The sequence below is a fragment of the Exiguobacterium sp. s149 genome (assembly GCF_018618395.1).
Lineage (GTDB): Bacteria > Bacillota > Bacilli > Exiguobacteriales > Exiguobacteriaceae > Exiguobacterium > Exiguobacterium chiriqhucha.
The window spans coordinates 1-57,671 of sequence record NZ_JACSLZ010000012.1; the positions used below are offsets into that span (position 1 = coordinate 1).

Annotated in this window: 55 protein-coding genes and 1 riboswitch (1 of these 56 running past the window's edge); of the genes, 20 read left to right on the top strand and 35 right to left on the bottom strand. The window is 51.7% G+C overall.

Going from position 1 to position 57,671, the window contains the following annotated elements:
• Positions 1-101: 101 nt before the first annotated feature.
• From KNP81_RS13240 to KNP81_RS13255, 4 genes are all read right to left on the bottom strand, one after another.
• Positions 102-1,298 (bottom strand): alpha-amylase family glycosyl hydrolase, encoded by a 1,197-nt coding sequence (locus tag KNP81_RS13240; protein WP_214720287.1) that lies wholly within the window; start codon positions 1,296-1,298, stop codon positions 102-104.
• An 85-nt stretch (positions 1,299-1,383) separates the two neighbouring features.
• Positions 1,384-2,307, bottom strand: coding sequence for an LCP family glycopolymer transferase (locus tag KNP81_RS13245; RefSeq protein WP_214720288.1), 924 nt, complete (start codon positions 2,305-2,307; stop codon positions 1,384-1,386).
• A 103-nt stretch (positions 2,308-2,410) separates the two neighbouring features.
• The gene (locus KNP81_RS13250) at positions 2,411-3,256 is read right to left on the bottom strand and encodes a YihY/virulence factor BrkB family protein (RefSeq protein ID WP_214720289.1); all 846 of its coding nucleotides are present in this window, start codon (positions 3,254-3,256) and stop codon (positions 2,411-2,413) included.
• A 73-nt stretch (positions 3,257-3,329) separates the two neighbouring features.
• On the bottom strand, positions 3,330-4,280 hold the full coding sequence (locus tag KNP81_RS13255) for an LCP family glycopolymer transferase (protein WP_214720290.1): 951 nt from the start codon (positions 4,278-4,280) through the stop codon (positions 3,330-3,332).
• Positions 4,281-4,795: 515 nt separating this feature from the next.
• On the opposite strand from KNP81_RS13255, the gene KNP81_RS15415 reads away from it, so the two are divergent.
• Complete coding sequence (locus KNP81_RS15415) at positions 4,796-4,921, top strand: hypothetical protein (RefSeq protein ID WP_285800950.1); 126 nt, start codon at positions 4,796-4,798, stop codon at positions 4,919-4,921.
• A gap of 61 nt (positions 4,922-4,982) precedes the next feature.
• Positions 4,983-5,864 carry a phosphogluconate dehydrogenase (NAD(+)-dependent, decarboxylating) gene (gnd, locus tag KNP81_RS13260; protein ID WP_214720291.1) on the top strand — a complete coding sequence of 294 codons (882 nt, stop codon included), beginning with the start codon at positions 4,983-4,985 and terminating at the stop codon, positions 5,862-5,864.
• A 32-nt stretch (positions 5,865-5,896) separates the two neighbouring features.
• Here gnd (KNP81_RS13260) and KNP81_RS13265 read toward each other — a convergent pair whose 3' ends face one another.
• The 3 genes from KNP81_RS13265 to KNP81_RS13275 form a co-directional block, all read right to left on the bottom strand.
• A complete protein-coding gene (locus KNP81_RS13265) occupies positions 5,897-6,874 on the bottom strand; it encodes an SH3 domain-containing protein (protein ID WP_214720292.1) in 978 nt (325 codons plus the stop codon).
• Between the two features lie 13 nt (positions 6,875-6,887).
• On the bottom strand, positions 6,888-9,242 hold the full coding sequence (locus KNP81_RS13270) for an Ig-like domain-containing protein (protein ID WP_214720293.1): 2,355 nt from the start codon (positions 9,240-9,242) through the stop codon (positions 6,888-6,890).
• 251 nt (positions 9,243-9,493) lie between these two features.
• Positions 9,494-10,108: a flavodoxin family protein gene (locus tag KNP81_RS13275; RefSeq protein WP_214720294.1), complete on the bottom strand. Its 615-nt coding sequence runs from the start codon at positions 10,106-10,108 to the stop codon at positions 9,494-9,496.
• A gap of 118 nt (positions 10,109-10,226) precedes the next feature.
• Between KNP81_RS13275 and KNP81_RS13280 the strand changes: the two genes are divergently transcribed.
• On the top strand, positions 10,227-11,213 hold the full coding sequence (locus tag KNP81_RS13280) for a metallophosphoesterase family protein (RefSeq protein ID WP_214720295.1): 987 nt from the start codon (positions 10,227-10,229) through the stop codon (positions 11,211-11,213).
• A 103-nt stretch (positions 11,214-11,316) separates the two neighbouring features.
• Here the strand turns inward: KNP81_RS13280 and pelG are convergent, their stop codons facing one another.
• From pelG to KNP81_RS13305, 5 genes are read right to left on the bottom strand one after another with little or no spacing between them, the layout of a single operon-like run.
• Entirely contained in the window at positions 11,317-12,777 is a 1,461-nt protein-coding gene (gene pelG, locus KNP81_RS13285) for an exopolysaccharide Pel transporter PelG (RefSeq protein WP_214720296.1), read from the bottom strand.
• Positions 12,758-14,176 carry a GT4 family glycosyltransferase PelF gene (pelF, locus tag KNP81_RS13290; RefSeq protein WP_214720297.1) on the bottom strand — a complete coding sequence of 473 codons (1,419 nt, stop codon included), beginning with the start codon at positions 14,174-14,176 and terminating at the stop codon, positions 12,758-12,760. The genes pelG and pelF overlap by 20 nt, the downstream gene beginning before the upstream one ends.
• Positions 14,173-16,014 (bottom strand): DUF2194 domain-containing protein, encoded by a 1,842-nt coding sequence (locus tag KNP81_RS13295; protein WP_214720298.1) that lies wholly within the window; start codon positions 16,012-16,014, stop codon positions 14,173-14,175. Before KNP81_RS13295 ends, pelF begins: the two co-directional genes overlap by 4 nt.
• Complete coding sequence (locus tag KNP81_RS13300) at positions 16,007-16,924, bottom strand: hypothetical protein (RefSeq protein WP_214720299.1); 918 nt, start codon at positions 16,922-16,924, stop codon at positions 16,007-16,009. The genes KNP81_RS13295 and KNP81_RS13300 overlap by 8 nt, the downstream gene beginning before the upstream one ends.
• The gene (locus tag KNP81_RS13305; protein ID WP_214720300.1) at positions 16,921-18,147 is read right to left on the bottom strand and encodes a nucleotidyl cyclase domain-containing protein; all 1,227 of its coding nucleotides are present in this window, start codon (positions 18,145-18,147) and stop codon (positions 16,921-16,923) included. Before KNP81_RS13305 ends, KNP81_RS13300 begins: the two co-directional genes overlap by 4 nt.
• A gap of 69 nt (positions 18,148-18,216) precedes the next feature.
• Positions 18,217-18,303, top strand: a riboswitch (cyclic di-GMP riboswitch).
• A gap of 38 nt (positions 18,304-18,341) precedes the next feature.
• Here KNP81_RS13305 and KNP81_RS13310 point away from each other — a divergent pair.
• Positions 18,342-19,193: a glycoside hydrolase family 191 protein gene (locus tag KNP81_RS13310; RefSeq protein WP_251130359.1), complete on the top strand. Its 852-nt coding sequence runs from the start codon at positions 18,342-18,344 to the stop codon at positions 19,191-19,193.
• Between the two features lie 179 nt (positions 19,194-19,372).
• On the opposite strand, the gene KNP81_RS13315 is transcribed toward KNP81_RS13310, so the two are convergent.
• The 3 genes from KNP81_RS13315 to KNP81_RS13325 all read right to left on the bottom strand — a co-directional run bounded on the left by KNP81_RS13315 (position 19,373) and on the right by KNP81_RS13325 (position 24,153).
• Positions 19,373-19,759, bottom strand: coding sequence for a hypothetical protein (locus KNP81_RS13315; protein WP_214720302.1), 387 nt, complete (start codon positions 19,757-19,759; stop codon positions 19,373-19,375).
• 81 nt (positions 19,760-19,840) lie between these two features.
• Positions 19,841-20,689 (bottom strand): MurR/RpiR family transcriptional regulator, encoded by an 849-nt coding sequence (locus KNP81_RS13320; RefSeq protein ID WP_214720303.1) that lies wholly within the window; start codon positions 20,687-20,689, stop codon positions 19,841-19,843.
• A gap of 89 nt (positions 20,690-20,778) precedes the next feature.
• Positions 20,779-24,153, bottom strand: coding sequence for an InlB B-repeat-containing protein (locus KNP81_RS13325; protein WP_214720304.1), 3,375 nt, complete (start codon positions 24,151-24,153; stop codon positions 20,779-20,781).
• 245 nt (positions 24,154-24,398) lie between these two features.
• Here KNP81_RS13325 and KNP81_RS13330 point away from each other — a divergent pair, with 245 nt between their 5' ends.
• The 4 genes from KNP81_RS13330 (at position 24,399) to gntK (ending at position 30,790) form a co-directional block, all read left to right on the top strand.
• Positions 24,399-26,825: an EAL domain-containing protein gene (locus KNP81_RS13330; RefSeq protein WP_285800951.1), complete on the top strand. Its 2,427-nt coding sequence runs from the start codon at positions 24,399-24,401 to the stop codon at positions 26,823-26,825.
• Between the two features lie 138 nt (positions 26,826-26,963).
• Positions 26,964-27,848, top strand: a complete 885-nt coding sequence (gene gnd / locus KNP81_RS13335) for a phosphogluconate dehydrogenase (NAD(+)-dependent, decarboxylating) (RefSeq protein ID WP_214720305.1) — start codon at positions 26,964-26,966, stop codon at positions 27,846-27,848.
• An 81-nt stretch (positions 27,849-27,929) separates the two neighbouring features.
• Positions 27,930-29,273 (top strand): GntT/GntP/DsdX family permease, encoded by a 1,344-nt coding sequence (locus tag KNP81_RS13340; protein ID WP_214720306.1) that lies wholly within the window; start codon positions 27,930-27,932, stop codon positions 29,271-29,273.
• A gap of 11 nt (positions 29,274-29,284) precedes the next feature.
• Positions 29,285-30,790: a gluconokinase gene (gene gntK / locus KNP81_RS13345; protein ID WP_214720307.1), complete on the top strand. Its 1,506-nt coding sequence runs from the start codon at positions 29,285-29,287 to the stop codon at positions 30,788-30,790.
• 36 nt (positions 30,791-30,826) lie between these two features.
• Here gntK and KNP81_RS13350 read toward each other — a convergent pair whose 3' ends face one another.
• Complete coding sequence (locus KNP81_RS13350) at positions 30,827-31,345, bottom strand: dihydrofolate reductase family protein (protein ID WP_214720308.1); 519 nt, start codon at positions 31,343-31,345, stop codon at positions 30,827-30,829.
• A gap of 75 nt (positions 31,346-31,420) precedes the next feature.
• On the opposite strand from KNP81_RS13350, the gene KNP81_RS13355 reads away from it, so the two are divergent.
• Both KNP81_RS13355 and KNP81_RS13360 read left to right on the top strand, forming a co-directional pair.
• Positions 31,421-32,311, top strand: coding sequence for a helix-turn-helix transcriptional regulator (locus KNP81_RS13355; protein ID WP_251130360.1), 891 nt, complete (start codon positions 31,421-31,423; stop codon positions 32,309-32,311).
• A gap of 84 nt (positions 32,312-32,395) precedes the next feature.
• Positions 32,396-32,665, top strand: a complete 270-nt coding sequence (locus KNP81_RS13360; RefSeq protein WP_214720310.1) for a hypothetical protein — start codon at positions 32,396-32,398, stop codon at positions 32,663-32,665.
• Between the two features lie 51 nt (positions 32,666-32,716).
• Here the strand turns inward: KNP81_RS13360 and KNP81_RS13365 are convergent, their stop codons facing one another.
• Entirely contained in the window at positions 32,717-34,270 is a 1,554-nt protein-coding gene (locus KNP81_RS13365) for a PTS transporter subunit EIIC (RefSeq protein ID WP_034779087.1), read from the bottom strand.
• A 71-nt stretch (positions 34,271-34,341) separates the two neighbouring features.
• Positions 34,342-35,691, bottom strand: a complete 1,350-nt coding sequence (locus tag KNP81_RS13370) for a 6-phospho-alpha-glucosidase (protein WP_214720311.1) — start codon at positions 35,689-35,691, stop codon at positions 34,342-34,344.
• Positions 35,692-35,837: 146 nt separating this feature from the next.
• On the opposite strand from KNP81_RS13370, the gene KNP81_RS13375 reads away from it, so the two are divergent.
• Positions 35,838-36,557 (top strand): GntR family transcriptional regulator, encoded by a 720-nt coding sequence (locus KNP81_RS13375; protein WP_214720312.1) that lies wholly within the window; start codon positions 35,838-35,840, stop codon positions 36,555-36,557.
• A gap of 37 nt (positions 36,558-36,594) precedes the next feature.
• Here KNP81_RS13375 and KNP81_RS13380 read toward each other — a convergent pair whose 3' ends face one another.
• Positions 36,595-37,002 carry an Lrp/AsnC family transcriptional regulator gene (locus KNP81_RS13380; RefSeq protein ID WP_214711151.1) on the bottom strand — a complete coding sequence of 136 codons (408 nt, stop codon included), beginning with the start codon at positions 37,000-37,002 and terminating at the stop codon, positions 36,595-36,597.
• Positions 37,003-37,120: 118 nt separating this feature from the next.
• Here KNP81_RS13380 and KNP81_RS13385 point away from each other — a divergent pair, with 118 nt between their 5' ends.
• Positions 37,121-37,879 carry an MBL fold metallo-hydrolase gene (locus KNP81_RS13385; protein WP_214720313.1) on the top strand — a complete coding sequence of 253 codons (759 nt, stop codon included), beginning with the start codon at positions 37,121-37,123 and terminating at the stop codon, positions 37,877-37,879.
• Between the two features lie 129 nt (positions 37,880-38,008).
• Complete coding sequence (locus KNP81_RS13390) at positions 38,009-38,725, top strand: polysaccharide deacetylase family protein (RefSeq protein WP_214720314.1); 717 nt, start codon at positions 38,009-38,011, stop codon at positions 38,723-38,725.
• 34 nt (positions 38,726-38,759) lie between these two features.
• Here KNP81_RS13390 and KNP81_RS13395 read toward each other — a convergent pair whose 3' ends face one another.
• Together KNP81_RS13395 and KNP81_RS13400 are read right to left on the bottom strand one after the other, a co-directional pair.
• Complete coding sequence (locus KNP81_RS13395; protein WP_214720315.1) at positions 38,760-39,158, bottom strand: cytidine deaminase; 399 nt, start codon at positions 39,156-39,158, stop codon at positions 38,760-38,762.
• 122 nt (positions 39,159-39,280) lie between these two features.
• On the bottom strand, positions 39,281-39,838 hold the full coding sequence (locus KNP81_RS13400; RefSeq protein WP_214720346.1) for a TetR/AcrR family transcriptional regulator: 558 nt from the start codon (positions 39,836-39,838) through the stop codon (positions 39,281-39,283).
• Between the two features lie 137 nt (positions 39,839-39,975).
• Between KNP81_RS13400 and KNP81_RS13405 the strand changes: the two genes are divergently transcribed.
• Entirely contained in the window at positions 39,976-40,725 is a 750-nt protein-coding gene (locus KNP81_RS13405; protein ID WP_214720316.1) for an SDR family oxidoreductase, read from the top strand.
• Between the two features lie 46 nt (positions 40,726-40,771).
• On the opposite strand, the gene KNP81_RS13410 is transcribed toward KNP81_RS13405, so the two are convergent.
• The 5 genes from KNP81_RS13410 to KNP81_RS13430 form a co-directional block, all read right to left on the bottom strand.
• On the bottom strand, positions 40,772-41,803 hold the full coding sequence (locus KNP81_RS13410; protein ID WP_029594756.1) for a FecCD family ABC transporter permease: 1,032 nt from the start codon (positions 41,801-41,803) through the stop codon (positions 40,772-40,774).
• Positions 41,800-42,813: a FecCD family ABC transporter permease gene (locus KNP81_RS13415; RefSeq protein ID WP_034797063.1), complete on the bottom strand. Its 1,014-nt coding sequence runs from the start codon at positions 42,811-42,813 to the stop codon at positions 41,800-41,802. Before KNP81_RS13415 ends, KNP81_RS13410 begins: the two co-directional genes overlap by 4 nt.
• Before the next feature lie 10 nt (positions 42,814-42,823).
• Positions 42,824-43,861: an iron-siderophore ABC transporter substrate-binding protein gene (locus tag KNP81_RS13420; protein ID WP_021066227.1), complete on the bottom strand. Its 1,038-nt coding sequence runs from the start codon at positions 43,859-43,861 to the stop codon at positions 42,824-42,826.
• A 168-nt stretch (positions 43,862-44,029) separates the two neighbouring features.
• On the bottom strand, positions 44,030-44,527 hold the full coding sequence (locus KNP81_RS13425) for a hypothetical protein (RefSeq protein WP_214720317.1): 498 nt from the start codon (positions 44,525-44,527) through the stop codon (positions 44,030-44,032).
• A gap of 51 nt (positions 44,528-44,578) precedes the next feature.
• Entirely contained in the window at positions 44,579-45,178 is a 600-nt protein-coding gene (locus KNP81_RS13430; protein ID WP_214720318.1) for an FMN-binding negative transcriptional regulator, read from the bottom strand.
• Between the two features lie 107 nt (positions 45,179-45,285).
• Between KNP81_RS13430 and KNP81_RS13435 the strand changes: the two genes are divergently transcribed.
• Complete coding sequence (locus tag KNP81_RS13435; RefSeq protein WP_214720319.1) at positions 45,286-45,972, top strand: haloacid dehalogenase type II; 687 nt, start codon at positions 45,286-45,288, stop codon at positions 45,970-45,972.
• On the opposite strand, the gene paiA is transcribed toward KNP81_RS13435, so the two are convergent.
• Both paiA and KNP81_RS13445 read right to left on the bottom strand, forming a co-directional pair.
• The gene (gene paiA / locus KNP81_RS13440) at positions 45,947-46,465 is read right to left on the bottom strand and encodes a spermidine/spermine N(1)-acetyltransferase (RefSeq protein ID WP_214720320.1); all 519 of its coding nucleotides are present in this window, start codon (positions 46,463-46,465) and stop codon (positions 45,947-45,949) included. The two genes, KNP81_RS13435 and paiA, sit on opposite strands and share 26 nt — an antisense overlap.
• A gap of 13 nt (positions 46,466-46,478) precedes the next feature.
• Complete coding sequence (locus KNP81_RS13445) at positions 46,479-46,931, bottom strand: MarR family winged helix-turn-helix transcriptional regulator (RefSeq protein ID WP_214710230.1); 453 nt, start codon at positions 46,929-46,931, stop codon at positions 46,479-46,481.
• Positions 46,932-47,073: 142 nt separating this feature from the next.
• On the opposite strand from KNP81_RS13445, the gene KNP81_RS13450 reads away from it, so the two are divergent.
• Together KNP81_RS13450 and KNP81_RS13455 are read left to right on the top strand one after the other, a co-directional pair.
• Positions 47,074-47,430: a DUF2200 domain-containing protein gene (locus tag KNP81_RS13450; protein ID WP_214720321.1), complete on the top strand. Its 357-nt coding sequence runs from the start codon at positions 47,074-47,076 to the stop codon at positions 47,428-47,430.
• The gene (locus KNP81_RS13455) at positions 47,430-47,852 is read left to right on the top strand and encodes a DUF1801 domain-containing protein (RefSeq protein ID WP_214720322.1); all 423 of its coding nucleotides are present in this window, start codon (positions 47,430-47,432) and stop codon (positions 47,850-47,852) included. Before KNP81_RS13450 ends, KNP81_RS13455 begins: the two co-directional genes overlap by 1 nt.
• A gap of 86 nt (positions 47,853-47,938) precedes the next feature.
• On the opposite strand, the gene KNP81_RS13460 is transcribed toward KNP81_RS13455, so the two are convergent.
• The 5 genes from KNP81_RS13460 to KNP81_RS13480 all read right to left on the bottom strand — a co-directional run bounded on the left by KNP81_RS13460 (position 47,939) and on the right by KNP81_RS13480 (position 53,017).
• Positions 47,939-48,094 carry a hypothetical protein gene (locus KNP81_RS13460; RefSeq protein ID WP_214714403.1) on the bottom strand — a complete coding sequence of 52 codons (156 nt, stop codon included), beginning with the start codon at positions 48,092-48,094 and terminating at the stop codon, positions 47,939-47,941.
• A 1-nt stretch (position 48,095) separates the two neighbouring features.
• Complete coding sequence (locus tag KNP81_RS13465; protein ID WP_214720323.1) at positions 48,096-48,758, bottom strand: ABC transporter ATP-binding protein; 663 nt, start codon at positions 48,756-48,758, stop codon at positions 48,096-48,098.
• Positions 48,755-49,939, bottom strand: coding sequence for an ABC transporter permease (locus KNP81_RS13470; protein ID WP_251129014.1), 1,185 nt, complete (start codon positions 49,937-49,939; stop codon positions 48,755-48,757). The genes KNP81_RS13465 and KNP81_RS13470 overlap by 4 nt, the downstream gene beginning before the upstream one ends.
• Before the next feature lie 717 nt (positions 49,940-50,656).
• Complete coding sequence (locus tag KNP81_RS13475) at positions 50,657-50,986, bottom strand: hypothetical protein (protein WP_214720325.1); 330 nt, start codon at positions 50,984-50,986, stop codon at positions 50,657-50,659.
• 321 nt (positions 50,987-51,307) lie between these two features.
• Positions 51,308-53,017 carry a methyl-accepting chemotaxis protein gene (locus KNP81_RS13480; RefSeq protein ID WP_214720326.1) on the bottom strand — a complete coding sequence of 570 codons (1,710 nt, stop codon included), beginning with the start codon at positions 53,015-53,017 and terminating at the stop codon, positions 51,308-51,310.
• Between the two features lie 205 nt (positions 53,018-53,222).
• On the opposite strand from KNP81_RS13480, the gene KNP81_RS13485 reads away from it, so the two are divergent.
• Entirely contained in the window at positions 53,223-53,870 is a 648-nt protein-coding gene (locus KNP81_RS13485) for a TVP38/TMEM64 family protein (protein WP_214720327.1), read from the top strand.
• Between the two features lie 112 nt (positions 53,871-53,982).
• Entirely contained in the window at positions 53,983-55,509 is a 1,527-nt protein-coding gene (locus tag KNP81_RS13490; protein WP_214720328.1) for a methyl-accepting chemotaxis protein, read from the top strand.
• A 35-nt stretch (positions 55,510-55,544) separates the two neighbouring features.
• Here KNP81_RS13490 and KNP81_RS13495 read toward each other — a convergent pair whose 3' ends face one another.
• Complete coding sequence (locus KNP81_RS13495; RefSeq protein ID WP_214720329.1) at positions 55,545-56,405, bottom strand: SDR family oxidoreductase; 861 nt, start codon at positions 56,403-56,405, stop codon at positions 55,545-55,547.
• Between the two features lie 148 nt (positions 56,406-56,553).
• Between KNP81_RS13495 and KNP81_RS13500 the strand changes: the two genes are divergently transcribed.
• The gene (locus KNP81_RS13500; RefSeq protein ID WP_214720330.1) at positions 56,554-56,988 is read left to right on the top strand and encodes an Rrf2 family transcriptional regulator; all 435 of its coding nucleotides are present in this window, start codon (positions 56,554-56,556) and stop codon (positions 56,986-56,988) included.
• 23 nt (positions 56,989-57,011) lie between these two features.
• Here the strand turns inward: KNP81_RS13500 and KNP81_RS13505 are convergent, their stop codons facing one another.
• On the bottom strand, positions 57,012-57,671 hold the 3' portion of the coding sequence (locus tag KNP81_RS13505) for a Cof-type HAD-IIB family hydrolase (protein ID WP_214720331.1). The gene runs 177 nt beyond the window's last position; only the last 660 of its 837 coding nucleotides appear in the window; its start codon lies off the right edge, out of view; its stop codon occupies positions 57,012-57,014.

The window sequence follows — 57,671 nt, forward strand, 5'->3', positions numbered from 1 at the left end:
TTAGGCTACCTCACACCGATAAAATATGGTGTGGTGGCAGCCTAATAAGGTGTTTTTATTAGTGTCTCATATAGCTAGGTCAGTCTAGAGAACTCGTTTTTTTATTGTTTGATCCAAGCAAATCCAAAGGTATCCAACTCAATCGTCTCAACCGACTCACCCGTGAACAGATTCGTCCCGCTCGTCTGCACCGTCACCGGCTCATTGCTGACGTTCGTATACAGCATGAGCGTCTCCCCTCCACCTTTCCGTTCGACCGTGAAGACGCGCTTATCAGACGTATCGATTCGCTGCTCGGCATAAGGCGAGAACGCCGGGTGCGTCCGTTTGACGTTCAACTGGCTGATAATGCCGGAGAATACTTGCAGGCGATACGGGTCCGTCTTCAGCTCTTGAATCAGCGCGTCATGGTCGACCGGCGTCTCGACACCGAGCAGCGTCCGGTAATCAACGGTCGGTATGCCTTGGAGCGAGAATAGTATACTGTGCGCTGCGAGAATCATCTCGACGCTCGGTTCGATCAAGTTCTTCTCGAACGGGTCGCGTTCATGAATCGACAAGAAGTTGAAGTACGTCTTTCCTTCTCCTGGCGCCTCGATTCGATTCGCCCAGTCGGACAACTTCTTGGCATCTCCTTGCGCGAAGGCGAGCATCGTGTGCGAGGCGAGGTCGAAGTGACAGATCGCATCGGCGACGCTGATGTATGAGCCGAGTGCCTGGACGTCTCCTTCATAGGCAAGAACCAACTGGCCGTGAGGTTTATAGTGATGGAGCACCACGTGCCAAAGTTCGATGACGCGTCGTATGCTCTCTTCTGGCATACCGCGGAACGATTGCACATGAACGCGCAACTTCGTCGCGCCTTGGGCGAGCCGCTCGATGAAGGCGTCCGTCTCCTCGAGCAGATTGAACTGTAGCTCGTTATAAACATTCGGGTCGGTGTCATACATAAGCTCGAATTCGTGCTTGAAGCGCCCGAGGTCCTCGTATAACCGGATACGAGGATTGATGGCCGTATCGGTCGGCTTGGCCGGATATGGGAACAGTGAGACGAGATACAAGTCGCTAATTGACGCCTGGACGTGTTCCTTCAACAGGTCATGGAGCGCGTCCAAGTCGGGACTCCCGTCCGTCGTGACGGCGTTAGCGTCGATCATGAGCACGCTCGTCTTCTCGCTCACCCCTTCCCCGTCGTGCCAATGATGACCGTCCCACTTCGTGAACAGCTCCTGCCAGTCCTCCCGTGTATGATCGTCCTCTAATTGATTGATGATCGGTTCAACAGTTTCCCAAAGCATATAATCCCTCCTCAGTGTCTCTTTATCAGTCCCACCGAACCATGATTTTCAAACGCAAAAAAAAAGCCATCCCATGAGGAATGACTTAGTTCATCAAGCGTTGCAGCTCGGCTTGGACATTGGCGAGCGAGGCCGAATCCGGATTCCAGTAATAGATACCGTCCGATTCCAGATCGCCCGACCCTTCGATGCGGAGCGTACTGGCGTTACGGAACGCCTTCATATAGTCCGTCGACAACGTCACGAGCTCATTGAACTCGATGTTCGTCTTGGCCCGGTTGCCGGCGACGTCTAACAGCTTCGTCACTTTGTCGACCGAGAAATCGGAACGTCCTTTCTCGACGATGGCCGCGACGACGGCACGTTGCCGCTCTTGGCGACCGAAGTCCCCGTTCGGATCTTCATAACGCATCCGGGCGTATGACAACGCCGAGGCACCGTTCAAATCGACCTGTCCAATCGGATAGTTATAACCATCCGCGGAGAAGGCGAGGTCGTTCGTCACCGTTATGCCACCGAGCGCATCGACGACCTCGGTGAACGCCTCCATGTCCGCCTCGACGACGTAATCGATCGGAATATCCAAGAGCGCTTCTACCGAATCCATCGCCATCTCAGCCCCACCGAACGCGTAGGCATGGTTGATTTTATCGTTCATACCTTTGCCGACGATCTCCGTCTTCGTATCGCGCGGGATGCTGAGCATCGCGCCTTCGTCCGTCGTCGGGTTGAGCGTCATGACGATGATTGAATCACTCCGTCCCTGCTCCCCGTCACGGCGGTCAATCCCGAGTAGTAACACCGATACCGATTCCTTCTGTTCAATCGTCTCGACTTGTTTCCGTTCCGGACTGATTTCGAGATTGTCATTCACTTTCGTCACCGTCTCGTTGACGTCCCGGTACATCGACCAGACGAGCAAGCCCCCGGCGACGAGGAAAATCGTCAGGACGCCGAGCGTGATCGCCAACACCTTTTTCCAGCGTGATTTTTTCTTATGTCTCGCCATGCGTGCACCTGCTTTCAAAATCGTTAGATATGGATATAATTCCCGCTTCACGTGTTGTATTATAGCACGTTGTAAAAAAATGCTAACCATATCTTTTCAATTTTTACGGAAAATGCGTCTTATAACGGGTTCGCCGCATATGGTCGGGCCAGGCCGCATTGATCTCGGCACCGAGCAACATCGTCGCCGCCGTCAAGTAGAGCCAGATCTGGAGCAAGATGACGATGCCGATCGTCCCGTAAGTATCGCCAAACATCGAGAACCGGTCGACGTAGACACTATAGCCTGTCGACAGCATCTGCCAAGAGATGACGGCGAAAATGGCGCCTGGAAGTGTCTCGATGAAGCGGACGCGTTGCTGCGGGGCGATTTTATAAAACAGTGAGAAGGCGAAGATGAGGATGATCGTCGACACCGTATACCGGGTGAGTGTCGCCAGTCGGTCGAAGTCCTCAAGCCGCGGGAACCACGTATACATGAGCTCGACGAACTCCCGCCCGAAAATATGGAATATGATCAAGATGACGGCACCAACGCTGAAGGCGATGAGCGTGAGCAAACCAATCAACCGGCGAACGACATAGCTCCGGGCTTCCGTCTCCCCGTAAGCGAACACGGTCAGCTTGACGAGGCGGGCCGTCCCGTTCGACGCCGACCAGACGGCGATGATGGCCCCGATTGAGACGAGGCCGGCATTGATGTTGCCGCTGACGTCATAGACAATCGACAGCATGTCCCGAACACTCGAACCCGGAATGAGAATCTCGATCTGTTCGATTAACAAGGCGTCATCAATCCCGAACCACGCCATGACGGCGAACAAGAGGACAAACGTCGGGAAGATGGCGAGAAACCAAAAGAACGCGAGCGTCGCGCTGTAGTCGTTGATGTGATGGTCCTTGAACCGATGGCGAACGTCGATGACGAGACGGATCAGGCGGTCGAGCACGCGGGGTCACTCCTTTTCTTCTTATTATCGCACATATTAAAACGCCTCATCCGATTTTGGATGAGGCGATGCGTCACTGTTCCATCAATTGTCCGAGATACGACTTCACGTCTTCGAGTGAAGCAGCGTCCGGGTTCCAGTAATAGATGCCGTCGCTTTCTTTCCCGCCCGTTCCTTCGAGGCGAAGGACGTCCTGGTTTTTGAAAGCAGCCATATAGTCGCTCGAGAGCGTCCGGATGTCTTTGAACGTCATGTTCGTCTTTGCGTTGTTGCCGAGCACGTCGAGCATGTTGTTGAACTTCGAGATCGAGAAGTCGTCTTTGCCTTTATTGACGAGCGCCGTGATGACGTCACGTTGGCGCTCTTGGCGACCGAAATCTCCGCTCGGATCGTCATAGCGCATGCGCGTGTACGCGAGCGCCTCTGAACCGTTGAGCGTGAGCGCGCCCGGTTCGAACGTGTGCTCACCTGACGTGAACGCCAAGTTGTTCGTCACGTTGACGCCGCCGAGAAGGTCGACCGTGTCTTGGAAGCCTTTCATATCAACTTCGGCCACGTAATCGATCGGGATGTCGAGCAAGTTCTCGACCGTGTCGAGTGCCATCTCGGCTCCACCGAACGCATAGGCGTGGTTGATCTTATCAGACGTCTCTTTGCCGACGATCTCCGTCTTCGTGTCACGCGGGATGCTGAGCATCGCGCTTTGATCCGTGTTCGGGTTGAGCGTCATGACGATAATCGAGTCGCTGCGACCTTGCTCGTCGGCACGACGGTCGACGCCGAGAAGAAGGACCGAGATCGGCTTCTTATCGTTGATGGCTTCCGTTGTCATACGCTCCGGGCTAAGGCCCGTCGACTCGTTCAACCGTTCGACGGTCGAATCGACTTGATTATATAGATATGTAGCTACCCCGACTCCGATGAGCAGGAACAACCCTACTACGAGTCCCGCAATTTTTGCGATGCGTTTCGCTGGGGAACTCTTTTTACGACGTTTTTTCACTCGCTTCTTTTGCTCTTCCATGACTTAACACCTTTCATCAACCATTTTTATAAAAATACCAATTTTTATTTTAGCATGTAACTGTCTTTCATACCGTTATTTTTATAAAAAAAGGGAAATTGATACAGCAAATTGGGAACGTATGCATTCGTTGTTATCTATCGGTCTTTTCTGACGAATCATTGAGTGTTTTCTCAGTATTTTTGTGACTCCTTCACATTTGACAGTTTCAATCATGACCATGCCCGACTTGTACGTATAAAGACCTATTTCTAAATCAAAATGCATCTAAAACTATGTCAATTTTTTATAGAATCCGATGTTTTATAGGTATGTTTCCTTATATTCAAACACCCTGATGAGACAAAGGGTTGGTTTTTTGTAATAATTGACTTATCTATGATGAAAATAAACATATAAATCCATTAATTGGTTGGAGGGGTCGTCAGATGCGCTACATCGTCACTTGTTTTTTAGAGAAAGAAGAACCTTGTGTGTTTACGGTATATGGGGAGTCCAAACAGGATGCCGCTTTCATGTTTGAAAGAACGTTGAACGAGGCGAGCCCGCTCAACGACTATGTGGAGTTGAGTGACGGCAAGAAAGTGAAGGTCGGATCGATTCTCGCCTACCGCATCGATGAGGTACAGCCCCTCTTTTGAAGTCCACCCATTTCGGGTAACCCTTATAAGGAAACCAAATCAATGAACGGGGTGAACCGATATGGAATTAGGGATGATCGGACTTGGAAAGATGGGGTTGAACTTGGCGCTCAATCTGACGGATGGTGGACACCGTATCCTCGGCTACGACCCAGGCAACGTGTCGACGAGCCAATTCGAGACGAAGCAATCACTCGAAGAAGTCGTCGAAGGGCTGAAGACGCCGCGTGTCGTCTGGGTGATGGTGCCGGCGGGCGACGTGACGGAGCACGTTTTGAACGACTTGCACGCACTCTTGTCACCGGGGGATATCGTCATCGACGGCGGCAACTCGAACTATAAAGAATCGATGCGACGAGCCGAGCACTTCAAAGACAAGCTCATCTACTTCTTTGACGTCGGGACGAGTGGCGGCATGGAAGGGGCGCGTCACGGTGCCTGTACGATGATCGGCGGGGATTTGGAGGCGTTCGGCAAGATCGAGGAGTTGTTCCACGACGTCTCGACGGATAATGGCTATTTGTACGCCGGACCGAGTGGCAGTGGCCATTTCTTGAAGATGATCCATAACGGCATCGAATACGGCATGATGCAGGCAATCGCCGAAGGGTTCGAGATTCTTGAGAAGAGCCCGTTCGACTATGATCACGAGCAAGTCGCCCGTGTCTGGAACCACGGCTCGGTCGTCCGCTCTTGGCTGATGGAGTTGACCGAGAGCGCGTTCCATAAGGATGCGAAACTCGACGAGATTAAAGGGATCATGCATGCGTCGGGTGAAGGCAAATGGACGGTCGAGACGGCGCTCGAGTATGGTGTACCGGCACCGGTCATCGCGATGTCGCTCATGATGCGGCAGCGCTCGCTCGAAGAAGACACGTTCTCCGGAAAAGTCGTCGCCGCGCTAAGGAACGAATTCGGTGGGCATGCGGTGGAGAAGAAATGAAAAAGAGGGGGACGCGATGCGTCTCCCTCTTTTTAGATTGTGATGATAGGCAAGTCACCATCATAGTCAAAGATAAACTCAATCCGCTTCTCCCATAGCAATAAAATCCCTTCCTGGCCCCCAACCTTAATTGGGATGACTTCATTCTGTTCAAAGTATTTGTGCTGAGCGTATAGGTTGCGCAACATTTTCGTCTCTTCCGTTCCCTCACCGAAGAAAGCTGCCAATCCTGCGTGCACCGCTTCATCACCCGTTGCTTGTCCAGTCGGATATTTATCGTAACGTGAGCGAACAAACATGAGCGAACTTAACTTCGATTGATCGTACCCTCCAATGACAAATAAATATTCATCCATTGGAACAGTCGTTTGAAATAGATGTGAGTTTACAAACTGATGCCCGTGTTCAGATTTGATTGTAAACAACAAACGATTCTCAGTAGCGCTCTTATAATTCTTCAAATAATTGATCGAGGCTTGTTTCGGTAAAAACGGTGTCTTCTTGATTGGTTTCGGTGCTACCACGGTTGCTTTCTTCATGTACTTTGTAGCGACCCATCCGGTTTTGCTCCCGTAGCGAATTTTATAGTACCCTGCCAACTGTTCGTTCACGGTGACGGTGGTCCCTTTTTTCAACGTGAAGACTTGTTTTTTATCTGCGTCGACCCGCGAATAGACAATGACTTGACGTTGAGTCACATAGGGAGTTGCTTTCAATGCCACACCTTTTTGAACTTTACGGGTGAGCGACTGCTCATTCACATAGCCCGTCCGATTCGCATAGCGGACTTTTACCCATGTGCCTTTCTTAGAGCGATAAGTGACAGCTTTTTGTTTCGGGATGAGGATCATTTTTTTCCCTTTATAGGAAGGGGTCGATCGTAAATACACGGCTGTCTTCGTTGTATAGGTCGTCAACGTGGTCGTCGCAGCCTCGACGGTTGAAGCGATTGGAGTTAATGTGGCGAGCACAATCACCAACGCGATGACATAAGTCATGAGTTTCTTCACTTGTTTATCCCCCTCATTTAATCAACTGCTTCACAGACGGAGACAGGTTACCCGCCGCATCCTTTACCCGAACGGATAGAGATGCTCCTTTTTTCAAGCCTTTAAAAGTGAGTTTATAGGTCCCTTTGTCCGTCACCTTCGTTTGCATCGTTTGTTTACCATAAGTGACAACGACCGTCGCTTTCGGTTCGGCTTTTCCTTGAACAATTCCAGACTTGGCTGTGACTGCGTTCACTGTCGCTTTTGCCGGGGGAATTTTATCGGTGATAGCCATTGTATAAAGTGGACTCTTCAATTTTCCATTTACAGCTTGAATGGTATACGCTTTCGCCTGCTTCAAGGAAACATTGACTGCAAACTTCCCTTTCGAATCTGCAGTGGTAGTATACGTTTTACCGCTTACACGGATGGTGATGACTGTTTTTGGCTTCGTCACTCCAGTGATTGCCTGCTCTATATTCGAAGCCTGCTTCACATCGAGTATAGCGAATTCGTTTTTCGGACCTTGGATTCCACCAAGAACCGGGTCAAGCAATTGTATCTCGTACATCAAAGACGCAAGTAGCGGAATCCCGTCCTGATAAGCACCTCCAACGACCGCATACATATCTCCTGGCTTGAATCCGTTATAAATGATTTCCGCATCCTTTGTCGCGGTGACTTTCAAGACGGTGCCTTTTTTATAGATTCCGGGTTTTAAATTAAACTTTGCTGTCGCCGGCTTATAATCGTACACTTTATGTTTCGATACATGTTTCTTTCCATAGCGGTCAGTCACTTCGATGGTGACGACTTTCCCTTTGGCGACTAACCCATTCGTCGAAAACGCTCCATTTCTTTGAACCGCAACGGTCTTACCGTCAATCTTGATTGCTTTAGTGCCCGGTAAGGCTAATCCCTTTAGATTGAACGTCTTCTTGTCCTCGTTTAATGAAATGCCTTTACTCAGTTCGACAAGCCCCAGGTTGTATGGTGTCTTTGTCACAATACGCTTTTTAATCACATTGTTCCCTTTTGAGTACACCGTACTGGCTAATTTACCAGTTCCTGATTTGAACTGTTTGGCATATACCGTCTCCTTTACGCGCTTCCCTTTCTCAATAATGACCGTCCCATAGGCATGAATCGGTAAGGTTACGTCTGCATTCACAATCAATGTAGCTCCTTCGAGCACAATGATCCGTTCAATATACCGATCTTCTTCAAACAGCTTCGTTAAGTTGACTGTCCCGCTTGCTACGACCCAATTTCTTGAAGTGACGTCGTACTCCTCAAACGCCATCGTTAAGCCTTTCGGAATCGATTTCACCGTGAGCACATTGTCATACATATCGATGACATCAAGACCAATCAATTCCCATTTACCAGCCATCCCGAAGTCTCGACGATTCAAATTCATTTTCGCTATTTTCGAACGTCCTTCCCAAGGCTCAAGTGTTTGAATGATTCCACTCGGTAAGTGTTTGAATGTTGCGTTCACCTTGAAAAAGCCACTATTATCGTCTGCTTGAACAATTAATTGCGAATCTTTTGTCTTGGAATGTACCATTTTTACACTTTTAAAGACAGGCAATGTGATGTCTGGCGTGACTTGAAACACAGGCTTTAAGTTGACTGGCAGTTGAACATCATAACGATGATTTGTCTCGTCATCATAGAACGAAATTTCTTTTAAACTCCATGTCCCGATAGCATTCCACTCACCTAAGTTCTGATCACTCAAATCTACTTCAAACTGTTTTTTCTCCGTATGATAGACAGGCGTCAGATAGAACTCTTCCTTGGCTTGTTTGTTTTCCAAAATAATACTCATCGGATCAGTTGGCACCTTCAATCCGTTCAAATCAATGGTCATGAAGAAAGATTTCACTTTATTTAATTGAGTGATATCTAAGGTTTTTGGGACACCTTCTGTTTTCACCAATTTCGGTTTTGGGAAAGCCAACGTAAATACTTTTTTGTCAGGTACAAGCGAGAGATCTAACTGATGCTCGCCACCATCCTCATCTCGAACAATCAAACGCGACAGAATCCAATCCCCTTCCGCTTGAAAGTTCGGACTTTCTAAATCGACAGTAATTTCAAGTCCATCCTTGTTCGGGTACGCAAACACGGTTTCTATTTCTTTTGGAGATTCGACGTTCTGTAAATCCGCTTCGACTTCCCAAATTCCCAGTTCCGGTGATTTATCCAGCTTGAGAAGTATGTCCGTCTTAACATGGCTAGAAGAGAACGTTTTGCCTGATGCTGTCATCGATACGAGAGACACCTTGTCATTAGTTGCCCCTTTAATAGAGTCACCAAAAAAAGAAGTTCCCACTAAAAAAATAGTCGTGAACAACAACAAACGAAATAATTTCATGTTCATTCATTCAACACCCCATTCTGCATTTAATCCATTCACTATACAGTATAAATAATCCAATTCGTTCAATTATCTTACTTTTCAACATATAGTCAGTAAGATTTTCAATATCCCATCATAACAGGTCATGATTTTATCGAATCCCATCACTCTATTTCCTTTAAGCCAATAAAAAAAGTATGCGACGTCGCATACTTTTTAGCCAATCCTTTTGTTTGTCGAAGACGATCAATCCACAATATTGGTGGTTATCTTCACTCCATCATGTTGCCTTCAGCCGGGATCGGCGTCTGCTTCAACATGTTCGCGAAATGGTACAGGTTATACGCCATGACGCGTCCGTTCTTTTTCGTGAAGGCGTTATCGCGGCCGGCATCGATATACGAGTCGCCCGGTCCGGCCTCACCGACCCAATACGCGTCGACGTTCGGCGGAACGGTGAAGCCGATGTGCGACAGGCCATACAAGATCGAGGCACAGGCATGCTTCGCCCCGTCCTCATTCCCCGTCACGACGACACCGCCGACTTTGTTGTAGTAGATGGCCTGCCCTGACTCGTTCATCAAGGCGCTACCGCCGTACAATCGCTCGATGACTTGCGTCGCCACGCTGCTCTTCTCGCCGAGCCAAAGCGGTGTCCCGATGATGAGGATGTCGGCCGCCTTCACCTTCTCAAAAATCTGCGGCCACGCATCCCCGTCCCCTTCGTCCTCGGTCACGCCGAACGCGACGTTGTAGTCGACGACACGGACGATTTCCGAGTCGACCCCGAGCTGATCAAAGTGTGGGATGATGTCCTTCATCAATCCTTCCGTATGCGAGATCGTGTCCCCGCCTTTCAATGAACAGTTCAAGAATAACGCTTTCATCGAATCCCTCCTTCATATAGACAGTTAGATGTTCCCGTCACGCGGAAAGATTAATCTCATCGACATGTCTATTGCTTCATGGGAAAATTAGGATACTCGAGTTCAAGGAGGCTCATCCATGACACGCTTTATCCATATCGCGGATTTGCATCACGCGAGACATACCGGGAACGCCATCACGGCCGAACGCACAAGTTTTGCTATCCAAGCCGAAAAGCTCGCTCAACTCACCGAGGTCATTCGTCATAAAAACATCAAGGCGGTGCTCATCGCTGGGGACATCGAGGTGAGCGATCCGGAAGATTTCATCCCGTATTTGCAGACGTGGACCAAGCTCGGTGCGACCGTCTACCTCGTCTTCGGAGATCATGACGTCGACCGTCTTGCCTACCAGGCTTGTTGGAGTCAGATTGAGCACGTTCATGTGTTCCTTCGCCCTGGATATATCTTCGACCCAACACTTGGTACCGGCATATACGGACTCAGTTGCGAGACGAATCAGACCGGTTTGAAAGAAGAAATCGCCAACGCGCCAATGCGAGATGACCCGTATCCAAACATCTTCCTGAGTCACGGTGACCGGAAACGATTCCCCGCATCCGTCGTCGCCCGGCTCGGGTTCAGCTATTACGCCCTCGGTCATCATCATCGTTATGAAGCCATTCCTCGTGGTGGTGCCGACCTCGTCTATCCTGGTCACATCTTCTCCGTTTGGGACGGATGCGGCAAGGCGTGGTCGACCGGCTATGTCATCGGTGAGGTCACCTTGTCAGGGATCACACACGCGTTCCACGCGTTTGAAGGACCCGAGACACGACGGCTCAGTTTCAATCCGTTCATCCGGGACGGGTCGCGCATCTTGCTCACGCGTGACAATCTCGATGGCCCTTCGGAGCAATGGATTGAAGAGGACGACACGCTGTTGCGCGAATTCGTCCGCTCCACGTTGGCCGACTATCCCGACGATTATTTCGTCACGCCAAGTCGGTCGAACGGTTTTCCGACGCGCCGTCTATCAATGACCGGACGCACGTTATTGGAGGACAGTGCGCGATTCGAAGAGTTTTACATTCGCAGTTTCAAAGTGACGAAGACGACACAGTAAAAGACGGGTGACCGCGGTTATCCGCTCTTCAAGCACTCATCCAATCGTCATAAAAAACCAGCCGCCCTCTCGTTTTCGAGAAGACGGCTGGTTTTTTTAGCGATCATGCCGAACGGTCATTGAGCCATTCCCCGACGCGGCGGAACGTGTCCGTCCGTGGCGATCGTTCGCTGCGACTGAACGTATGATAGTCAATCTCAGACACGTAACGGATTAACCGGATCAGAGAGAACGCGAAGGCAATCGTACAGCCGATGGCAAAGCTAAGTCCATAACTATCTGGGCCAAGCGGCAGTAATAACACAGTCATTCCAGCATTCAGTGTGATGAACAGGGCTGAGGTATACGCCGCCCCACGATGATCCTCAAAATACAGCAACACGAGCGTGAGGACGAGCACCATCGCGTTCGAGAATGCGCCAATGGTCGTCATTTGAAAGACGCTCCGAATCTCAGGTGATAGCCCGAGAAGGGGGAACAACACTGCGGCGAACATGATGAAGAGGAGCGAGACGAGACCTTGGTTTCGGAAGAGGCGCTGTAGCTCTTGTCGTAAAACGAGCAGCATCGCCGCCTTCGCGCGTTGAATCTGTTGATACGTCCCGCCTTCGTTCACGTAGCCGTAAAACACGCGATACCGCTCATAGAACCGGGTCTCGACGGAGACGACGAAAATCGTCATCGTCGGGATAATCGTCAAGTAGGACAAGAAGATGGCCGTATCATAAATCGGATGATAGCGGAACGTGTCGAGATGGACACTCCCCCCTTCGGAGAACCAAATGATCCACGTCCCGACCCAAATCCCGATGTTGTACAGAAAGCTCGTCCAAAAGAGGGCCGGATAGCGGTCGAAGTAGCGATAAAACGAGAACTGCCCCACTGTGCTTCGATTCGGGAACGTCAAGAGCATCGACATGAACAAGCCGAACAACGTGACGATCAGACCGAGCGTCATACTCGCGGTCAAGGCAAAACTCTTCATATCGGACGTCGTCAAATACGGCATCAACCACTGATCGGTCATGAGGATGGCGACGACCGCGACGGCCCCGCCCGCCACAAAGCTATACGCCACCGCCTGATAGAACTTGGCCGCACTCAAAAAGAGGAAGTGGACCCAAATCAAGTTGACGGTCATGAACAAGACGAAGGCTAACGCGTTCAATAATGCCGGGAGCTCGGAGAACGATAAAAAGAGGGCGAACAAGACGGAGGCGATGGCGACCGTCGTCTTCATCATTCCGATATAGGCCGGAAAGATGTCCTCATAGCGCTTCTCATAAAAACAGTCCGCCAAGTAGCGTGTGACGACGAGCTGCTGCACACCGAGTACGACTTGCGAAAAGATGAAGCTGTAGGAGACGATTAAATTGAACGTCGTCCGCTCCTCAAGTGTGGCAATCGAGAGATAACTCGTCAGCCACTGCATGAGCGCAATCGTGACGATGACAATCAGCCACGGCCCGGAGGTGACGAATCCGGCAAACGTGTACGCCTTGATGCGTGAAGAGAAATAGTCTTCCTGGAACAACTGTTGTAATTTAAAGCCGATACCCGCCATGAGCCGCGCTCCTTTCTTCATATAGATTGACATACGCCTCGATGAACTGGTCGGTGCGATAATAGGTCTCGACCCGTTGCTGACCGTTTCGCCCGAGTCTTCGCGCGTCATCCTTGTTTTGATAAAACCAAACGCACCGCTCGGCAATCCGGCGTGGATTGACCGGAGGGACGACGAACCCGGCCGGTCCGAACGGTTCGTCCGGACGGCCGTTCACGAGCTCCGCGCACGCCCCGACGTCTGTTACGATCCAAGGGACGCCTGCTGCCATTCCTTCTAATACCGCAAGCGGTTGTCCCTCTGAGATACTCGTCAACAGACAGACATCAAATCGTGGCAAGTGTTGACGAATATCGACTTTCCCGACCAAGAAGACATGTTGTTCGAGCTCGAGTTGCCGGATGAGCGTCTGACATTCTGCCGCATATTCGCGGTCCTCGTCGAGTGGTCCCATAATCGTCAACTCGAACGGGACGAGCATGTCCTGAAGCAGCTTCGCGGCATAAATCATCGTCTTAACGTCCTTGATCGGGACGACGCGGACGATGGCACCGATTCGGAGCTTGTCATCACCTTCGATGTGACCGAGTGCCGAGAGTCCGGTCACATCAATCCCATTCGGAATGATGCTCAACTTCTCGGTCGGCGCACCGAGCTGACGTTGTAGCTCACTGTTTCGTTCAAACAACGTGATCACCTCATCGGCCTTGCGATAAGCCTCACGTGACAAGTGATGGAAAAATTGAATCCAGTGCGTCCGGAACTCCGCAGGAATCCACGACGCCTGTAACAGTTCTTCCTCCCGCTCACGTGAATAGATCCCATGCTCTGTGAGGAAGAACGGAATCTCCTGCCGTTCTTTCATCGCGCTCGCAATCAAACCGGCGTAACCCGTCGATGCGGCGTGGACGACGTCGACGCGGGGCAACTCCGCCTGCAACAAATCAAGGACGGGCGCATACATGCTGCGCCACATCCAAAAGTAATTAATGAACGAACCGGCCTGGCCCTCTTCTTGATAGTTCTCCGTGACGAGCTGATAAAACAGACGACTCGAGAAAAATTGTTCGGGCGTTCCGATGGCTTGTTCGAGCAGCGGATAGATGGAGGACTCGACGTGGCCGAACGTCATCCACGTTTTAATCCGTTCGCGCTCTTCCGGCGTCAGGGCCGGAGTCTTTCGCTTACGCTTCGATCGTTGATTGAGGGCGAGTGTCGTCACCCCTGTGACATTCTCCGGTAAAGTATACCGGTAGTCCGCCTCTGACTTCGGATTCGGCATGATCGAGATAATCTCGAACTCATGCATCGGCATCTGTTGCATCAACATGTGAACCCAGCTCGAGACGCCTCCACTGACATACGGATAACTTCCTTCGACTACAATTCCTATTTTCATGGGCGACCCTCCAAAATCGGGAGACGGACCGACGTGTCTCTCAATTGAACCTGATATAGTGTCCCGCTCTCATCGAACGCTTGCACGTCGCCGAAGTCGAACGAGCCTGTGGCAAGATGCTTGTCTGACTCGAGTCGAACGAGCACGGTCGATGGCACAATCAGTTGTTGCGCGTTAATTTGAATCGCGTCTTCCGTATACGCGACGTCGATTTGAGCATCTTGATACAGTTCATACTTCCGATATGCGTCGTATTGCGTCAATCCCTCCAGGTGTGGATACGTCCCCTGAAGCGTTTCGAACAAACCACCGAACGACTCCTTCATCGTCCCCCATCCTTTTCCTTTCGAGCGATACTCATCCAAGACATCATCCGGATGAATGAAATGTGAGACGAGTCCAAAGTTGGCGACGGCGTCAACGATGACGAACAAGTCATCCGGCGTCTCGTTATACCCACTCGACACACGGGGGAAATCATAGAGATTCGGATAATTCGGGTCAGGTCCGAACTCCTGGATATAACTCCCTTTTGAAGCGTCCCCGCTATACAGCCCAGCGACAATCAAACCGTTTGGAAACTTGTCATTCAATACTTGAAGACCCGAGTCGCCAATAATGTTCGAGGGTGGGACATAACTGCGAATCGTCTCATTCGGCAAATAATATTCAAACGTCTCGACAACACGGTCGACCGCGGAGCGCATCGCCGCTTGGCTGTCCCATCTCGTGTAACCGAGTTCAGGGTCCATGATCTCATCACCCATGACGAGTGGTTGATGGTTGAAGCCGTGCAATCCGACTTCTCCATTCGTCTGAATGAGCCCACGGCCATACTCGAGCATCGGCGCCCGCACCTTGTCGATGAGCTGTTCGGCCGTCTCTTCATTCGTCGCTTTGTAACTCCCGATCAAAAAGCCGGAGTAGATGACATCGAAGTCTTCCCCAATTTGTTTCATGTCCTTCCACCATACTTCCGAGAAAAACTCTTTGATCGACAAATCGTACTCTTCTGTGATGACCGGATGTGAGTTGTTCGGGACCGGTGCCGGGAAGTCGTCGAGATGGACGACTTTAATGCCGGCCTGCGGCATGACGAACGCAGGAAACATCATGGACAGCGACTGCACGATGAGCCCTCGTGAGTTCTTGTCGGTCAACGAGGTCGTATTCCAAAACATGACCTCTCCTTGTCCGTACGGGGCTTTCCACAAAATCGGCTCATCCTTTGCTGAAATGAAGACGTCGGCCTCGGCTTCTAAGTCGACGTCCGCGATACTATGGATGAACAACTCAGAGTCTTGCGGCAAGTCAACATACCCCGGGAACAGCTCCCGTTCGAACGTCAACCCGTTAATCCCGTCCTTAAAATCGCCGAAGTCACGGACGCCGACGAGGTCGGACCACGACTGGTCGATGAAGCGACCCGCGACGTAGAGCCGTCCGCCGCGCTCGACGAACGAACGAATCGTCTCATACGGCCACGCTTCCGTGTTCTCCCCACTGACGATGAGGACGTGTTGCGGCGATGGCTCAATCGACGCGATGTCATCCACCTCAATCGACTGATAGGCTAATTTCGCATAGTCTAGCGCATACTTCACGTTCGTCAAGATGGAAGTGGACAACTCGTCCTCGTTCTCATGGATATAAATGTTTACCGGTTCTCCTTCTAACGCGCTCGCTTCTCCCGCGAGCGTCGTAAAGGATTTTGGATCATGTGATTCTTTCGGGATGAGTCGGTGCCCATAGTCGAGTCGGATGAACTGGACGACGACAATCAGAGCGATCAACAGCGAAAATAAGGAGACGGTATAGGTCGTAATCGATTTATTCATGTTTAACACCTTCTAACTGTTGGATGACAAAGCGATAATCTTCAGGCACGTCTTGTATGCTCAGGTGCTGACGCATCCAATCGAGCGTCGGACGTAACGAGGGCCAATCCCCGTTCGTCATATGATGCTCGATTAACATGATGTACCCATCAGCTACCTGAGGATGATGTAGCGTGAGCGCCTCTGCATGTCGTACGCCCGTCTCAAACGCACCAGACCGAAAGGACAGACGGGCTTTCATCCGTAAATACATCAAATCAGTCTCATCCTGCTCACCGAGCTGATCTAAATATGTCATGACGAGCGACTCAATTCGATGTTGCATATCTTGGTCCAACAAACCACTGTCTAGAAACGACATGCCCGTCTCGATGACAGGGTAAATTGTCTCCGGTCGTTCCTCGTTCACTTGCGCCACGCGTTGTTTTAACAGCAACTCGTATCGGTCGAATAACGTGTTTCTGACCGTTGCCGCGTAGTGGACCGTTTCGGTGTCTTCGTGCTCAAGAGCGAGGGTTAAGTATTCTTCCGTATTTGACAACGGTGTCGACATGAGTTGTGTGATGGACTGCTTTCGTTTCTTCCCATCCATTTGCAAGCCTTCTGTCAACGGGACAAGGTCAAGGTCTTCTGTCGCCTGTTGTTGCAATCGTTCGAGGTTGACCGCTTCAAAGGTGATGTATTCATCGTAGTCAAGCAGCGTCTTCGAAGAGGCGAAACGACGTGCGATGCCATAGGCCACGATCCCGAACAGTTCACCGACAATCGGGATGACGGCACTGAGTAGAAAAAGGGAGAGCCAAATCCCTCGTTGCTCGCCTTCCGTTCGCGGGAAGACAACGAGCCGATAAACGACGACTAACAGAATGGCATGAAGCAAAAACAACGCAACTAACAGCCATCCGGTCATAAACGTCTCCCCCCTTTCACATAGAACACATGCTCAATCCGCTCTTTGAACCGCTCCGCGGATTCGACCGGCGTGCCGGGAAGGAGGAAATGAAGGATCTGCTCATCCTCGTCATAGCCGATGATATCGATTTCACGCATGGACTGCCTTAAAATCAACTCCATCTCAATCAACGTCAAGTCGACCCCTTCGACCGAGAGCCTGACCGTACTATACGGTTGTCCGTATTGCTCATGGCGAAGCACTTGTTGCGCCACTTTTTGTTCGAAGGCGTCCATTCTGAACATGCGTGTCCCATCCACGAGTTGATCGCTCACGAGCAACCATTCGAGCGCATCCGCTTTCTCAATCCGTGTCCCCGCCCAGTCCAATACGAGTTTCATCATATTCATTTCATGGCTGCGCAGGCGGAGGATGTCCACCTCGTGGACGACCAGCGCTTCTTTCACATCACCGTCGTAACAGACCGGTGCGACAAGAAGCGGTCCTTCTAATTCGTCTGCCAAACGCAACGTCGGTCGTTTCGTTTGAAACATTCGCTGAAACATCCCTGCGTCCGAATCGATGAACAGCGTCTGGGGTAGACGGTCGACATCGCCTGAACGGACGTGAAGGCGGAGTGTCCGGCGTGACGTGTCCACATGATACAGACCAATTTGTCGGGCTTTAAAGACACGCGTGAACGTCCCAATCAAATGGTCACGCACTAAGCCGGTCACATCTTGATCTAAATGGAGCCCGACCTCATAGATTTTTGACAATGTATACGTCGAGTCGAGCACACGTTTCCTCATCTCGTTTTGTGATTCTTGAAGCTTTTGAACCGTCTGCTTCAGTTGCGCATTCTCATCGACGACTTCTTCTTGGCGAATGTGCAACGACTGGTAACGCTCGCGATATGAGGTACTGAAAATACCCGCGCTCAACGCCACGAAGAAGTGAAGAAGAATCCAAGCCAACTCTTTCGAGTCATAGAGAAACAACAGGAGGTCTGCGCCTTCCATCAACAAAAATGAAAAATGATACAGACTCGTTAACGTGAAACTGACGAACGCACCGAGCAACCCATATCGCAATGAAAAGAGAAGAATATAAAAAATAAGCGGGTCGATTGCCCATTCAGATACCGACAAGTTAAACGTATAATCCAATATGCCGATAAGTAAAATAGTCACAATCATTTCAATCCATTTAATCGACGTGCGATGCTGGGTATAAATCATAGTGTCACTCATTCCTTTACATGGTATTTTATAGATAGGACATCGAATTGATTGTTCGACAATACACCATATCGAGACGGACAAACTTACTGAAAAGTAAGGGCGCAAAGACATGGGTCGTCGATCTTTTTAGATACCGATCGCCAGTCTGCACTTACCGCTCTCTGATTACAATCAGGAGGGTTTTTATGCGTATGATGTCAACAAGAAAATGGGTGTCACTCTGCTGTGCGCTCGTCCTCGGGCTGACTTTATGGTCGCCTCAACAAGCGTCCGCCCAATCGAGCAATCCACTGGCGAACGTCAAGTCGTATAAAATTTATTACGACATGCCGACCAAGGCCAAGATTAAGAAGATGCAACAATATGACATGGTCATTATCGAACCTGTTTATTATACGGCGACTCAAATCAAAGAGTTACAGAAGTATGGGACAAAGGTGTATGGGTATATCAACACGATGGAAGCCGACAACTGGAACGTCAATTTCATCAAGCAGATGAAGAAGTCTGACTTCTTTTATCGCAACGGAAAACGTGTCCATTACGCGACATGGGATTCTTATTTGGTCGACATGACCTCGACCCACTACCGTTCGCTGTTACGACGTGAAGTGAACAAGCAAATTGTGGCGAAAGGTTTGGATGGTGCTTTTTTGGACACCGTCGGCAATATTGACAATGAGCATTCGGCGCACCCTGCCACGTTAAAAGCACAACGTAACGGCATGCGGACGTTCATGAAATCAATCAAAGCGCATCATCCTTCCCTTTCATTGATTCAAAACTGGGGCTTCGCCACACTACAAACGCACACATCGCCGTATGTCGATGGCATCATGTGGGAGGGGTTTAACTACCGTGTCGTGTCGAAGGACCAATGGTCAAAAGACCGGATGAAAGAACTTCGCAAGCTCGACAAGACATTCGGGATTAAAACATTAACCGTTTCGTTTACACAACGATCCACGAGTGCCTCCTATGCGAAAAAGAACGGATTCATTCATTTCCATACGAATCCGACATCAAATTACAATCAATTTTAAACGGTATTTATCTGATTGTATTACAAATATGGAAAATTATACAACGTGAACTCTCTACATGACAAACCCACGAGATACCTTCTTCATCGGCATCTTCGTGGGTTTTTTTACTGTTCAGTTTGCTCACACGCTATATGCTGCGCATAAAAAAACCTGCCCACGGTCAGGACAGGCTACGGTCAGTCATTCGGGATTGTCACCCCGTCAAACTGCTCGTTTCGGCATAGGGTCATCGCCTGCATCGCAAGCTTATAGTCATCTTCAGGAAGAGAAATCAGCTCGGTCGGCAAGACCCATTCTTTATGGTTGTACAAGTGAATGACGAGCTTGGCGAGAACAAATTCTCGATTGTCGAACGTATTGTCATCAATGATGGTCGAGGTACGGATTGTACCAGCCTCCAGGTCCATATAAGGAAGCAATCGCTCACGAATTTGTTGATTCCCTGATATCACATACAGCGCGGCAAAATATTCTCGGTCCGTCTGACCGGGGTCCGTGAGCCGTCGTGCCAATCGCTTGAACTCGTTGTAGTGGTCAGAGGACTTAAAATCAATATGGTTCATCGGTCCACCTTCTCTCTCTAAACCTCGCGTTACGCTCAGACTTATAATTTCCACCTTTTTGCAAAATGTAATCCTATTTCGTCAGATTCGGCGTAGCGAGATGGCTTCCCGCATCTTTTGGAGCGACTCTCTCCCGTCTTCCCCACGCCGCATCATGACGACGGTGAACAAGGCGTCGATCAGACTGAGCTCGGCGATTCGCGAGGCGAGCGCCTCAGACCGGAACTCGGTCTCTTGCGACACCGTATAGAGGGCGACGTCGCACAGCTTCGACAACGGTGATTTCGCATAATTCGTGATCGCAATCGTCGGGACGCTGCGCTCGTTCAACACTTTCGCCACGTCGAGCGTATCTTTCGAGGCACCCGAGTGCGAGATGAGGACGGCGACGTCATCTTTCGTCAGTTGGGACGCCGACATGAGCTGCATGTGCGACTCCAAGTTCGCGGTGACGAACAGACCGCTCCGGACGAACTTATGGTAAGCGTCGAGCGCGATGACGGCCGAGCCCCCGCTCCCGAAAAACTCGATGCGACGAGCCGACAACAGCAGCGCGACCGATTTATCGAGCGAGGCCGCGTCCAAAATTTGCCGGGTCGCCTCGAGTGTCTTCACGTTCGAGGTGAAAATCTTCTCAGCGATCTCATGCGGTGTATCACCGTTCGAGATATCCTCATGAATGTCTTGAAGCGGCGCGACGACATCGGTGGCGAGCGCGATTTTCAGCGCCTGATAGCCTTTGAAGCCGACGCGCTGGCAGAAACGGAACACGGTCGACTCGGCGACGTCGAGGTCGTCGGCGACTTGGTTGATCGTATGATGGATGATGCGTTCGGGCTGTTTCAAGATATAGTCAGCGATGCGTTGCTCTTTCTTGCTCAGTGTCGTGTAGGCGCCACGGATGCGGGCCAGGCCGTTCATCGATTCCATGTGTCTCACCCTTTTTCTTTTTACGATACCGTTTCGAAAAAAATTCCGCAATGAAAAGAGGAACGTTTTATGAACGCTCCTCTTTTTCATCACTTGATCACTTTAATCGTTTTATCTTGCGTCTTATAACCTGACTGAGTCATGTTCACTTTAATGACCGTTCCTGGTTTTTGTTTTGAGATGGTTAAGCGATAGGCACCTTTTGTATTGACGGTACTTGGCTTACCTATGCGTTTCTTACCTACATAGGCTTGAACCGTAGCACCACGGTTACCAGTACCCGTCACATAAGCATGAGTCGATTTCACCGTCCCGATTTTGAACGTTTTAAAAACACGTAGCACTTTCGTTTTGATTGTGCGATCAAGGTATCCGGATTGTGACATTTTTACTTGAATCTCTCTCCCGCCAGTTTGCGAAGAAATAGGCAGTTTGAATATCCCATTGCTTCCGATTTTGATCGCCTTACTGATTGGGTTCGATCCGACGTAGGCGCGCACCGTTGCCCCAGGCTTCCCTTTACCAGTCAAAACCTTGTCCATGGCAGCTGGTGTAGACACAGAGAAAGCAGGTAACGTTTTTTTAACATAAACCTTTTTTATACTAACGTCGTATATAGAATGAGGATACAATTTGACGGTTAGCAGTGTCCCTCCCGGTTGTTTTGGAATCGTGACTTTAAACGAATTGTTTACGACTTTTGTCATTTTCCCAATCCGTTGAGACCCTTTATACACCTCTACATAACCATTCGGCGCAAAGGCCCGACCACTAACAACTGTGCTGCTCGTACTAATTGAATTCACTTCCCACGAGCTGTTATACGGCATCTTCAAGCGAATTGAAATCATTTCGCTCTCTTCGCTCAACAAACCACTCGTCTCGTCAATTTTCAAGTACCCGACAATTTTGTATTTATAGTCTTTACGATAATTCAATTTTGCGTCGGTCCAAAATGGCGTTTTTACAGTCGCAACTTGATTAAATACACCATCGTCCTCTGCACGATACACATAAAACTGATCAAAGTTTTGTCGATTCCACGAGAGCTTGACAGATGTTGACGTGATGTCTGAAGTTTGGATTCCGTCTAACTTTCTAAGAAGTGGTGACTGTGTGACCGTATTTGAAACCCCTTCCCACTCTTGATAATCAAGTACGAGTATCGGCTTCACTCGAATGTAATGCGTATCGGTTGGTGTCAGATAAATAGAATAGCTTCGCTCCGTTGTTGTATAACGTGAGAAGCTTCCAAAGTCAGGATCGTTTGAGACATCGACGTGATAGAATGTCGTTCCAGCTGTCCCGTCCCACGATACTGTAGCATCTCCACCTTTAGAGACCACATTGAGGTTTGTCACTTCTGGCATAGGTATAAATCGCGCATACAACTCCATTGGTCTCATGACATTTTGACTTAAGTCAATTTTCTCGGAAAACGTTGAATCTTTATACCAACCGCTAAAGAAATGGTTTTCTTTTGAAGGCTCTTGTATCCTTGATGAAAGACGTTCCCCATGTGAGAACGATACAGTATCTAACCATTGCTCACCGTCCATCAGCTGAACGTCATATCGGTTTTTTGTGTAAATCGGTTTATAGACTTGATCTTTATTCATCGGTTCAAACTCAGGTGTCCAGTTTTGTAACGTGTACCCTTCTCGTTCTGGAACAATAGTCGGTTTAGCAGTTTGGCCAGGTTCGACGTATTGGACATCGATTTGAACGTTTTGATGGTTCATGAACATCGCTCGATAACGAGGCGTCACTTGTACTTGTGTGGTACCAGGTAATTCTAAAATTCGAAACGATACGGATTGATTTCCTGCATTTTCGAGGACTTTATTCTGCCACAACATACTCTCTTCTAACGGCATAGACGTTAGTGTTCCGGTATTGTTTACCAAAAGTGCTTTTCCGTTTATGAGATTAAGTTCTTCATATTGGCGATAGGTAGTCTTAGACAGATCAACTTGTTTCACTGCGATGGCATGTTGATGATTACCAGTAGGCTTGTCCATCCCTTTTAACGTGGGGTAACTCTCTGATGAAAACTCCCAAATAGTCGGCGACAATAGAGGCATCGTTTCGGAATTTACTACCCCCGTTGGTGAGATTACTTGTCCAACTTGTTCTCCTTCACCAATCAATTTGGACATTGTCAGACCATACGCGCCGTTCATGGTTCCTCCATAGTTCCCTGCTAAAGCTCCTGATATATACGCTTTCACATAGCCACTGTTATAAGACTTTTCAATTTTTGAATCTTGATACGCATATCCGACGATTCCGCCTGCTGTGACTCTAGCTTGTACTTTACCTGTGTTGAAACTATCTCGAATCGTCACATTTGTGATGGAAGAGCCAATCCCTCCACCTGTCGACCCTGATAAATCGCCTTCATTATACGTTTGCTCTAAAAATAGTTGTGAGGCACTCCCGACAATCCCTCCAACATAACCTTGTACTTCAATCGGACTTCTGTTCATGCCACGACGAATGATACTGTCTTGGCTTGCTTCTCCAACAAGTCCTCCGACGTACGTAGAACTTCCCTTAGCCTCAAAAATTCCGAAATTCTCCGCGTCAGCTAACGTTGACTTTGTCATATAACCGACTATACCTCCGAAGTCACCCCAACTTCCGCTCGACGAAATCTTCCCACCATTAGTAGCATTTTCAATTGTAACGGTCGATGCGTACCCAATCACGCCACCACCTCGTTGCACTGATTTAATCGCTCCTTCATTTTCCGAGTTATACAGCTTTCCTTGGAACAGATAACCCACGATCCCCCCTGCACTACTACCACCAATTATTTGTCCATTGTTTGTTGCATACCCAATCGTTATATACGAAGCACTTCCTACTATCCCACCTATCTCATATTTTCCAGTAATTGTCCCTCCATTGGAAACATTCAAAATTGAAGAAGGACGAAGGGACGTCCCTCTAATTTCTCCAGCAATGCCCCCTACGGTTGATTTGAATAATGGTTGAATCGCAACCGAAACGGATGATGCAACTTGTACATTTTCAATAGTGACCGATTCGCCTCTTCCAAGAAGCGCACCACCATACAATTCGAGATTCATATCAGTTCCGATTGTCAATTGCGTATCCATCACTTTAAGATTTCGGAATGTCGCATTTTTCGCATAGGCGAATAATCCGATATGTGTCATGGACTCATTATGTTCCAATTGATAATTTGAAACAGAGAAGCCATTCCCATCAAAAATACCGATAAATGGTTTGTCTTTCGTTCCAATCGGCAACTGTTCTGCACCCTTAAAATCCAAGTCCTTCATTAGTCGATAATGCCCGTTCAGTTGATTCGGTATTTTATTAAAATCCTCCACCGAATAAATGAGTTGGATGTCTGATTGTGCCTCAACACGTTGCTGCCCCCACATTGAACACAAGAGAACAAAAATAAGGAGTAAATAATTTACCTTCTTCATAGTTTGCGCCCACTCTCTTCTAGTTATATAGTTCCATTGTAAAACCGAAAGTCCCATTTCACCTTTTATACAAAAAAATCCAAAATATCTATTGTCTCTGTCTAGCAAAATTCAATGTGCCAAATTATTGACCCGCCGTGGAAAAAATTCCCTTCACGTCAAGACAAATATGCTATGCTAGGAAAGCTCATTTTTGAGAAACTGTCCGTTTTCGTCCATTTGTCCCGATATTATTAAAGAAAGGTTTGGTCCCCATCGAACACCATCTCCATAGTACATACAGTCTTCCCCTCGTCTTGTTATCCATCGCCGTCGCCGTCTTCTCGGCCTTCGTCTCGCTCGATATTAGCAGTCGGCTCAAATATGCCGAACGAGTCTCGCGCATCCGTTGGGTGAGCGCCGGAGCCCTCAGTCTCGGGCTCGGCATTTGGGCGATGCATTTCATCGGGATGTTGGCATTCCATTTAGAGGCCGACGTATCCTACCATATCGGTATCGTCATCGCCTCGATCATTCCAGCCATCATCTCGTCCGGGTTCGCCTTCTATATCGTCAGCCGACAGACGGCGCGACCGCGCGATCTCGTCATCAGCGCCGTCTTCATCAGCATCGGCATCGTGTCGATGCATTACGTCGGCATGGAAGCGATGCAGATGAACGCTGTATTGACGTACGACCCGGTCATGTGGCTGTTATCGGCCGTCGTCGCGTTCATTGCCTCGCTCGTCGGACTGTATCTCTTGTTCTCACTCCCGGACGTGTCACGGTTCCATTGGCGGAGACTCGTCTGCTCGCTCTTGATCGGGCTCGCCGTCTCGGGGATGCACTATATCGGCATGGGTGCGGCCGAATTTACGCCACTCGCGACACCACAACCCTTGACCGGCTTCTCAATGGACAGCACGCTCCTCGCCGTTTGGATTGGCGGCAGTGTCACGACGTTGTTCGTGCTCATGCTGATCTCGCTTCGCAATGAGAAGCAGCTCGAGCGTCAGTCCATCGAACTCGAAACGAAGTTCCAGTCCGTCATCGAGTCGGCGAATGATGCCATCATCGTCGCGGACGACAAACGCCGCATCGTGCAATGGAACCACGGGGCCGAGCGACTGTTCGGATATGCCGCAAGCGAGGTGCTCGGGGAATCAATCACGCTCATCATGCCCGAGCGCTTCAAAGTCGCACACGAACAAGGCATGAAACGCTATCGTCAGACCCGTGAGGCGAACGTCATCGGCCGCACGGTCGAGCTCGTCGGACTGCGTAAAGACGGCACCGAGTTCCCGTTCGAGATGTCACTCGGCACGTGGGAGACGGAGAAGGGTCTCTTCTTCAGCAGTATCATCCGCGATATCAGTGAACGGAAACAAATCGAGGAACAAATCAACGACCTCGTCTATTTGGACACGTTGACCGGCCTTCCGAACCGCCGCCTGTTCAACGACCGGCTCGACGCCTTGCTCGCGCAAGGCAGCGAGTCGACATTCTCCTTGTTTTACATTGACCTCGATAACTTCAAAGTCATCAATGACCGGTTCGGCCACTCGTCAGGTGACGTCTTCTTGCGCCAAGTGACCGACCGGCTGTTGACGATGATCAATAAGAGCGACACGCTCGCCCGTCTCGGCGGGGATGAATTCGTCATCCTGTCGCCGAACACTGGCAGTAACCTTGCCGCCCACCGTGCCCAACAGATCACGAACGCGTTGAACCAACCGTTCCTGCTCGAGGGTGAGGACGTGTTCACGAGTCTGTCGATTGGGATCAGTCTCTACCCGTCCGACGGGCGGACGGCCGATGACTTGTTGAAAAACGCCGACATCGCCATGTATCGGGCGAAAGAGGACGGCAAGAACGGCTTCCAATTCTTCACGACCGAGATGAACGAGTCCGTCGCCCGCAAATCACAGCTGGCGATGGCGCTCCGGAAAGGCATCGGCCGCGGCGAGTTCACGATTCATTATCAGCCGCAAGTGCATCTCGAGACCGAGGTGCTCATCGGTGTCGAAGCGCTCGTGCGTTGGACGCACCCCGAGCTCGGTATGATTTCCCCGGCCGAGTTCATCCCAATCGCCGAGGAGACCGGCAGCATTCATCGTCTCGGCGAGTACGTCTTGAACGAGGCGTGCCGGCAGAACAAGGCGTGGCAGGATGCCGGCGTCGAACCGTTCCGCGTCGCCGTCAACATCTCGGCACTCCAGTTCGCGCAAAAAGATTTGCCGGACATCGTCAGCCAGGCGCTCGAGGCGTCCGGGCTCGCACCGGAATATCTCGAGCTCGAGTTGACCGAGACCGTCATCCAGAGCGCGCAAAGTGCGATCGAGACGATGGAGGAACTCGTCTCCCTCGGCGTCCACTTGTCAATCGACGATTTCGGCACCGGCTACTCGTCGCTCAGTTATTTGAAGCTGTTCCCGATCGATACGTTGAAAATCGACCAACACTTCACAAAAAATATCGAGACCGACACGAAGGACGCCGCCCTCGTCAAGACGATCATTCGGATGGCACACGAGCTCGGGTTGAACGTCATCGCTGAAGGTGTCGAGACGAAAGCGCAAGTCGCCTTCCTCAAGGCCGAGGATTGCAACCAGGCGCAAGGCTACTATTACAACAAGCCGATGCCGGCCGATGAGCTCGACTCATTCCTGTATCCGTATAAGAAAAGTGTCTGATTCTCGTCCCGCCTACACGTTAGGTCGGGACGCTTTTTTGTGTTCTTCGAAAAAAATTCCGTTATTCGACTTGTAAATCGAATTTAATTTGATATTATAGTGGAGAGATGGAAAAAAATTCGATTTAGAGGTGACGATATGCAAATCGGTTTGATTGGATTAGGCAAGATGGGATACAACTTGGCGCTCAACTTGAGCGACCACGGTCATACGGTCGTCGGGACGGACGCCGGGAACGTCGAGGCGACATCGAAGTTTGAGATCGTGCCGACGCTTGAGGACGTCGTCAACTCGCTCGAGACACCACGCGTCGTCTGGGCGATGGTGCCGGCCGGTGACATCACTGAGGCCGTACTGGCAGAACTGCTTGAAAAACTCGAACCGGGTGACATCGTCATCGACGGCGGCAACTCGAACTACAAGCTGTCGGTCGCTCGCGCCGAACAGTTCAGCGCCAAAGGCATCGCCTTCTTCGACTGCGGGACGAGCGGCGGCACGGAAGGTGCCCGCAACGGCGCCTGCACGATGGTCGGTGGTGACGCCGACGCTTGGCCGACGATCGAACCGATTTTCAAAGACCTCTCGGTCGAGAACGGTTACTTGTATACGGGACCTGCCGGCAGCGGCCACTTCTTGAAGATGATTCACAACGGTATCGAATATGGCATGATGCAGGCGATTGCCGAAGGGTTCGACATCTTGGAGAAGAGCCCGTTCGATTACGATTACGAACAGGTCGCCCGCGTCTGGAACCACGGCTCGGTCGTCCGCTCATGGTTGATGGAGTTGACCGAGAACGCGTTCTCGAAAGACGCGAAGCTCGACGACATTCGCGGCGTCATGCATTCCTCAGGGGAAGGAAAATGGACGGTCGAGACGGCGCTCGAGCTACAGGCAGCGGCTCCGGTTATCGCCATGTCGCTCATGATGCGCTACCGCTCGCTCGAGGACGACACTTTCTCCGGCAAAGTCGTCGCCGCGCTCCGAAACGAGTTCGGTGGCCACGCGGTCGTCAAGAAATAACGGCAAGGAAAGGTCAGGGGTGGCCTTTTTCTTTGTAAATATTTGTAAACGGTTACACATACGGTAAAGGGGGAAATACATATGTCGGGTTCGACACTCATTTTAATCGCAGTCGCAGGGATTTTCTTGCTCTTATTTTTAGTCATGCGGACGAAGCTCCATGCCTTCGTCTCACTTCTCCTCGTCAGTTTACTCGTCGGGGTCGCGGCCGGTATGCCGCTCGGGGACGTCATCGCCTCGATCCAGAACGGGATGGGCGGCACGCTCGGCTTCGTCGCCGTCGTCGTCGGTCTCGGGGCCATGTTCGGGAAGATGTTAGAAGTATCGGGTGGAGCGGAACGCCTCGCCCAGACGCTCGTCAATAAGTTTGGAGAGGACAAGGCGCAATGGGCGCTCGCCCTCACCGGCTTTATCGTCGCCGTCCCGGTCTTCTTCGATGTCGGCTTTATCATTCTCGTTCCAATCGTTTACGGCCTCGCCAAAAAGACGGGCCGCTCGCTCTTGTACTACGGGATTCCGCTCCTCGCGGGTCTCGCCGTCACGCACAGCTTCATCCCGCCGACGCCGGGTCCGATTGCCGTTGCCAACTTGATTGGGGCCGAGCTCGGATGGGTCATCTTGTTCGGGGTCATCGCAGGGATTCCGGCAACGATTCTCGCCGGTCCGATCTTCGCGAAGTATATCGCCAAGAAAATTCACGTCACTATCCCGGACTATATGGAGTTCGAAGAGATTGATACGTCGAAAGAACTGCCGAGCTTCAAGATGATTGTCTCGCTCATCTCGATCCCGCTCGTCTTGATCCTCGCGAACACGTTGTCTGCCGTTTTATTGGAAGAAGGCAACGGCATCCGCACGTTCTTCACGTTCATGGGTCACCCGTTCGTCGCCTTGACGCTCGCGACGCTGCTCACGTTCATCTTCCTCGGCACACGCCGCGGCTATACGCGTGACGAAGTGCAAGAGATTGCGACGAAAGCGCTCGAACCGGCCGGGATTATCATCCTTGTCACGGGTGCCGGTGGCGTGTTCAAACAAGTATTGATCGACTCGGGTGTCGGTGACGTGCTCGGGGAAATGATGGCCGGGTCAGCACTCCCGGCGATTGTGCTCGCCTTCTTGATTGCAGCCGTCGTCCGTGTCGCCCAAGGTTCGGCGACCGTCTCGATGGTCACGGCGGCAGGACTCATCACGCCGCTTCTCGAACTTCAAAATATCACCGGTGCCGCGCTCGGCCTCATCGTTATCTCGATTGCCTCGGGTGCGACGGTACTCTCGCATGTCAACGACTCAGGTTTCTGGCTCGTCAACCGCTACTTCGGTTTGGATGTGAAAGACACGCTCAAGTCGTGGACCGTCATGGAAACGATTATCGGATTGACCGGCTTCGCGGTCGTCTTCTTGATCAGCTTGTTTATCATTTAAGTTAGGAAGTGATGTGTGTGTATACGATTGGCGTCGATATCGGGACGACGAGTACGAAGGCCGTCCTGTTCCATAACCAGCAACAACTTGCGGTACATAACGTGCTGTACCCGCTCTTCACCCCGGACACGGAGACGGCCGAGCAAGACCCGGTCGTCATCTACGGGGCCGTGCTCGAGGCGATTTCCGCCGTCCGTGCCAAAGCCGACGGTCCGATTCGCTTCGCCTCATTCAGCTCAGCGATGCACAGCCTGATTGCGCTTGATGCGTCGGGCCGCCCGCTCACCCACAGCATCACGTGGGCCGACAGCCGGGCCAACCCGTATACGCAAGAAATCAAACGCGACTTCGATGCGAGTGCGCTCCATATGCGCACCGGCACACCTGTCCATCCGATGGCGCCGCTGTCGAAGCTGCGTTGGCTGAAAGCCGAGCATGCGGACGTGTTCGCTCGAGCCGTGAAATTCGTTTCCATCAAAGAGTACGTCTTCTATCGCCTGACCGGTCGCTTCGTCATCGACCATTCGATTGCCTCGGCGACCGGGCTGTTCAACTTGAAGAACTGCGATTGGGATCCAGAGGCGCTCGACGTCGCCGGGGTCACACCCAATCAACTGTCCGAGCTCGTGCCGACGACCGAGATTTTGACGCTTAAATCTGATGTGGTTGAGACGCTTGGCTGGGACTTCCCACTCGTCATTGGGGCGAGTGACGGTGTGTTATCCAACCTCGGGGTTGGAGCGTTCGAACAAGGCGTCGTCGCCGTCACGATCGGGACGAGCGGTGCTATCCGCACGGTCGTCCGCGAACCGGTCGAGGACCCGAAAGGCCGCATCTTCTGTTACGCCTTGACCGACAAGCATTGGGTCATCGGTGGGCCGGTCAATAACGGCGGCATCATCCTCCGCTGGCTCCGCGACGAGTTCGCGGCGAGCGAGGTCGAGACGGCGAAACGGCTCGGGATGGACGCGTATGACGTGTTGACGCGCATCGCCGAGACGGTCAAGCCGGGCTCGGACGGGCTGTTGTTCCACCCGTATTTGATGGGTGAACGGGCCCCGCTCTGGGACTCGAACGCACGCGGTTCGTTCTTCGGGTTGAGTATCCACCATAAGCGCGAGCACTTCATCCGCGCAGTACTCGAAGGCGTCATCTTCAACTTGTATACGGTCATGTTGGCGCTCGACGAGTTGACGGGCGCGCCGAACCGGATTCACGCGACGGGTGGGTTCGCCCAGTCGAGCCTGTGGCGTCAGATGATGGCCGACATTTTCGATACGCCGGTCGTCGTGCCGGAGAGCCACGAGAGCTCGTGTCTCGGTGCGGTCATGCTCGGCGAGTATGCGCTCGGCGATATCGACGACTTCACGGCCGTGCCGCAAGTGACGCATGAGCATACGCCAAACCATGAAGCGACAACGATTTACCGGGAGTTGTTGCCGATTTATATCCGGCTCTCTCGTCATCTCGCGGAAGAGTATGAAGCGATTGCCGCGTTCCAACGGAAGCATGTATGAGAAAAGACCAAGTTCATTGCGAACTTGGTCTTTCGTTTATCGCTCGTACGTCACCATGACGAACTGTCCGGACGCGCGTTGGCTCGTCAGTCTCAACTTCGTCTCTTTCGTGCCTTCCGGGAAGAGCGGAATCCCTTCGCCTAATACGACCGGAGCGATGGCGATCTCATAGCTGTCGATCAAGTCGTGCGCCATCGCTTCCTTGATGATTTCGCCTCCTCCGACGATCCAAATATCTCCGTCGATGTCTTGCTTCAATCGTTCGACGAGCTGCTCGATTGGCTCATCAGTGAATGTGACGTGCTCTGCTTCCCGGTCCGGGCTCCGTGTCAAAATGTAGTTCGGAATCTTGTCATACGGATAACCGTCTGGCTCAAGCACGAGCACTTCCTCGTACGTCTTCCGCCCCATGATGACGGCGCCGACCGTCTGGAAGAAGTCCGCGTAGCCGTTGTCCCCTTCCCCCTCGACCGCGAACAACCAGTCGAGCTGGTCGTTCGTGCGGGCAATCTTTCCATCCAAACTTGTCGCGATATATAAGACGACGTTTGCCATGATGAATTCCTCCTTGATTCGTGATACATTCAGCTTACTTGATAAACACGACAAAACTTGACGGGAATGAGAAACATGAAAAAACGACATCTGCACTTGATTCGACTATTGAACCGGGGTCGACGGTTCACCGCGGACGAACTCGCCATCGAGACGGGCGCCTCAGTCCGAACGATTCAGCGCGATATGCTGACGCTCGAGGAACTCGGCTATCCGATTTGGAGCGTCTCCGGCACGGGCGGCGGTTATGAGATGTTGCCGAACCGCCTGCTTCCCCCGCTCCAGCTCCGGGAACAAGAAGCGGTCGCGCTCTACCTCACCCTCAAATGGATGGAACAGATTCCAGACGTGCCGTTCGGGGACATGCGGGACACGCTGTCAGACTGGTACGTGAATGAATTGCCGCACGACCTCGAGACGAAAATCGCACAGCTCGAAAAGAACATCCTTTGGCTCGGGAATAAGACCGTCCCACCGGCGCCGTTCACGAAAGACGTGTTTCAAGCGGTCGAGCAACGGCGCAACATCGACATGACGTACGCGACGACGAAAGGATCACGCACGTTCACGATTGCACCTGCTGGGATGGCGCTCCTCGATTTGAAATGGTATGTGTATGGCCTCTCGGTATATGGGTTGCGCCAATATCGGATTGACCGGATTGAAGCGCTGCGTCTCCTTGATGACACGTTCGAAGCGGACGATTTGGCGACGCTGCTCGAGGCGAGTGACGACCGAAGCGGCGGGACCGTCCGGCTCAACATCACCCCGCTCGGCCGTCGTCTGCTTGAAGACGTATTACCCGATATCGGGGATAAGAATGAGTGGGACGTGCCGGAAGCCGAGCTCCCGTTCTTGTCGCGGCAATTGCTCGCGGCCGGGGCGGAAGTCGAGGTCGTGGAGCCGATTGAATTACAGAAGATGATGCGGGAGCAAGCGGAGCGGTTGTGGGACCTGTATCGGTGATTAAATCGATGCTTTGGCCTCATGTGAGAATTGTCTTTATATGGAAATACGAGTCCATATTGCTACATAAAAAGGAGCGTTCGCATGACCAAGTTATCGTTTTCAAAATTATTTGTCTCAATCAGTGTCATCTCATTGTTCGCTATCATGGTGTACCTCAACGTCTCGACGCTCGAACTGAACGAGACGATCGGTTCAGGGCTGTTCTACTTGAAAGGCTATTATGAGGAAGGCAACTTGATCGTCACCGAGCAAGGGATTGGCGTCATCACGCTGCCGCTCGCTATCGGTCTCGTCGCTTCGACACTCATCAAAGGCGCTCAATTTTATCGTGCCTCGTCGGTTACGAACTAACCTTCTCATCTCGGACAAAGAGCCCAACCGTAAATCGGTTGAGCTCTTTTTTCAATTCGCTTGGTCCATCTCTTTATGCAGTTTGAGCAACTCATTCTTGTACAAATCCGAGCGTCCTCCAAAGATGGCCTGGATGTTATTTTTCACTTTCACGACCCCGGCTGCCCCGAGTGCCTTCAACTCGTCCTCATCGATTTGGGACACATCTTTCAATTCGACACGAAGACGTGTGAAACAGGCATCGATATCGATGATGTTGTCACGGCCACCGAGCGCCTCTTGAATGGCAAGTGCCGTCGTTTGGATTGATGTCTTTCCTGATTTCTTTTCATTGTAGTCTTTGCGGGTAAACAGTTTCGTCTCTTGTCCCCCTCGGCCCGGCGTCGCCAAGTTCCATTTTTTAATCGCGAACGTGAAGATGCCGTAATAGACGAAGAAGAATCCGGCCCCAACGACGAGGTTCATCCACCAGCGCGGCGTCCCTGGCAACACATTCACCAAGACATAGTCAATCAATCCCGAGCCACCGGCCCAGCCGATATGGGCGTCAAGAGCGTACATGAGCGCAAACGACACCCCTGTCAACACACTATGCACGACGTAAAGAAGTGGTGCAATGAATAAGAACGTGAACTCGATCGGTTCGGTGATCCCGGTCAAGAACGCCGTCCCTGCCGCTGCGAGCAAGAGGCCACGCACGACGGGACGCTTGTCCGGGTCGGCCTGACGGTACATGGCGAACGCCGCTCCAAGAAGACCGAACATGACGATCGGGAACTTGCCGGCCATAAAGCGTCCGGCCGTCACGTCGACACCTTCTGCGATTTGAGCGAGGAAAATATATTGGTCCCCGCTCACAATCGAACCGCCAACCGTCGCCGTGCCGCCAAGTGACGTCCATAAGAACGGTGCGTACCAGATGTGATGTAATCCGGTCGGAATCAATAAACGTTCGAGCATTCCGTATAACCCGACGTAAGCCGGATTCGTCGCATCACTCGCGATGACATTCGCCATCGCTGTGAGGCCGGTCTGAATCGGCGGCCAAATGAGCATCATAAAGAAACCGAGCAAGATGGAGAAGAATACCATGACGATACCGACCGAACGATCTCCGGCGAAAAAGCCGAGCATCTCTGGCGGGTTGAACGTGTGGAATTTTTTATACACCCAGACCGCAAGCAAGCCGACCGCAATCCCACCGAGCACACCCGTCTCAAGTGACGGGATACCGAGCAACATGCCGTACTCCCCGCTCTCAGCCGCCATTTCCGGTGTGATCCCAAGGGCAATCGAGATCGTCGTGTTCATGATGACGTAGCCGACGAGTGCGGCAAGTGCCGCAATTCCCGACCCGCCGGACAGACCAACCGCGACGCCAATCGCAAAGATGATTGGCAAGTTGGCGAAGATACTCAACCCGATTTGAAGCATCCCGGCACTGATCGCTTCGACCGTCCCGTTCTGTAAAAACGTCCAACTTTCTGCAAGCGGACCTGTTAGCGCCGCGCCGAGACCAAGTAAAATACCGGCCGCCGGCAAGAGCGCGACTGGTACCATGAGCGCCTTCCCGAATTTTTGAAATACCCCGAACCATTGACTCATTTGATTCACTACTCATGTGTAAGCGTTATCAATTCACAAAACGAATAAAGGGGAATAACTCCCCTTCGTCTTTAGCGTGCGACCGTCTCCCGTTGTTTGAGGGCCGGCCAATAGTTTTCGTTCTCGTTAATCAAATCGTCAAGGATTTGACGGGCGACCGGCGCATCGACGACGGTCCGGTTGAGCGTGAGTGCCTGGAGTGCCTTTTCATAGCTGTTCTCGAAATAGGCGTCGACGACGAGCTGTTCGTAGGCGAGCTGTCCTTCAATCATCCCTTTGTAGAAGCGAGGAATGTGTCCGACAGCGAACGGCTTCGGTCCACGGTTCGTGAGCATCGCCGGCACTTCGACCATCGCATCATCCGGCAAGTTAGCGATGATGCCGTCGTTCTTCACCATGACGATGAAGATGTCGCCATTGTTGTAGGCGAGTGACGCTGCGACGCGAATCATGTAGCAACCGTGGATGTCGATTTCAAGATGCACGTTCTCAAGTGAGTCGTCAGCGATGATTTGATCACACATCGAGAAGACCCGTTGCTGGCGGCCGTTGATGACTTGACGGGCCCGCGTGTTCTCCACGTCTTCCTTCTCCGCCATGTCGGACGGATACAAATAATACTGAAGGTACGTGTTTGGCAAATATTCCGGGAAATCGGTGAGCATCTTCTCGACTTGCTTGAACGTCTTGATCCAAGATGGGTCGTTTGCGATCTCTGAGTCTTCTGGGATGAACCCGTCCTCTAAGATGGCGCGCTTGATGTCTTCCGTCAACTCATTGCCTTCTTTGTCATAGATGCCTGTGAACCAACCGAAGTGGTTGAGGCCGAAGTATTCCGGCACGAGATCCCAAACCTCTTTGCCGAGAATCTTCGCGTAGCTCACCATGATTGCGGCCGGCATATCACAGATATTCAAAATCTTTTTGTCATTCGGGTAGGCACGCTTCAACGCCTCGGCGACGATTGCGGCCGGGTTCGTATAATTTAAGATCCAGCCGCCCGGTGAGCCTTGGCGGATGTCTGCGACGAGATCAATCATGTCCCCGATCGACCGCATCCCGTACGACATCCCGCCCGGTCCACACGTCTCTTGTCCAACCACGCCGTGACGGAGCGGAATCTGTTCATCTTTCTCGCGCATCTCCAGGCCGCCCGTTCGAATTTGAACGAAGAAGAAGTCCTTGTCGCGGAAGGCGTATTCTTTGTCCGTCGTATACTCGAACAGCTCGAGCTCTGGGTAATGCTCACGCAAGATGATTTCAGTCGCTTTGGCGACACGCTCCTGGCGCTCACCATCCGTATCGTAAAACGTGATTGAACGTAGTGGGAAGTGAGCTTTCTCTTCAATCAAGCTCATAATCATACCGATTGTGTACGTGCTGCCGCCACCGACGACGACGAGGCGTTGTCCTTGTTTCATGTGTGCGTTCCCCTTTCGAATACATATCTTATTGATTACAATACAAATTTAATACATATTATTTTAAACGTCAACAATATTTTTGAAAACATTTTACTTTGTGTATACTAGAAGTATGAATTCAGGTCGAAATCGGAGGGTCAGTCATGAAAGCAAAATCACCGCTCTACCAACAAGTCGCCCACAAAATGCGCACGTTTATCGAGTCCGGCACGTGGGCGCCCGGTGAGGCGATCCCGACCGAGGCTCAACTCGTCGAAGAGTTCAGCGTCAGTCGAGTGACTGTCCGGCAGGCGGTCAAATTGCTCCAAGAGGAAGGTCTCTTATGGAAACGACAGGGCAGCGGCACATACGTCCAGTCCGAAAAGATTGAACACAACATGTACGAATTAAAAAGCTTCACGGAAGACATGAAACGAGAAGGGAAAGAAGTGACGAACAGAGTACTCACCTTCACGTTGCAGCCACCGAGTGAGAAAGTGCAAGAGGCACTCGAACTCGAAGATGGCGAGCTCGTCTTCTACGTGAGGCGCCAACGATTCGCAGACGGCGAACCGCTCATCGTCGAGGACACATACTTGCCGCTAAAGCTGTTCCCTGACTTGACGTACGAAGTGATGTCGCAATCGAAGTACGCCTATATCGAAGACGTCAAACAGTTCAAGATTGCGGACAGCGTCCAAGAGTTCATCCCGGTGCTCCCGACAAAAGAGATTGCCGAGATGCTCGGAGTGAGTGAACGAACGCCCGTACTCAAAGTCGAACTCTATTCGTTTCTTATGGATGGCAGTCGGTTTGAGTTCACAGAAACGTATTTCAAGAGTGAAGAATACCGCTTCATCATCCGCGCCGGACGAAGACATTAAAAAGGACCTGTGAATCAAGCGATTCACAGGTCCTTCGTCAGTTAATGACGATCGACAACTTATAATTGACGTACTTGCTGAGCCCGTCCAAAAAAGCGTTCAGTTCATGGTTCGACGGGAATCGGCACTCTAAGACGTAACAGCCGTCCCCGCTCACCTTGTAGTTATTGCGGACGTACGGCCGGTGTTCCTCGAGGAACATGAGGTACGGGTCGTGGAACGTGCTCGACGTAAAGATAGTGATCATCGCGTGGACCGGTAACCCGAGCTTGTCCTCGTTCACGCGAATCGTATATCTTTCGATGATACCGAGGTCTTCGAGTTTCTTGACGCGCGTCGCCGTCGCCTGCCCGGTCAAGTGCACGTATGCCCCGAGTTCTTTCATCGTTATCCTGCTGTTCGCCTGTAGCGCCTCGATGATGAGGCGGTCTGTTGGATCGAGCATAGGTGGCTCCTTTCACGATTCAAGCCAATCCGTCCAAACACTTGATTCGTGTTATGTATGAAAAGACGGCTGCTTGTTAGACTGTACATACATTATAGCTAAAAGGAGAGATTTTTCTATGCACGTACAACTGATCCGTAATGCCACACTCTGCGTTGAATACGCCGGAAAGACGTTCCTCATCGACCCGTTCCTCGGGCAAAAAGGCGCCTATCCCCCGTTCCCGAACTCGGAACGGCAAGACGCTAATCCATTGGCCGACCTGCCAATCGCGATCGATGACATTCTGACAGGCATCGACGCCGTCATCTTGACCCACCTGCACCTCGACCACTACGACGAGGTCGCCAAACAAGTTCTGCCGAAAGCAATCCCGCTGTTCGTGCAAAACGAGGATGATTTGACTGTCATCGAAGGCGACGGCTTCACGAACGTGACCGTGTTGAGCGACACGACAGCATTCGAAGGAATCAACCTCACGAAGACAGCCGGGGAGCACGGTCGCGGTCCGATTTTAGAAATGGCCGGTCTCGTGTGCGGTGTCGTCTTCACCCACCCTACGGAACAGACGCTCTATGTCGCCGGGGACACGGTCTGGTATGACGAAGTCGCCAAGACGATTCAAACGCATCAACCAACAGTCATCGTCGTCAACGCCGGGGACAACCAGTTCGTCGAAGGCGGGTCGCTCGTCATGAACGAAGAGGACGTCCGCCATGTTCACGAGGCTGCCCCGTCGGCGACGATTATCGCGGTCCACATGGAAGCGGTCAACCATTGGAAACTATCGCGTCCTGACTTACGTGCCTATGCTGCATCACACGGCTTCGCCGATTGCCTCATCGTTCCTGAAGACGGCGAGACGATTTCACGCTAACGAAACGACGACCCTGACCTTTCACGTCAGGGCCGTTTTTAGCTTCATCTTTAACTCGAATTTGTGGTATTCTATGCTTCATACCGATGCCATGTCACCCGTTTTTTGCCTCGAGGGAGTTTTGTGAGAATGAAGAAACGCGTCATTTTGCTCATGTCGATTTTTTTGTTGATCAGCTCCCTGTCACAGGCAGCGATTCCGAAACCGAAAGCTTATAACGACCGCAGTCTCATCTATTTGACGCTCGATGACGGACCGAACCGGAAGACGGGCGCGCTGCTCGATGTCTTGAAGAAGCATCGGGTGAAGGCGACCTTCTTCATCCTTGGGAAAAATATCAAGGGAAATGAGCACCTCATCCGACGCATCGTCGCTGAAGGCCATCTTATCGCCTTGCATGGGATGACACACGTGCGCGAGGAGTTTTACGCGTCGCCGATGACGGCCGTGCGTCAAATGAAGGACGTGCAACGTCTCATATATGAAGTGACAGGCATCCATACGAACATGGCCCGCACGATTTACGGTAGCGACGCAGGCATGACGCCTGCACATTGGCAAGCGATGGACGAGGCCGGTTTCGAGATTTGGGACTGGAACGTCGGCAGTCTCGATCACATCTATAAGAAAGACAACGCGCCAATCGAGCAGCGTGTGTTCAATCGGCTCGAGGCGAATTACGAGATGAATATTGCTTCCATCATCCTGGCGCACGATCACTCGATGACACCGCAAGCGCTCGATACAATCATCCGCTACGCGAAAAAACGCAATTATGAGTTCCGGACGTTAGAAGGGGTACATCCCCCATACAACTTTTTCAATCCGTGGGAACCGAATGAATAAGAAAACGCTGAGTCGCGCAACTCAGCGTTTTTGCTTACATTTCGAGTTCCGTAAATGCAAACGGGACGAGCTCTTCCAACGTCACTTCTTTCACGTCGGCGTTGCCGTTCGTGAGCAACACTTTGAAGTCCGGGTCGCCGAACTCGACGAGCACTTGGCGGCAGATGCTGCATGGCGGCAAGAAGTCGACCGTGTCACCTGACACCGCGACGGCTTCGAAGTCGCCTTTTTTATAACCTTGCGCGACCGCTGTGAAGATGGCCGTGCGCTCGGCACAGTTCGTCGCACCGAACGAGACGTTCTCGACGTTGACGCCGTCGATGACCGTTCCGTCCTTCATAAGAAGCGCCGCTCCGACGCGGAAGTTTGAATACGGCGAGTAGGCGTTCTCTTTCAATTGGCGGGCACGCTCGACTAATTGTTGTTGGTTCATGGGATCATGGTCCTCTCTGACTCGAAATGAACTGATGCCAGTTCCCGGCCTCTCTTTTTTGGGCAGGATTTTTAGCATACACTTCAATCGGCAGGGAAGTCAACGACTTTTTGATGACGCTTTCACTTAAGTCGCAAAATCCGCGCCAACTGCTCGTTCATCTCATCCGGGGTGGCCGCAAAATCGTGTTCGCCCCAATGGATGATCATCCCGACGATGGCGTTCGCTTGATACGAACAGAACAACTCATGGTCAATCTCATCTTGCTTGTGCGCCGCCGTGTCGCGGAGGAGCAACTTGCGCACCTCGTCGAACAACATGTAATAGTACGCGAGCGGCACATTTTTCGAGAAGACGATGCGATAGAAGTCGACGTACGTCTGGACGTGATGAAAGATACGGATTGTCGACGGTTCAAGCTCACGCGGATTGAGCAGCTTCACATGACGATACGGCTCCTCATACGACTTGGCGAGGTCGGCGGTGATCTCTTGGAAGTACTCCTCGAATACGTCCTCGACCCGGGCATAATGCAAATAAAACGTGCCTCGATTGACATTTGCCACACGACAAAGTTCCGAAATCGTCACTTGTTCGAGTCGCCGATTCTTCAATAGTTCGACGAGCGCCTCATGGAGCGCTCGTTTTGTTTTGATAACACGCAAGTCGAGCTTCATGATTCGCACATTCCTCTCAACAGTTATGGCCTAAAGTGTTGATTACTCAACAATTCCTCATTTTTTGATGATTGTAAGCGTTTTCTAACGTTCATTATAATGGTTATTGAACACATGTACAATAAAAGGAGGAGTCAGTTATGCGGTTATCGGGGAAAGTGGCGATTGTCACAGGAGCAGCATCAGCAATGGGGAAAGCGATCGCGGAACTATATGCGAAGGAAGGAGCCCGCGTCGTCGTCTCGGATATGAATCTCGACGGAGCGCAGGCCGTCGTCGAGGGGATTTCGGGCGAGGCCATCGCCATCCAGACGGACGTCACGTCTGAAGAAGCGTTGCAGCAGTTGTTCGACGAGACGGTGAAGACGTTCGGTCAAGTCGACATCCTCGTCAACAACGCCGGCATCATGGACGGGATGGAGCCGGTCGGTGAGATCTCGAACGAACGTTGGGAGAAAATCTTCGCCGTCAACACGGTGTCAGTCATGAAATCGATGCGCATCGCCGTCGACTTGTTCACGAAGCAAGGTCACGGCGTCATCGTCAACAACATCTCGGCCGGCGGCTTGTATGGGGCTCGAGCCGGTGCAGCCTATACGGCGTCGAAACACGCTGTCGTCGGATTGACGAAGAACACGGCGTTCATGTATGCCGACCAAAACATCCGTTGTAACGGGATCGCACCGGGCGCGGTCGCGACGAACATCGGCTCGACGATGACGGACATGAGCCAGGCCGGGTTCGGTCGCCAGCAACTTGGGATGGCCATCAACCCACGCATCGGACAACCAGAAGAGATTGCTCAGCTCGCCCTCTTCCTCGGCTCGGACGAATCGAGTTTCATCAACGGTCAAGTCGTCGCCATCGACGGCGGTTGGACCGCCTACTAATCAAAAAAATGAGCCACATCCGACGCCGGATATGGCTCATTTCTCGTTATAGCTCCCCTCTCCGGTTCATCCGGATCAAGAGATAAATCAAATACGGCGCCCCGACCATGCCGGTGATGACACCGACCGGGTAGCGGGCCGTGAAGGCGAACTGACCGATGAGATCGGCCGCGAGCACCAAGATGACACCGACGAGTGCCGCCGGGATGATGGTCGAACGTCCGTCCCCGACGAGCCGCTTCGCAATCGGCCCCGCGAGGAACGCGACGAAGGCAATCGGTCCGGTCGTCGCCGTCGCGAGTGCGAGCATGAGCACCGAGGCGACGATGAGCAGCACGCGCGTCTGGTTCGTCTTGACACCGAGCGACGTCGCCGTCATCTCCCCGAGCTCTAAAATCTGGAGCTGTCGGCTGAGCCGAAGGATGACCGGGAGGCAGAGCGCGACCGCAATCATGAGCGGCGGGAGCGTCTCCATCTTCACCCCGTTCAAGCTACCGCTCAACCAGCGCATCGCCGTCCCGACATCATTTTGGCGGCTTATGAGCAGCAGATAGTTGATGACCGCCGTCAGCATCGCCTGAATCCCGATCCCGACCAGCACGAGCCGGCCGATCGAGAAGGCGGCGCCTTTCGACAAGAAGTAGATGGCGAGGACGGTCAACAGCCCGCCGATAATCGAGATGATGGAGACGAACGTATCGCTCGCCTGTAAGACGACGATGCCGAACACGGCCGCCGCACTCGACCCGGTCGTGATGCCGATGACGTTCGGGTTGGCGAGCGGGTTACGGAGCATCGTCTGGAACACCGTCCCGGCGATCCCGAACGCAAGTCCGGCGAAGACGCCGGCGAGCATGCGCGGCAGACGGATCGTGCCGACAGCAAACGAGGCGCCCGGTACTTGTTCCCCGAACAAGACACGGATGACGTCTGCGACCGGATAAATCGTGTTGCCGAGCATGAGCATCGTCGCGCTCAACGTAAGGGCCAGCGCGAACAAGACGAGCGTCACGAAGACGGTCCGTTGCCGACGCTTGCGACTGTTATGGATGATGGGTTGAATCGATTGGTTCGTCATACGCCACGCACCTTCACTTTCATCGTCAAGGCGATCAAAATTGGTGCCCCAACGAACGCCGTGACAATCCCGACTTCGAGTTCCCCGGGACTGCCGAGCAAGCGCCCCGCCACGTCAGCAAACGTCAATAAAATCGCACCCGTCAGTGCCGACATTGGGATGATATACCGTTCATCCGCTCCGATGACCAAACGGACGAGGTGCGGCGCCAAGAGACCGATAAAGCCGATCGGTCCAGCCAGTGCCGTCGCCGCCCCGCACAAGATCACACCGGCGAACGAGGCAATCAATTTCAACGTGCCGATGCGGACACCGAGACCTGTGGCGAGCTCTTCCCCGAGCGCCAAGATGTTGAGGGACGGTGCCGCCAAGATGGCGATGACGATCCCGCCGATAAAGAACGGCAGGAACGTCATAATCGAATCCATCGTCCCGGCCCCGACGCTACCGACTTGCCAGAACCGGAACTGGTCCATGACGTTCGAGCGCGGAATCATGATGGCCATGACGAGTGACGACAAGGCCGCACTCGTCGCCGCGCCGGCCAAGACAAGTTTGAGTGGCGTCGAACCGCCCCGACCGAGCGACCCAATGCCGAACACGAACGCCGCCGTCAAGAGTGCCCCGGCGAGCGCGAACCAGATATAGTCGCTCGCGGTCGAGATGTTAAAGAAGGCAATCCCGACGACGACGAACAGCGCCGCTCCCGTGTTGACCCCGAGAATGCTCGGGTCGGCGATCGGGTTACGCGTCACCGACTGCATCAATGCGCCTGAGACACCGAGTGCCGCCCCGCACATGAAGCTGAACACCGTCCGAACGACCCGCTGCCGGACGATGTCCGCTTCATACGACTGAACAGCCGGACGGAATAAACCGTCAAGCAGTTCATCCCATCCGACTGTCCGTGAGCCGAAAGCAAGCGAAGCGAGCATACAGACGACGAGCAGGACGAGCGACCCTACGAGGAGGAGCCCGAACCGTTTCGGCGTGTGTAACTTCTTCGGCATATTCATTTGATTACTCGACTTTCGCGAGTGCTTCTGACACGAGTTTCACATAGTCATCAATCGTATATTCGATCGAGAGTGGTGATGGTGTCCCAGCAGCCGCGAGCGGCGTGTTATCTTCGATCATGACGACCGAACCGCGTTTGATGGCCGGCACTTTGCTGTAGAGCGGGTCAGCTTGAAGTGCTTTCAACGTCTCTTCGTTCCCGTAGGCGACGAAGATGTCGACGTCGTTCAAGATGTCAGCGTTCTCTGAGCTAAGCTCGAGGTAGAAGCTGTTTTCATCTTTGATTTGGCTCGTGATGTTCTCAGGGTACTCCATGCCGAGCTCTTCGATGAAGGCACCGCGTGGGTCACCCGTCGTGTAGATGTAGAACTTCGAGAGGTCGTCCGGGCTGAGCGCGACGAATGCCGCTTTCTTCCCTTTCATCTCCGGTACTTCAGCTGCCTTGTCGGCGATGAGTTTCTCTGTGTCTTCGATCAACTGTTTGCCTTCTTCTTCCATGCCCATGGCCATTGAGTCATAACGAACCGTGTCCTGCCATGATGACACCCAAGGCGTCTCTTGGTATGCGACGACCGGTGCAATCTCTGTCAACGTGTCGTAATCTTCTTGCGTGATGCCTGAGTAGGCAGCGAGAATGACGTCCGGCTGTGAGTCGGCGATCGCTTCGAAGTCGAGGCCGTCCGTATCTTGATAGATGTTCGGGTTTTCTTCACCGAGGTCTTTCAACTTGTCAGCCGTCCATGGCAACATGCCGCTGCCGTCTTGGACACCGTAGTTCGCAGCCGAGAATCCGACTGGTACGACGTCGAGCGCGAGCGCCACGTCTTGGTTCGACCAACCGACCGTTGCGACGCGTTCTGGCTTCTTGTCGATGACCGTCTCGCCTAACGCGTGTTTGATTGTGATTGGATAGCCTTCTGCCGTTTCGGCAGATTCATCTGTCGTGGCTGCATCTTCATTGTTCGAGCCGCATCCTGCGAGCACGAGCACGAAAGCAGACATGATGATGAACATATGTAGCATTTTCTTGTAGCTGTTCATGTCCTAGTCCCCTTTTTTCTGTATGACAACGTTTTACGCCGACATTGATAATCATTATCATTTATGAGTATAGGATGAATCCGGGAGCGCTGTCAATCTGAACTTCAAGATATTCGAGGAAAAATAGAAACAGCCCGCGTCTCTCAAATGGTGAGATGCAGGCTGACGTCATAACGTTTGGTTGGCCAAGTTGATCAGTTGTTGGACCGGTAAGCGGGTCTCGTCGTCAAGTTCGATGGAGTTGCCATCGATGTAGTAGATGATTCGGGCAGTAAAGCCATTTTTGTTGATCCACCATAACCCTTGGGACGTCGATTCCGCCTCATCATAGAAAGCAGATGTCCCGTCCGCAAGTACATATTGGTCTCCGTATGACGAAATATCTTCCATGTCATCAGGTTCATCGACGACTTTATGGACGATGTAGCGCAACTCCTGTGTCGTCTCCTCGTTCACATAGTGAAACACGAATTGATGCATGTGGTGCGGTTTTGCGATATCAATCTCACTATAGCGCCGAGTGATTTCAAAAGGAAACGCAATCGGTTCTTCAAACGCGTGTTCAATCGGTGGGTTTGGTTGGTCGGCTCGATCCGTCGCCAGCTCGACCAAGGCTAGTAGAACAAGAAGACCACCTAGTGCCCGCACAATCCATTTCATTTTCATTGATTTTCGCTCGTTTCGTCATAGATTTAAGTTTCGACTCATTTCCACACCTTACGATTGCCGTTTCTCGCGCATCACATCCGCAATCGGGCACCCTGCCTGCTCGAGCTCGGAGACGATGCGTGTATAATCCTTCTCGTTTCGATTCTGACTCAGCTTGAACGCCGCCTGCATCTCCGCAATGTCGATGCGGAACCCGACGACGCCATATTTCTGCCGTTGCACCGGCTCAGACAGTCCCCCCCAGACGACGGCGTGCTCGCGGTCGCCTTCATGGTCTTGAAGCAGTCCGGCCAGATCTTCCTCGAGTTCGTCCGCATTCAAGATGGTCGCCTGCCCATACGCATGGACGGCCTGATAGTTCCACGTCGATACGTCCTCATGCCCATACCACGACGCCGATACGTAGGCGTCTGGGCCTTGGACGATCAGGAGCACCGTCTGATTTTCAATCGTTTGCCATTGCGGATTGTTTTTGGCGATGTGTGTCGTGAACCAAGCATGGCCATCTTTTTCATGAAACCGGAGCGGTACGTGCGTCGCGATCGGCTTCTGTCCGTCATGCGTGACGACGGTGCCGAACGGATGGGCCTTCAGAAAGGCGTGGACTTCTTTCGGATCATTTACGGCGTATAGTTTCGGGACGTACATCAAATTCCTCCTGTCTTGTTCGTTGTTCAACTGACTGGACCCTTCCGTATAATTCACGCCAACTAGGGTAAAGAGTAGATGACGCTAAATGATTGAGGAGGGATATGATGAAACCACATGTTAAAGCATTCGTGTTCGATGTCTACGGGACCTTGTTCGACGTCCATTCCGTCAAGGCGGCGTGTGACGAACAGTTCCCCGGAAAAGGTGACCAAATCAGCCAGTCGTGGCGAACGAAACAGCTCGACTACTTCTTTACCCGCCACATTATGGGACGTTATGAGGACTTCTCTGTCGTCACGCGCGACGCGCTCCGGTATGCGTTGTCGGCGGCCGAAGTGACGTGGACGACCGAGACGGAGGATGCATTGATCGCCACTTACGCCGACCTGTCGCCATATGAAGAGGTTGAAGACGTCTTGCACCAACTGCATCATAAACAGACCATCGTTCTCTCGAACGGGACGGACGCGATGCTCGCAGAACTCATCCAAAACGCCGGGTTCACCGACCTATTCGACGAACTCGTCAGCATCGACGGCATCAAACAAGCCAAGCCGTCACCGGCCGCCTACACGCACTGGTTCAAGAGCAGTGGTTTGAAGCGGGACGAGGTGCTGTTCCTGTCCTCGAACGGTTGGGACATCGCCGGTGCGAAGAACTTCGGGTTCCACACGGCTTGGATCAACCGCGACGGCAAACCGCTCGACATGCCCGACCTGGCCCCTGACGCCGTCTATGAGAACTTGTCGGAGATACTGGAATGGGTCACGGACGAAGCGGCTTGGCCATAATCAAATCGACTTGGGCGTCGTCACCCATATAGAACGTGTGCGCCCCGGTCTGGACGAAACCGTGCTTTTGGTAAAAGGCGAGTGCCTTATGGTTATGTTCCCACACACCGAGCCAGATTTCACATTTGTTCAGTTCTTCCGCGCACGTGATGGCCTGGTCGTACAGCGACTTCCCGACGCCACTACCTTGGAACTTCCGTCGCACATAAATCCGTTCGAGTTCGAACGCCTTTTCGCCCATGGCCTCGGTCTGGGCGTTGTTGGCGTTCACTTTTAAGTAACCAGCCACTTCTCCATCGAGCATGGCGAAAAAGAACTGTGAGTCCGGATTCGAAAGCTCCTCTTTGAGTTGCGCCACGTTGTACGCCCGCTCGAGATAAGCGGCCAGATGCACCGGGTCATTCTCCGCTTCAAACGTCTCCGTGAACGTCTCGATGCTGATGGCACGGAGTGCGTCAACGTCTTCGATTGTGCAAGCTTTGATGGTGATCATGTTCCGTCCCCCTCTAGTAGTCTCGTTTCTTCCCTTTCTTCACCGCGTCCCAGTCTCCTTCGATATTGTGGCGGACCCGCTTCAACAGCCGGAGTAGCTGCTCGGCTTCCTGGTCGCTCAGCCCGGTGAGCGCGACATCCGTCGAATGTTCGTGCTCTCGGATGATGACCGGATACAGCGCCTTGCCCCGTTCAGTCGGGACGAGCCGCTTGATTTTCTTGTTATGCGGGTCGTCCTGCTTCGTGATCAACCCGTTCGTCTCCAACTTTTGAATCGCCCGCGCCGCCGTCGTCCGATCGACTTTGATCAATTCGGCGAGCTTCTCTTGAATGATGCCCGGCTCTTCACAAATCCGGACCAAATACAGATATTGCCCTTTCGTCAGCTCGAGCTCCTTGAACTCGATATTGCTGATCGAGTCGAGGGCACGGGCAATCATCCCGATTTCACGCAACTGGTCTCTCATACATTCCTCCTGATTGTTGTATTTACAATACGTTACGTTCAGTATAATTGATTTAGTTGCATTTGCAACAAAAAGTATTTTGGGTATGAACTTTGATTATGTGAGAAAATGAAGGTATCATTCCACGAAACGAGGGGATTTCATGGCACACCGCATCTACACGACGAGCTTTGCGAGCGTCTATCCGCTTTACGTCGCGAAAGCCGAACGGAAAGGCCGGACAAAAGACGAAGTCGATACGATTATTCGCTGGTTGACCGGTTATGACGAGGCTGGGCTCGAGCGCCAACTCGCTGCCGAGGTCAATTTTGACACGTTCTTTGCCACGGCACCTAAGATGAACGAAGACCGTGCCTTGATCAAAGGCGTCGTTTGCGGCGTCCGCGTCGAGAACGTCGAGGAACCGCTCATGCGCGAGATTCGCTACTTGGACAAGCTCGTCGATGAACTGGCCAAAGGCAAAGCGATGGCGAAGATTTTGCGGGGAGGCGAACAGTGATGGACTATACGACACTCGTCGACGACAAACGGCTCGACGCCTTCACCCGTTTGATCGATGTGATTGACGCGAACTTGCCGGACGGGTTCGAGAAGACGACCGACGGTAACGGCATCCATTACGTAGTCCCGCTGTCGACGTATCCGTCCGGGTATCACGTCACGCCGGGCACCCCGCTCCCGTTTTTGAGCGTCATCGCCCAGAAGCATCACGTCGCCGTGTATCATATGGGCGTCTATAGCGACACGGAACTGCTCCGCTGGTTCGAGGAGTCATACGCCGCCCAAGTACCGACGAAATTGAACATGGGCAAGAGCTGTATCCGCTTCGGCAACGTCAAACATATCCCGTACGACTTGATTGGCGAGCTCGTCTCGAAGATGACACCGGAGCAATGGATTGCGGCGTACGAATCACGCTAAAAAAGGCAGGTCGATTGTCGACCTGCCTTTTTTGGCATTCCTTATTTCCCCGCTTATTCATAGTCGGAAACGGATTGAGTCCGTCCTTATTGCGGCCGTGCCAGATAAACTGCTACAACCAGGAGAGCTACCCCTAAGACGATCAACAATTTATAAAACATGTTTTGTTTTCTACGAACCACACCAATCACGGTAAAGAAGATACCGAATAGGAAGGACAAGACCATTGCGATGAATCCCATTTTATTCGCTCCTTTTCAGCTTAATGATTCGCTCGTGACGATTGGCCACGTCCAAATCATGCGTCACGGTAATCACTGTCGTATTGAACTCGCGATTCATCTCAAACAATAAATCGATGATGCGCTCTTTGTTTTCCGGGTCCAATGACGCAGTAGGCTCATCGGATAAAATGATTTTGGGGTTCATAATGACAGCCCTCGCAAAAACAGCTCGCGACCGTTGTCCGCCCGAACATTCCAACGGTTTCTTCTTCAAAATTGACTCGATTCCAATCTTATTCACAATCCGCTTGAAGTGTTCCTGGGCGCGTGGGTCTTTTTCGAGATTGGCATACATGAGCGGTAACTTAATATTGTCCTCGATGGTCAACGAATCAATGAGTGCCGATTCCTGTAACACGAACCCAATCTTTTGATTGCGCCATTCCGCTAATGTATTCCGTGACAGCCCCTGAACCGATGAATCAAACAGCTCATAGCTCCCTTGATAGCGCGTATCCAGCAACCCGATGATATTGAGCAACGAGGTCTTCCCGACGCCAGACTCCCCTATAATCGAGAGCTTTTCTCCCGGTTGAACCTCCAGTTCAAAATCATGCAGGATGGAGAATCCTTTCTTATCAAACGATTTTTTCTGAATTTCTAACTTGATGATGCTACTCATTGCAAAACCCCCACCGAGATTGGAATACCCTTGATTTTTTTGAGTGCCAGTTCCACAATCATCACCCCGATAATCACGTCAATCAATAGAACGCCTAAGAAGGCGATCCAATCCATACTGATTAAGCCAAACACCCCATACGTGGCAAAAATCGAATCTTTTCTCATCCAAAAACCATATCGATTGAACGCAGTGATCGCGAATAGGATGACGAGGTTGATCGAGAACAAAATCGCAAAGTAGCTGTAAAAAATGGTTCTCAGTTTGGAATAACTTAATCCCACTAATAAATTGACCGTAAAATCTTTAATCATGAGTCGAACACTGATTAATGTATTCCAAGTCGCCAGACACACAATGACAACGAGTAACACGAGCGTAATCGCACTGATCATCTTCAAAGAGCTTACATAATAATCTTCAAAGTACTTAAAATTTTCTTGTTGGCTAAAAAAGTTAAAGTCCAACCCTAGATTGTTCTGAATCTGTTCATTCAACTTCGTTGCTTCTTCTTTCGTCGAATCAAGCAGTACGATGTCCATCAAACCGTTCAAGTGGAGGTCAAGACCCGCGTTTTGAATAAATGGCTCGTTGACGGGGACGATGACTGAAAAGTTGTAGTAGTTCTTTGAATTCGGTGCATAAAAGTTCGAGCGGTGCGTATTTTTCTCCAAGACCCCTTGCACTTTCAAATCGACCGCTTGTTGGGTGACCGGATCCGTGATTTCGATTTTCGATCCTACCGGATACGTTGAAGCCAGACCTCCACCTATCAGAACCGGGATGTCATCTTGTTTAAATTGATAATCAAAGTTCAACTGATCGCCTTGCGCCAATTTGAATTGATTGAGTTGGTACGCCTCTTCATTGATGTAATTAAACGACACTTCCATATCATGTTCATTCTCTAAAGAGGTCGTAAAGCCGTCAGCTTGTAAGGCATATGTATGATTGTTGTTTAAATACTCGTAAAGTTTTCTCGTTTCTTTGATGTCGATTCGATCAAAATCAGCTTCACTCTCTGGATCTAGATTGGCGATATAATTCCCTTCTCGATTGAACGTTTCAATTTCTTGATAGCCTTGAGCAGTCGAAATAATGGAACGCGTGGCACTAAAAGAGAGGTAATTCGCTAGGAAAAGTAATAGGATCATTCCCAGAACAAGGATCCATCGCTTCAAAAATATTCTTGTTATAAAAAAGTGTAAAATTCTCATTCTCTTTTCACCTGACCTACACTAATTAATATGTATACGATAAACAGCAAAACGAGGTAGAGATTGCTGGTTATATTCAAATCCAAGTAGAAGTTCAATGAAAGTGATAGTAAAAAGGTGAACAGCAATATCGCTAGGCTATTCAACATATATCGAATCATAATCTTTTGCTTTGTGTCACCGACGAGGATACGACAAGCTATCTCTACTTTTCTCCGATTTAAAAATTGATAATGAAAAATCATCATAATAAAAGTGAGAACAATACTGATTACAAATTGATAGTCGATAATGCTTTCAATGAACGACATTAAAATAAATGAGCCCTCTAAATCTGCAACTTTTACATAAAGTAATATTAAATTTGAAACGAAACAGAAGAAGTAAATGGCAAAAGCTTCAAACACATCATTAAATCTAAATAAAGAATATTTCATGACCTACTCCTTACAGATGGCATTTATAAATTTATGGTAACACGTATAATTAAATGCCAACTACCTAGCTAAAAAAAACTGTGAGTTCTAACTGATCATCAAGAAAAACAAGCTGATCTTCCAGTTAAAATAGAAATAAATCACATCGCATCGGTATAAGATCAGGCCCTGTAGGAACATACCTCTCGGGCCTGATTCACGTCCCCTACGTGCTTAGCAATTAAAAAATTCAAACGACAAAGTCTTATTTTAGTGCGCCACGGGCCCAACTGAATTTTGTCGTGTACTTATCTCCCCATCTTAAATCATCCCAAACAGACCCTGTCACTTTGCTGCTGTAGGCGACTTTGCTCAACAAAGTTCTACCGTCGCGCGTATATTTGAACGAAGTAGATTTGTATTTTGAACTACTGTAGTTCCAAGCCGCACCATTGTACTTGATTTGGAATGATTCTTCTGTAGACGCTCCACTAGATGACGTACCGAACGTCGCTGCCGAGGCAGACCCTGCGCCTACTAAAAGCGCGCCGACCACTAAAGCTGAACTCGCAAACCGTTTTGTCTTCTTGTTCATCATACATTCCTTCTTTCCTGTTAGTATTTTGAAGTAAAAAAGTTGATACAATTAAAAACCTAACATAGTCCCCATTAAATTCAATCGGTAAATAACATATTATTACAATTTGATTCTTTTTACATAAAAAGTATGTGTTCCATCATTACGAATTAACTATCATCAATCTATCCATATACGAGCTCTCGCCTGATAGATTAATTTGAATCATGTCCAAGGTCCTTAGATTGCTCTGTTTCTTAAAAACGAAGTTCGAAGCGAAGTCTGGTACTAGAACAGAATTCACAAAAACAGGCAGGTCGATGGCGACCTGCCTGTTTTTTACACGTTAAATCGTTTTGTCATTTGACGCATCTCGTCTGCCATATTCGACAGTTCTTGGGCCGAGGCTGTTATTTCTTCCATCGACGCCATCTGTTCTTCCGTCGCCGCCGAGGTGTTCTCGGTGTCGGTAGCCGTCGTCTCCGTGATGCCTTGAATCTCGTTCACCGATCGTAAAATCTCGGTCGCTCCGGCCGCCATCTCTTGGACAGAGCCTGACACTTCCTCGACTTTTTGACCGACCTCTTCAATCGCCCGCTTGATGTCCTCGAACGCTAGCCCAGCCTGTTGGACGTTCGTGACGCTGTGACCCATCTCGCTCTCGACGACGTGCATCGTCTGGACGGCTTGTTTCGTTTCCGTCTGCGTATCTCCAATCAAACCAGAGATTCGTTTCGTCGCGATCGCCGACTCTTCAGCAAGTTTCCGGACTTCTGAGGCAACGACGGCGAATCCGCGTCCTTGGTCGCCAGCCCGGGCCGCTTCGATGGCCGCATTTAAGGCGAGCAAGTTCGTCTGTTCGGCGATGCCAGAAATCGTACCGGTGATGCTACCGATTTCTTGGGAGCGGACGTCGAGTTGGCCGATGACCGTCTGCAACGCCTTCACTTTCCCATTCATCGCCTCAAGCTGTGACTCGAGCGTCTCAATCAACTCGTTGCCGGTCCCGACTTTTTGAAGTGCCCCGTCTGACAACTCGGTCATGTGTTGGGCGCTATTTGAGACGTGATGAATCCCATTCGTCAGTTCGGTGAGTGTGCCGCTCGATTCTTTCACCCGCGTCAATTGACGGAGCGAGCCCGACGCGATTTCTTCCATCGTGACGGCGACCATCTCGGTCGCTTTTGTCGTCTCTTCGACGTTCGATTTCAAATCGTCCGATGACGTTGCAACGCGTCCGGCTGTTGTGGTGACGTTGCCGATCAACTCGCGAAGACTGTCTTTCATCTCATTGAACGATGCTGCGAGTGAACCGATTTCATCTTGTGACGTGTACGTGCTGTCGACCGTCAAATCGCCGGCTCCAGCACGGCTCATTAGTCCATTCAACTCACGAATCGGACGGACGATGAGGCGCGTGATGTAGACGCCGAGCCCGATTGAGACGAGTGCCCCGATGGCGACGAGCACCCAGAACAACGTGACCGATTCTGTCCGATCGTTCTGCATCGTCGTGCTTGCCGTCTCGGCCTCTGCATTGATGCCGTCCATGACGACTGTGGCCGTCTCGACGAGGTCTTGACGGATTGGACGCAAGTCACTCAAATAGACGCGATATGCTGCGGTGTTCTCGCCGCGCAACGCCGGTTGGAGCACGAGTTCAGTCCCTTCGAGGTAGGCTGCAATCTCGGCATTCAGGTCCTCGACTCGTCCTTGCATCTCGGCATCTGTTGAGGCGAATGTTTCATTGAACAGCTTTAGGTTCGTCCCGATACTGTCGCGACGTTCTGTGATACTTGCCTGTAACTCTTCATTCCGACTCGAATCGGTCGTTAACATCAATTCGAGCATATACCCGTCCAAGGCACGGTTATCCGTTCGGATTTGACCAAGGGCGCGAATCGGCAATAACCGATCTTCATAAATCGATTCTCCCGCATCGGCCATGCGTCCCATGAAGACATGGCTGAGTGTGGCGACGAGAACGAGTGTCGCGATAAATACGCTAATCAGTACCATTAACTTTTTGGACATCTTCAAATTTTTCATCGTGATCCCTCCCTACCTGATTTATCGTAGGAAAGAGGCTTGAAATGAAGTAACTTTACATATGCGTTGACCTAAATTTCCATTTTTAGCCATACTGTTGACCATAATCGCACATTGCCGACGTATTTGTAGGCTGGCTCCCCTTCATTTGGACACAGAATGCGATACGATAAACAAAAGAACTGATGGAAAGGAGGCGTCTGCTGTGCCTCGCTGGCTCAAACTTAGTCTCATGCTCACCTTGTTCGTGAGTATCTTCTATATCACCCATTTCCATTACGAACTCCGTCCATCTGACGTCCGCGACATCGTAATGTCATTCGGCTGGTGGGGTCCGGTCGTCTTCTTTTTCATCTATGCAATCGGCCCAATCATCTTCTTGCCGACGTCTGTCTTATCCCTTGGCGCCGGTCTCGCTTTCGGGGTATGGCCGGGTGTCCTCTATATTTTGTTCGGGGCGACGGCCGCGGCCGTGACCGGGTACGTCATGGCCCGCTTGTTCGGACGTTCCGTACTCAAGGTCGAGAGCTATCCGTGGTCGGAGAAACTGTTCATACAGATGGAGCAACGCGGTTTTATGTACGTCTTCGTCTTGCGGCTCATCCCGCTCGTCAGCTTCGATTTGCTCAGTTACGCCGGCGGTATCGCCAAAGTCAAATTCAAGTCGTTTCTCCTTGCGACCGTGCTCGGCATGATTCCAGGGACGCTCGCCTACAGCTTTCTCGGTGCGAGTCTCGCCTCGGGGAGCATCACCTTGGTCGTCATCGCCTCCCTCGTCTTCGTCACGTTGATTGCTGTCACCTATTATTTCCGCGAACCGGTCAAACGGTGGCTCGGGCTCACGAACGACTAGAGAAGCACATCCGCTTCTCTTTTTTTGCGTCAATGTGTAAATTCGATAAAGATTCGGGTCAATCGGACGATAATCAAGTAGCTATATCGACTTATGACCAGGGGGAAACTGTATGAGTTTTGAAAAACGCAATCACTTGATGCTCGTCACCACGTTCATGATCGTTTTGACGTCTGTCATCGTCCATCTGCTCCATCGCTTCACCGATTTCGCCTATACGTACACCGTGCTCCGGAACGGTGTCGTCGGCTATGCGTATCCCATCGCGACATGGGTCCTGTTCGCCGTCCCAATCATGCTGTTGATGGCCATGGTCGTCAGCCAGCGCGTGAAACCGCATCTGTTCCCATACTTGATGATGCTGACGCTCACGTTCGCGAGCATCTCGACCGTCGCCGGCGGACAGGGGCTCGTCGAGTATCACTTCTCGATTTTCGTCGTCCTGGCGATATTATCGTTCATGCGCCGTATCGATTTGATTGTCTACAGTACCCTCATCTTCGCCGTGCAGCATTTTGCCGGCTACTTCTTCGTGCCTGAAATCATCTGTGGGACGACGGACTATCCGTTCAGTCTATTGCTCGTCCATGCGGTCTACCTCATCCTACTGAGCGCCGTGCTCGTCGCGCAGATTCACTTTCAGAACCTCGAGACGGCACGGGTCAACGCACAGGAAGACGAGACGCGCCGGTTGTTACAACAAGCCGTGTGCGATACGAGTCGACTCGTCATGACACTGAAAGACCATGCGACCGAGCTCGAGACCTCTGCCAACCAGTCGCTCGAGTCCGGTGAACAGATTGCCGTCACCGTCGATCCCATCGTCGCCCATGCGACCGAGCAAGAGACGTCGATGAACCACGGGGCTGACGAGATTCAGTCGATTCGCTCCCTCACCGCCCTCATCCAAGACCGGATGGCGCAGACGGCCGCCGCCTCGTCGAGGATTGCGGCTGACGCACGGGCCGGGGACGATGACATGCGACGGATGGAGGCGAAAGTCAATGAGATCATCAACGAGTCGGAACGGCTCGAACGTGTCGTCACGACGATGTCGAACCGGTCGACCGAGATTCAAGCCATCCTGCAGCACGTCGAGACGATCAGCGGCCAGACGAACATGCTCGCCTTGAACGCCTCGATTGAAGCGGCCCGGGCCGGGGACGCCGGGCGTGGTTTCGCCGTCGTCGCTTCCGAGGTCGGCAAGCTCGCCGTCCAGTCCCGAGATTATGCGGCCGAGATGACCCGTGTCCTCGGTGGACTGATGGATGATACGACCGTCGTCCGTGATTCGGCACAGTTGTTCAAACGCGCGACCGAGAACTGTCAAACCGTCACGGCTGACGTGACGGCCGTGTTCCACCGTTTAACCGGGGACGTTTCTGAGATCGACGGTCAAATCAGTTCGATTCAAGAGACGCGCCAACGCGTGACGTCACAGATGGAGACGCTCGAGACGCGCCTCGCGACGACGAAACGAGCGGCGAGCGAACTGCAGCAACAGATTCAACACGTCGCCGCCGCGACCGAGCAACAAGTCGCCATCCAAAAAGAGTTGAGCCACATGTCGGACCGCCTCGCTTCGACCGCGAATACGTTAGAAGACGTGACCGGTCAACTTCAGGCAAGAGCCAACTAAAAAGCAGACCGCGAATGTCGATTCGCGGTCTGCTTTTATAATGTGGCAATCAATTTTTGTAGCGCTTCTTTCAGCGGCGTCACCGGACGACCGAGCACCAACTCGAAATCGTTCGACTCGACCTCGAGCGAGCCGTTGCGGATGCTGTCTTGAATGCCGACGACAATCGGAATCGCTCCTTCTGGCACCCCGGCGCCGCGCATGACGCCGGCGTACGCCTCGGTACTCACTTCTTGGAGTGGCACTTCGCGGCCGAGCACTTCACCGAGCGCCTCGACGAGTTCGGCTTGCGTATGGAGCGGACCCGACAATTCGAAGGTATCCTGCTCGAAATCGTCGGCGAGGAGCACGTTCGCAGCGGCTTCCGCATAATCGTCCTGTAGCGCCCAACCGACTTTCCCGTCACGGGCCGCCGTCACCCACGGCGCACCGGCGAGCACGCCTTGAATGCTGCCGAGTTCGTTCTCTAAGTACCAGTTGTTGCGCAAGAACGCATGCGGGATCCCCGTCCGCTCGATTGCGCCTTCGGTCTCGACATGTGGCGGTGCCATCAAGTTTTGGCTTTCTGTCGCATCGGCGAGACTCGTATAGGCGATGAACGATACGCCTGCGCGTTCGGCCGCCTCGACGGCATTCGCATGTTGACGGATGCGCGTGTCGTTGTCCCCGTCCGCCGAGATGATGAGCAGTCGTTCGACACCTTTGAACGCTGCATCGAGCGTCTCGGGCTTGTCGAAGTCCCCATGTCGCACATCGACACCTTTCGCTTTCAGTGCTTCCGCTTTTTCCGGATTGCGGACGCTGACCGCGAGTTCACTTGCGGGTACCGACTTGAGTAACACATCGACAATTTTCGAACCGAGTTTCCCGGTTGCACCTGTGACTAAGTATTTCATAAATCATTTCCTCCTTTTAACCTGTAATTAAATCAGTTACATGTAATCATCATAGTTACAGCATCTTCGTTTGTCAATTGTTTGTTCCCTGTTATACTGAAGATGTAACCAATTCACTTACATGACTTGTGCAGAAAGGTGGTAGCCTATGTCCATCAGTAGCCGTTTCGCGGTCGGCATTCATATCTTGACGTTGATCGAGGTCAATCAGGACGGCGTCACCTCGTCTGACTTTTTGGCCGGCAGTGTCAACACGAACCCGGCCCTAATCCGAAAAATCATGGCCATGTTGAAGAAGGCCGACTTGATTGAAGTGAAGCCTGGCGTCGCCGGAGCCAAACTGACGAAAGACTTGACCGAGATTTCGCTCTATGATGTCTATCGCGCCGTCAGTGTCGTCGAGGAGAACGAGCTGTTCAGTATCCATGACAACCCGAACCCGGCGTGCCCCGTCGGCCAACATATCCAAGCGACGATCGAGCCGATCTTTATCCACGCCCAATTGGCGATGGAATCGGTATTGAAGCATGTGACCCTCGCCGATGTCGTGAACGATGTCGCGACGAAAAGCCAAGCAACCTGAAGAGAGGTTGCTTGGCTTTTTTTTCAGATGAGTCGATACTTTTTGAAGCTATTCGCAAGCCCGTCTTGGTCACAGGCGTCCGTCACATCGTCGGCGACACGCTTGACCTCGGGTTTGGCATTGCCCATGGCGACACCGACCTTGACGTATTCGAGCATCTCGATGTCGTTCAACCCGTCCCCGTAGGCGAACGTCTGCGCTCGCTCGAGACCTAGATGTTCGAGCAGCGTCGCAATCGCCGTCGCTTTGTTGACGCCCGGGATGGAGAGCTCCCCGCTGTTAGCCCCGAATACAGCGACCGTGCTCGGGATGACGGTGAAGCGGGATGCGAACTCTTGTTGGATGACGTCGAGCGGCACGGATGAGCCGAGGAACGAGATTTTGTTCACATCGGGACGGACGAGGTCGACCCCTTCCATCATTGCGTCATGGAACGGCTTCAAGCCGCGCTCGATCGTCGCACTCGCCTCCGGATTGTTCGCCATCAACTCGTCAATCATCGTCGCTACCCGTGCCTTGGCGTTGCCGCCGGCGAACAGGCCGTCGTTCGACTCAAGATAGAAATCGATGCCGTGTTCCGTGAAGAAGGAGATGAGGTGGCTCAAATCATCGACGGAGACTTGTTGATGGTACAACACTTCTTTCTCGAGTTCGATGTAGCCGCCGGCTGCCCCGATGATGCC

Bases quoted from the DNA above. Each gene is read 5' to 3' on its own strand.
- KNP81_RS13275 (WP_214720294.1), bottom strand. From the start codon at position 10,108: ATGAAAGCGTTATTCTTGAACTGTTCATTGAAAGGCGGGGACACGATC.
- KNP81_RS13365 (WP_034779087.1), bottom strand. From the start codon at position 34,270: ATGAGTCAATGGTTCGGGGTATTTCAAAAATTCGGGAAGGCGCTCATG.
- KNP81_RS13445 (WP_214710230.1), bottom strand. From the start codon at position 46,931: ATGAGAGACCAGTTGCGTGAAATCGGGATGATTGCCCGTGCCCTCGAC.
- KNP81_RS13320 (WP_214720303.1), bottom strand. From the start codon at position 20,689: ATGGAATCGATGAACGGCCTGGCCCGCATCCGTGGCGCCTACACGACA.
- KNP81_RS15415 (WP_285800950.1), top strand. From the start codon at position 4,796: ATGTTTGAAAGAACGTTGAACGAGGCGAGCCCGCTCAACGACTATGTG.
- KNP81_RS13435 (WP_214720319.1), top strand. From the start codon at position 45,286: ATGAAACCACATGTTAAAGCATTCGTGTTCGATGTCTACGGGACCTTG.
- KNP81_RS13495 (WP_214720329.1), bottom strand. From the start codon at position 56,405: ATGAAATACTTAGTCACAGGTGCAACCGGGAAACTCGGTTCGAAAATT.
- pelG (WP_214720296.1), bottom strand. From the start codon at position 12,777: ATGGCGGGTATCGGCTTTAAATTACAACAGTTGTTCCAGGAAGACTAT.
- KNP81_RS13370 (WP_214720311.1), bottom strand. From the start codon at position 35,691: ATGAAACAAGGACAACGCCTCGTCGTCGTCGGTGGCGGCAGCACGTAC.
- KNP81_RS13395 (WP_214720315.1), bottom strand. From the start codon at position 39,158: ATGAACCAACAACAATTAGTCGAGCGTGCCCGCCAATTGAAAGAGAAC.
- KNP81_RS13460 (WP_214714403.1), bottom strand. From the start codon at position 48,094: ATGGGATTCATCGCAATGGTCTTGTCCTTCCTATTCGGTATCTTCTTT.
- KNP81_RS13295 (WP_214720298.1), bottom strand. From the start codon at position 16,014: ATGAATAAATCGATTACGACCTATACCGTCTCCTTATTTTCGCTGTTG.
- gnd (WP_214720305.1), top strand. From the start codon at position 26,964: ATGCAAATCGGTTTGATTGGATTAGGCAAGATGGGATACAACTTGGCG.
- KNP81_RS13390 (WP_214720314.1), top strand. From the start codon at position 38,009: ATGAAGAAACGCGTCATTTTGCTCATGTCGATTTTTTTGTTGATCAGC.
- KNP81_RS13360 (WP_214720310.1), top strand. From the start codon at position 32,396: ATGACCAAGTTATCGTTTTCAAAATTATTTGTCTCAATCAGTGTCATC.
- KNP81_RS13245 (WP_214720288.1), bottom strand. From the start codon at position 2,307: ATGGCGAGACATAAGAAAAAATCACGCTGGAAAAAGGTGTTGGCGATC.
- paiA (WP_214720320.1), bottom strand. From the start codon at position 46,465: ATGATCACCATCAAAGCTTGCACAATCGAAGACGTTGACGCACTCCGT.
- KNP81_RS13380 (WP_214711151.1), bottom strand. From the start codon at position 37,002: ATGCTCGATCCAACAGACCGCCTCATCATCGAGGCGCTACAGGCGAAC.
- KNP81_RS13480 (WP_214720326.1), bottom strand. From the start codon at position 53,017: ATGAAAAATTTGAAGATGTCCAAAAAGTTAATGGTACTGATTAGCGTA.
- KNP81_RS13280 (WP_214720295.1), top strand. From the start codon at position 10,227: ATGACACGCTTTATCCATATCGCGGATTTGCATCACGCGAGACATACC.
- KNP81_RS13305 (WP_214720300.1), bottom strand. From the start codon at position 18,147: ATGATTTATACCCAGCATCGCACGTCGATTAAATGGATTGAAATGATT.
- gntK (WP_214720307.1), top strand. From the start codon at position 29,285: ATGTGTGTGTATACGATTGGCGTCGATATCGGGACGACGAGTACGAAG.
- KNP81_RS13455 (WP_214720322.1), top strand. From the start codon at position 47,430: ATGGACTATACGACACTCGTCGACGACAAACGGCTCGACGCCTTCACC.
- KNP81_RS13420 (WP_021066227.1), bottom strand. From the start codon at position 43,861: ATGAACAGCTACAAGAAAATGCTACATATGTTCATCATCATGTCTGCT.
- KNP81_RS13490 (WP_214720328.1), top strand. From the start codon at position 53,983: ATGAGTTTTGAAAAACGCAATCACTTGATGCTCGTCACCACGTTCATG.
- pelF (WP_214720297.1), bottom strand. From the start codon at position 14,176: ATGAAAATAGGAATTGTAGTCGAAGGAAGTTATCCGTATGTCAGTGGA.
- KNP81_RS13340 (WP_214720306.1), top strand. From the start codon at position 27,930: ATGTCGGGTTCGACACTCATTTTAATCGCAGTCGCAGGGATTTTCTTG.
- KNP81_RS13375 (WP_214720312.1), top strand. From the start codon at position 35,838: ATGAAAGCAAAATCACCGCTCTACCAACAAGTCGCCCACAAAATGCGC.
- KNP81_RS13315 (WP_214720302.1), bottom strand. From the start codon at position 19,759: ATGAACCATATTGATTTTAAGTCCTCTGACCACTACAACGAGTTCAAG.
- KNP81_RS13255 (WP_214720290.1), bottom strand. From the start codon at position 4,280: ATGGAAGAGCAAAAGAAGCGAGTGAAAAAACGTCGTAAAAAGAGTTCC.
- KNP81_RS13410 (WP_029594756.1), bottom strand. From the start codon at position 41,803: ATGACGAACCAATCGATTCAACCCATCATCCATAACAGTCGCAAGCGT.
- KNP81_RS13385 (WP_214720313.1), top strand. From the start codon at position 37,121: ATGCACGTACAACTGATCCGTAATGCCACACTCTGCGTTGAATACGCC.
- KNP81_RS13270 (WP_214720293.1), bottom strand. From the start codon at position 9,242: ATGAACATGAAATTATTTCGTTTGTTGTTGTTCACGACTATTTTTTTA.
- KNP81_RS13310 (WP_251130359.1), top strand. From the start codon at position 18,342: ATGATGTCAACAAGAAAATGGGTGTCACTCTGCTGTGCGCTCGTCCTC.
- KNP81_RS13475 (WP_214720325.1), bottom strand. From the start codon at position 50,986: ATGAACAAGAAGACAAAACGGTTTGCGAGTTCAGCTTTAGTGGTCGGC.
- KNP81_RS13300 (WP_214720299.1), bottom strand. From the start codon at position 16,924: ATGACCGGATGGCTGTTAGTTGCGTTGTTTTTGCTTCATGCCATTCTG.
- KNP81_RS13405 (WP_214720316.1), top strand. From the start codon at position 39,976: ATGCGGTTATCGGGGAAAGTGGCGATTGTCACAGGAGCAGCATCAGCA.
- gnd (WP_214720291.1), top strand. From the start codon at position 4,983: ATGGAATTAGGGATGATCGGACTTGGAAAGATGGGGTTGAACTTGGCG.
- KNP81_RS13430 (WP_214720318.1), bottom strand. From the start codon at position 45,178: ATGTACGTCCCGAAACTATACGCCGTAAATGATCCGAAAGAAGTCCAC.
- KNP81_RS13350 (WP_214720308.1), bottom strand. From the start codon at position 31,345: ATGGCAAACGTCGTCTTATATATCGCGACAAGTTTGGATGGAAAGATT.
- KNP81_RS13355 (WP_251130360.1), top strand. From the start codon at position 31,421: ATGAAAAAACGACATCTGCACTTGATTCGACTATTGAACCGGGGTCGA.
- KNP81_RS13240 (WP_214720287.1), bottom strand. From the start codon at position 1,298: ATGCTTTGGGAAACTGTTGAACCGATCATCAATCAATTAGAGGACGAT.
- KNP81_RS13325 (WP_214720304.1), bottom strand. From the start codon at position 24,153: ATGAAGAAGGTAAATTATTTACTCCTTATTTTTGTTCTCTTGTGTTCA.
- KNP81_RS13500 (WP_214720330.1), top strand. From the start codon at position 56,554: ATGTCCATCAGTAGCCGTTTCGCGGTCGGCATTCATATCTTGACGTTG.
- KNP81_RS13465 (WP_214720323.1), bottom strand. From the start codon at position 48,758: ATGAGTAGCATCATCAAGTTAGAAATTCAGAAAAAATCGTTTGATAAG.
- KNP81_RS13415 (WP_034797063.1), bottom strand. From the start codon at position 42,813: ATGCCGAAGAAGTTACACACGCCGAAACGGTTCGGGCTCCTCCTCGTA.
- KNP81_RS13425 (WP_214720317.1), bottom strand. From the start codon at position 44,527: ATGAAAATGAAATGGATTGTGCGGGCACTAGGTGGTCTTCTTGTTCTA.
- KNP81_RS13450 (WP_214720321.1), top strand. From the start codon at position 47,074: ATGGCACACCGCATCTACACGACGAGCTTTGCGAGCGTCTATCCGCTT.